The 46103-nt window shown below is 59.7% G+C and carries 38 protein-coding genes, 1 tRNA gene and 4 pseudogenes; 15 read left to right on the top strand and 28 right to left on the bottom strand.

What is annotated here, in order from left to right; genetic code table 11:
• Window positions 1–135 precede the first annotated feature (135 nt).
• Both JHD59_RS14265 and JHD59_RS14260 read left to right on the top strand, forming a co-directional pair.
• Entirely contained in the window at window positions 136–2295 is a 2160-nt protein-coding gene (locus JHD59_RS14265) for a hypothetical protein (RefSeq protein ID WP_199154720.1), read from the top strand.
• Window positions 2296–2467: 172 nt separating this feature from the next.
• Window positions 2468–2614 (top strand): annotated as a pseudogene (locus JHD59_RS14260) (IS5/IS1182 family transposase); the annotation flags it as partial.
• Between the two features lie 113 nt (window positions 2615–2727).
• Here the strand turns inward: JHD59_RS14260 and JHD59_RS14255 are convergent.
• The 3 genes from JHD59_RS14255 to JHD59_RS14245 all read right to left on the bottom strand — a co-directional run bounded on the left by JHD59_RS14255 (window position 2728) and on the right by JHD59_RS14245 (window position 11361).
• Window positions 2728–7683, bottom strand: coding sequence for a TcdA/TcdB pore-forming domain-containing protein (locus tag JHD59_RS14255; protein ID WP_199154719.1), 4956 nt, complete (start codon window positions 7681–7683; stop codon window positions 2728–2730).
• 142 nt (window positions 7684–7825) lie between these two features.
• Window positions 7826–9202 carry an HlyD family type I secretion periplasmic adaptor subunit gene (locus JHD59_RS14250; protein WP_199154718.1) on the bottom strand — a complete coding sequence of 459 codons (1377 nt, stop codon included), beginning with the start codon at window positions 9200–9202 and terminating at the stop codon, window positions 7826–7828.
• Window positions 9199–11361 carry a type I secretion system permease/ATPase gene (locus JHD59_RS14245; protein WP_233164168.1) on the bottom strand — a complete coding sequence of 721 codons (2163 nt, stop codon included), beginning with the start codon at window positions 11359–11361 and terminating at the stop codon, window positions 9199–9201. Before JHD59_RS14245 ends, JHD59_RS14250 begins: the two co-directional genes overlap by 4 nt.
• A gap of 891 nt (window positions 11362–12252) precedes the next feature.
• Here JHD59_RS14245 and JHD59_RS14240 point away from each other — a divergent pair.
• The 4 genes and pseudogenes from JHD59_RS14240 to JHD59_RS14225 form a co-directional block, all read left to right on the top strand.
• A pseudogene (locus tag JHD59_RS14240) lies at window positions 12253–13364 on the top strand (IS3 family transposase).
• A gap of 57 nt (window positions 13365–13421) precedes the next feature.
• A complete protein-coding gene (locus JHD59_RS14235) occupies window positions 13422–13868 on the top strand; it encodes an IS5 family transposase (RefSeq protein ID WP_255521399.1) in 447 nt (148 codons plus the stop codon).
• A 33-nt stretch (window positions 13869–13901) separates the two neighbouring features.
• The gene (locus JHD59_RS14230) at window positions 13902–14945 is read left to right on the top strand and encodes an IS110 family transposase (protein WP_199154717.1); all 1044 of its coding nucleotides are present in this window, start codon (window positions 13902–13904) and stop codon (window positions 14943–14945) included.
• Window positions 14946–15235: 290 nt separating this feature from the next.
• Window positions 15236–15775 (top strand): annotated as a pseudogene (locus JHD59_RS14225) (IS5 family transposase); the annotation flags it as partial.
• Between the two features lie 373 nt (window positions 15776–16148).
• Here JHD59_RS14225 and JHD59_RS14220 read toward each other — a convergent pair.
• The 10 genes from JHD59_RS14220 to gmk form a co-directional block, all read right to left on the bottom strand.
• Window positions 16149–16227: transfer RNA gene (locus JHD59_RS14220), tRNA-Ile, on the bottom strand.
• Between the two features lie 82 nt (window positions 16228–16309).
• A complete protein-coding gene (gene rpoD / locus JHD59_RS14215; RefSeq protein WP_199154716.1) occupies window positions 16310–18235 on the bottom strand; it encodes an RNA polymerase sigma factor RpoD in 1926 nt (641 codons plus the stop codon).
• A gap of 77 nt (window positions 18236–18312) precedes the next feature.
• A complete protein-coding gene (dnaG, locus tag JHD59_RS14210; protein ID WP_199154715.1) occupies window positions 18313–20109 on the bottom strand; it encodes a DNA primase in 1797 nt (598 codons plus the stop codon).
• Window positions 20110–20131: 22 nt separating this feature from the next.
• The gene (locus JHD59_RS14205; protein ID WP_106077613.1) at window positions 20132–20578 is read right to left on the bottom strand and encodes a GatB/YqeY domain-containing protein; all 447 of its coding nucleotides are present in this window, start codon (window positions 20576–20578) and stop codon (window positions 20132–20134) included.
• A 111-nt stretch (window positions 20579–20689) separates the two neighbouring features.
• Complete coding sequence (rpsU, locus tag JHD59_RS14200; RefSeq protein ID WP_043578765.1) at window positions 20690–20902, bottom strand: 30S ribosomal protein S21; 213 nt, start codon at window positions 20900–20902, stop codon at window positions 20690–20692.
• A 161-nt stretch (window positions 20903–21063) separates the two neighbouring features.
• Window positions 21064–21858: a thiazole synthase gene (locus JHD59_RS14195; RefSeq protein WP_043621760.1), complete on the bottom strand. Its 795-nt coding sequence runs from the start codon at window positions 21856–21858 to the stop codon at window positions 21064–21066.
• Between the two features lie 51 nt (window positions 21859–21909).
• Window positions 21910–22119 (bottom strand): sulfur carrier protein ThiS, encoded by a 210-nt coding sequence (gene thiS, locus JHD59_RS14190; protein WP_199154714.1) that lies wholly within the window; start codon window positions 22117–22119, stop codon window positions 21910–21912.
• Window positions 22116–24272 carry a bifunctional (p)ppGpp synthetase/guanosine-3',5'-bis(diphosphate) 3'-pyrophosphohydrolase gene (locus JHD59_RS14185; protein WP_103316578.1) on the bottom strand — a complete coding sequence of 719 codons (2157 nt, stop codon included), beginning with the start codon at window positions 24270–24272 and terminating at the stop codon, window positions 22116–22118. The genes thiS and JHD59_RS14185 overlap by 4 nt, the downstream gene beginning before the upstream one ends.
• Window positions 24273–24294: 22 nt before the next feature.
• Window positions 24295–24501, bottom strand: a complete 207-nt coding sequence (rpoZ, locus tag JHD59_RS14180; RefSeq protein ID WP_043578754.1) for a DNA-directed RNA polymerase subunit omega — start codon at window positions 24499–24501, stop codon at window positions 24295–24297.
• 81 nt (window positions 24502–24582) lie between these two features.
• Entirely contained in the window at window positions 24583–25215 is a 633-nt protein-coding gene (gene gmk / locus JHD59_RS14175; protein ID WP_103316576.1) for a guanylate kinase, read from the bottom strand.
• Window positions 25216–25368: 153 nt separating this feature from the next.
• Here gmk and JHD59_RS14170 point away from each other — a divergent pair, with 153 nt between their 5' ends.
• Both JHD59_RS14170 and JHD59_RS14165 read left to right on the top strand, forming a co-directional pair.
• The gene (locus tag JHD59_RS14170) at window positions 25369–26682 is read left to right on the top strand and encodes an NCS2 family permease (protein ID WP_199154713.1); all 1314 of its coding nucleotides are present in this window, start codon (window positions 25369–25371) and stop codon (window positions 26680–26682) included.
• Window positions 26683–26795: 113 nt separating this feature from the next.
• Window positions 26796–27353, top strand: coding sequence for an adenine phosphoribosyltransferase (locus JHD59_RS14165; RefSeq protein WP_043621775.1), 558 nt, complete (start codon window positions 26796–26798; stop codon window positions 27351–27353).
• A 122-nt stretch (window positions 27354–27475) separates the two neighbouring features.
• On the opposite strand, the gene JHD59_RS14160 is transcribed toward JHD59_RS14165, so the two are convergent.
• The 4 genes from JHD59_RS14160 to JHD59_RS14145 are packed head-to-tail and all read right to left on the bottom strand — an operon-like array spanning window position 27476 to window position 30030.
• On the bottom strand, window positions 27476–28234 hold the full coding sequence (locus JHD59_RS14160) for a hypothetical protein (protein WP_199154712.1): 759 nt from the start codon (window positions 28232–28234) through the stop codon (window positions 27476–27478).
• A gap of 23 nt (window positions 28235–28257) precedes the next feature.
• On the bottom strand, window positions 28258–28551 hold the full coding sequence (locus tag JHD59_RS14155; protein WP_199154711.1) for a DUF1700 domain-containing protein: 294 nt from the start codon (window positions 28549–28551) through the stop codon (window positions 28258–28260).
• Between the two features lie 34 nt (window positions 28552–28585).
• The gene (locus JHD59_RS14150) at window positions 28586–29674 is read right to left on the bottom strand and encodes a DUF1700 domain-containing protein (RefSeq protein WP_199154710.1); all 1089 of its coding nucleotides are present in this window, start codon (window positions 29672–29674) and stop codon (window positions 28586–28588) included.
• A gap of 14 nt (window positions 29675–29688) precedes the next feature.
• Window positions 29689–30030, bottom strand: a complete 342-nt coding sequence (locus JHD59_RS14145) for a PadR family transcriptional regulator (RefSeq protein WP_199154709.1) — start codon at window positions 30028–30030, stop codon at window positions 29689–29691.
• Between the two features lie 271 nt (window positions 30031–30301).
• Here JHD59_RS14145 and JHD59_RS14140 point away from each other — a divergent pair, with 271 nt between their 5' ends.
• Together JHD59_RS14140 and JHD59_RS14135 are read left to right on the top strand one after the other, a co-directional pair.
• The gene (locus tag JHD59_RS14140; protein ID WP_199154708.1) at window positions 30302–31339 is read left to right on the top strand and encodes a patatin-like phospholipase family protein; all 1038 of its coding nucleotides are present in this window, start codon (window positions 30302–30304) and stop codon (window positions 31337–31339) included.
• 102 nt (window positions 31340–31441) lie between these two features.
• Window positions 31442–31741, top strand: coding sequence for a RebB family R body protein (locus JHD59_RS14135; RefSeq protein ID WP_199154707.1), 300 nt, complete (start codon window positions 31442–31444; stop codon window positions 31739–31741).
• Between the two features lie 72 nt (window positions 31742–31813).
• On the opposite strand, the gene arcC is transcribed toward JHD59_RS14135, so the two are convergent.
• The 6 genes from arcC to JHD59_RS14105 all read right to left on the bottom strand — a co-directional run bounded on the left by arcC (window position 31814) and on the right by JHD59_RS14105 (window position 38535).
• Window positions 31814–32758, bottom strand: a complete 945-nt coding sequence (gene arcC / locus JHD59_RS14130; RefSeq protein WP_103316563.1) for a carbamate kinase — start codon at window positions 32756–32758, stop codon at window positions 31814–31816.
• 108 nt (window positions 32759–32866) lie between these two features.
• Window positions 32867–33877 carry an ornithine carbamoyltransferase gene (locus JHD59_RS14125; protein WP_103316562.1) on the bottom strand — a complete coding sequence of 337 codons (1011 nt, stop codon included), beginning with the start codon at window positions 33875–33877 and terminating at the stop codon, window positions 32867–32869.
• Window positions 33878–34011: 134 nt separating this feature from the next.
• Entirely contained in the window at window positions 34012–35244 is a 1233-nt protein-coding gene (locus tag JHD59_RS14120) for an arginine deiminase (protein WP_103316560.1), read from the bottom strand.
• Between the two features lie 75 nt (window positions 35245–35319).
• Window positions 35320–36771, bottom strand: a complete 1452-nt coding sequence (arcD, locus tag JHD59_RS14115) for an arginine-ornithine antiporter (protein WP_199154706.1) — start codon at window positions 36769–36771, stop codon at window positions 35320–35322.
• Between the two features lie 450 nt (window positions 36772–37221).
• Complete coding sequence (locus tag JHD59_RS14110) at window positions 37222–37353, bottom strand: DUF3149 domain-containing protein (RefSeq protein WP_103316558.1); 132 nt, start codon at window positions 37351–37353, stop codon at window positions 37222–37224.
• A 165-nt stretch (window positions 37354–37518) separates the two neighbouring features.
• Complete coding sequence (locus JHD59_RS14105; protein WP_368671591.1) at window positions 37519–38535, bottom strand: CDP-6-deoxy-delta-3,4-glucoseen reductase; 1017 nt, start codon at window positions 38533–38535, stop codon at window positions 37519–37521.
• A gap of 51 nt (window positions 38536–38586) precedes the next feature.
• Here JHD59_RS14105 and JHD59_RS14100 point away from each other — a divergent pair, with 51 nt between their 5' ends.
• Both JHD59_RS14100 and trmB read left to right on the top strand, forming a co-directional pair.
• The gene (locus JHD59_RS14100) at window positions 38587–39504 is read left to right on the top strand and encodes an NAD(P)H-binding protein (protein ID WP_199154704.1); all 918 of its coding nucleotides are present in this window, start codon (window positions 38587–38589) and stop codon (window positions 39502–39504) included.
• Window positions 39505–39541: 37 nt separating this feature from the next.
• Entirely contained in the window at window positions 39542–40222 is a 681-nt protein-coding gene (trmB, locus tag JHD59_RS14095; RefSeq protein WP_199154703.1) for a tRNA (guanosine(46)-N7)-methyltransferase TrmB, read from the top strand.
• A 60-nt stretch (window positions 40223–40282) separates the two neighbouring features.
• On the opposite strand, the gene JHD59_RS14090 is transcribed toward trmB, so the two are convergent.
• Window positions 40283–40762 (bottom strand): glutathione peroxidase, encoded by a 480-nt coding sequence (locus tag JHD59_RS14090; RefSeq protein ID WP_199154702.1) that lies wholly within the window; start codon window positions 40760–40762, stop codon window positions 40283–40285.
• A 125-nt stretch (window positions 40763–40887) separates the two neighbouring features.
• Here JHD59_RS14090 and JHD59_RS14085 point away from each other — a divergent pair, with 125 nt between their 5' ends.
• Window positions 40888–41367, top strand: a complete 480-nt coding sequence (locus tag JHD59_RS14085; protein ID WP_199154701.1) for a DUF1841 family protein — start codon at window positions 40888–40890, stop codon at window positions 41365–41367.
• Between the two features lie 54 nt (window positions 41368–41421).
• On the opposite strand, the gene JHD59_RS14080 is transcribed toward JHD59_RS14085, so the two are convergent.
• Complete coding sequence (locus tag JHD59_RS14080) at window positions 41422–42372, bottom strand: D-2-hydroxyacid dehydrogenase (RefSeq protein WP_199154700.1); 951 nt, start codon at window positions 42370–42372, stop codon at window positions 41422–41424.
• Window positions 42373–42382: 10 nt separating this feature from the next.
• Window positions 42383–43180 (bottom strand): DUF2189 domain-containing protein, encoded by a 798-nt coding sequence (locus tag JHD59_RS14075; RefSeq protein ID WP_199154699.1) that lies wholly within the window; start codon window positions 43178–43180, stop codon window positions 42383–42385.
• A 138-nt stretch (window positions 43181–43318) separates the two neighbouring features.
• Here JHD59_RS14075 and JHD59_RS14070 point away from each other — a divergent pair, with 138 nt between their 5' ends.
• Entirely contained in the window at window positions 43319–43645 is a 327-nt protein-coding gene (locus JHD59_RS14070) for an FKBP-type peptidyl-prolyl cis-trans isomerase (RefSeq protein WP_071109163.1), read from the top strand.
• Between the two features lie 68 nt (window positions 43646–43713).
• On the opposite strand, the gene JHD59_RS14065 is transcribed toward JHD59_RS14070, so the two are convergent.
• Window positions 43714–44331 carry a DedA family protein gene (locus JHD59_RS14065; protein ID WP_103316547.1) on the bottom strand — a complete coding sequence of 206 codons (618 nt, stop codon included), beginning with the start codon at window positions 44329–44331 and terminating at the stop codon, window positions 43714–43716.
• A 111-nt stretch (window positions 44332–44442) separates the two neighbouring features.
• Here JHD59_RS14065 and alr point away from each other — a divergent pair, with 111 nt between their 5' ends.
• Window positions 44443–45516 carry an alanine racemase gene (alr, locus tag JHD59_RS14060; protein WP_199154698.1) on the top strand — a complete coding sequence of 358 codons (1074 nt, stop codon included), beginning with the start codon at window positions 44443–44445 and terminating at the stop codon, window positions 45514–45516.
• Window positions 45517–45583: 67 nt separating this feature from the next.
• Here the strand turns inward: alr and glmM are convergent.
• A pseudogene (glmM, locus tag JHD59_RS14055) lies at window positions 45584–46103 on the bottom strand (phosphoglucosamine mutase); the annotation flags it as partial.

Raw genomic sequence — 46103 nt, 5'->3', positions numbered from 1 at the left:
CCCCCCCCCCCCCCCCCCCCCCCCCCCCCCCCCCCCCCCCCCCCCCCCCCCCCCTTTTCAAGCAGAAGACGGCATACGCGATAATTGGCGGAGTCTCGTGGGCTCGGAGATGTGTATAAGAGACAGGTGGAAGCCATGCCTAAAAACGATTTGCAGGCCGCACGCCACGTTCTGGTCCTCGCCTCGGCCATGAAACTGTGTGCCATCCCCGGCCCTCACTCATCTAAATTGGAAAAGTTGCTAAACGGGCACGACGTTTCCATCGACACCTTACGCGCGGGACTGGGACAAGCCATCGCGGCGTACGCAAGCGTCGAACCGGTGACGGTGCATTATCCTCTGTGTCGCCCGGGCAGTGCCATTCCTCTTGTGGTAACCGTGCGCTCGGGTGAACTGAGCCAGCCGGGGGAAGTATCGTTCCATCGTGGGCAGATCGACGCCACAGTAGAAGGCGCTGTAGTAGTCTCCCTCGATAGTGAAGGCCTTGCTAGAGCCTGGGCCAATAAATCCCATGCGATCGCCAAGGGAGTCGGTTCGCGCGCCGAGGCCTGGGGAAAGGGCAGTGAGGCGCACGCTGTCGCGAGCGGCACAACGGCATGCGCCGAAGAAGAGGATGCATCCGCCTGGGCCGATGAGGCTTATGCGATCGCTTATGCCAAACACTCCAAGTCGACGGTGTACGCCACCAAATCGGAAGCCAAAGCCGTTGCAGAAGCACCTAACTCAACCGCCATCGGGATGAAGGCAGGCACTATGGTCGTCGCAGAGAAAGACGCCTTGGCCGTAGCCTACGCGGCGTATACCCAGCTAATCGTTCGAGATGGCGCGTGCGGCAAGCTGGTCCCCTATGCACGCGCCCAGTCGGACGGCCGTGCCACCATTTTTTACGGTGGGAAGACGCTCACCCTAGCTAAAGGTAATGTTATCAAGGGCCTCGCCAAGGATTACTATCGTTATCAGCCCAGTATCGACAGTGAAAAACATTACATCCAGGCGGGACGGGAGCGCTTCGTCAAGCGGGTCGGGGATAAGAAAACCAAATTAGGCGAGGGTGCCATGGGTGCTGCCTACGCTTATAAGAAATCGGACTTAGTCTCCAAGATCGAAACAGATCCCAGCGGGGCATCTCTGAATAAGAAACTTGCCGCCGACCTTGCCGAAACCTACCGCAGCATTAGTCAGACAGCCCCCTGGCTGCTGAGCTATATCTCTGTCCCCACAGTGATGGTCAAGCCCAATGGACAAAAAGTGGCGCATCAACCGCTTATTGACGGAAACGATTTGTCTTCGGTCCGACACAAACTACGGCCTTTGGCTAAGGAGGCCATTTTGGAAAAAATGCTGGTCGTGACGCGGCATGCTCACAACCACGGCCTGCACTTGACCGACCAAAAAAACTGGATGATTCTAGCACCAACCAAGCGAGATGATGAATACCGGATTGGCCGCTTGGATATTGACGCGGACCCACGCATGAATCATGGCGGCATATTTTTTATGTTCTCTGAGTTACCAGGTTCTAGGATGGGGAAGGAAAATGCTGTATATAATCGCGAGCTGCTATTCCTTTGCCAGCATCGGATAGCCAAAGAATACGGCATTCAGGAAATGCAAGCCATGGGGCAGTTGCTCTCCATCGTTGGGCCATTTGCCGCACTCCACATCGATGGAAAATCTTTGAATGCTTCCAGTTACTTTGGCGTGCCCCGTGCCACCATGGGGCAGTTCATAGATAGCTGGCGCAATGGCACAGCGACACAAAAACAAGTCATGGAAATTTATCGCGCCTGGAGAGCGTGGCACCCAGCTCCGCTGAATCCCAACCTCGGCGCGGTCCATCCGGAATCGGCGGGCGCGCTGCCGCAGCCCTTGCCACCCACCCCTGTGCCCAAGTTCATCGCCTCGCCCACAGCGCCGCAACGCAAGGCGGAGACACCGCATGATGCCGTCGATGGTGGGATGCGTCATACCCCAGGAGCCATTACAGGCAAACCACCGCGGCCACCAATCAACAATAAGACTAAGCCGGCACTGGAGAGACCAGAAATGCCACCCATGCCTGCCCTTCGCCCCGCCAGCGGCGTCCATCCCGTGGCCAAGAGCAAGGCCAAGCCGCGACGCCCAGATATCTCCGAGGCAAAGAAGGCGCAGCCGGTGGCTGCACCTAGACCCTTGTCTCCCCGGCCACCGTTTCTGCAGCCAATTGAGCCGCTGGCAGTAAAGACAGGTCGGCTACCACCGAACCCCGTCGCGTCCCCGCCACCAGCACGAGTCACATGGGAAACGGAGGTTTGATTTAAGCTCAAATCGAAACCGTTGATACAAGGAAGACAGCGACACTGCATCACATCGTGCACGATCACTTGAGTAAACGCCTGTAGAAACTTACCCCGCCCGCAAGGGTGTGGGTAAGCTTTAGCAGCTGTTGCACAAATCCTCCCCCTCCTCAGCTTGGTAAGATAGTGGCATGACCAAGCGTGCTCCAAAACGCTACCGACGACCAACTGGAACGCCTACAGCCAAGCCCTGATCCAACGCGGCTCTGTCCGTCTGGCTGGACACGAGCATGTCATGGCGGGCGACGCCACGGGGCAAACGCTGCCGGATGCAATCCAGTCATAGGGCAGGATTGCCTACAGGAGCCGGGGCAGGCCACCGCCTAGGTTTGCATAGTTGTAGAACTGGACGATCTTTCGGTTGCGCCCCCTAAGGGGCCGCAACACATCATCACAGAATCTGAGTTAACAGCGGTCGTAGACCATCAGGCATATCTCGTCCAAAGCCGGTCAGATCACTGCCCGATACAGGCGCCATCGAATTCATTGCTTGGACTAGCCTTTGTTGATTTCTGAGCACAGTCAGCTCCGACGGTACCGAAAATTCATTCATTTCGTACAAGCTTTGGCTTGCCTTCACCGAACGAGAAGAAAGCTCGCCTGCAGGCACAACTTGACTCAAACGCTGAAACACCTCGTTGCCGCTCCATGCTTCCGCTTCCCCATCTTCAAACGAGAAAGACAGGCTAGATAATCTCCCTTCTCGGCCGCTCCCCACCATATTCAACAACTTAACATGATGCGCGCCGTTCACTAGCAGCAAGTCTGCGCCGTCCAGTTGCCATCGGTAAGCACCGCGAGTCCCGGGCAGAACCAGATGAATGGGCGTATTGGGAAGATCATCGGTAATGATCGCGATATCGGCTCGCGATAAAGCCATAGCCCCAGGCCTCAGCCAGTGCGTCGTCTCAGAAGGACGCATCATGATCTCTACTCCGGCAGGCATACCAGGAATCACAATATCTTCCGCCAGGGTTTCCAGCGTATCCTGGCCAACACCCCCAATGATCTCCAAACGGCGGCCTCCTGGTCCTTCCCGATAGATGTAATTCACACCATTCACTTCCCAGGCGGCTTGATCCAACATCACAATGTCATCACCGCTTGCCAGCCTATACGACAACCTCCGGCCGAAGGCATCTCTGCCCTGCACCCGCAATTCTTGCGACAACCCGATATGTTCCTGCTCCCCCAGTTGTTGCGTCAACCAAGCGCTCATCGCTCCACGCGTCATGCCCTGTTCAGAGAATCGCCGCAGCAATCCATCCATCACATGCGTTTCGACGTCTTGGTGAGCCAGTATGTCCAGCTCGCGTAATTGCAACTGATCTCCTAACCAGATGCCGCTAAAATTTGCTGACAATGCCTCCAGATTAAGCGTTCCGCTCAGTGTGCGACCATCGGCGATCGCCACCCCTGGCAAACTCCATTGACTGGTCTGCCCCTGTTGCAACTGCCACACGGTAGTCTCACCGGATCCGCTCTCCAAAAGGAAAGCATCGCCGCTGGCTGCATGAATCGCGCCAGAGCGCTGCCCAACCGCCAGGCTCAGCCATCCATGGTCAGACAAACCAGGAGTATTCGCCTCTGTATAGAAACGTTGCAGCAGCTCAGTCATCTGCGCCGACGGTTCCCGTTCGAGTATCAAGGAACTGGCATAACATCCCGCCTCCAAGTCCACGCTTAAGCATAACGTCGCCCCTTCTCCCAAGGTATGGGTAAGCAGCACGCTCTGAGGCCGATCCTCTCCGGCAAAAGACAGCGTCTGCCCCCCCACCACAATGGCATTGGCACTGATCCTCATGTCAGAAAACGCTCCATGCTTGAGCGCACCAAGCACCAGCTTGCCATCCTGGACGGAATGAGTTTTCACGGCATAGTCAAGGTCGAAAACCCATTTCTCTCGCCTCTCGCCGCTGGCCTCCACGCGAATAGGCACCGCCTCCGCCGGCAGCACCACCGAATATACGCCGCCGTGTCCCTGCAGATCATATGACAGGTGCCCGCGCTCGACCGCATTGGTCACAGTAGGAACGATCAGAGTGCGCGACTCGGCATCCAACGTTACGCGAACGGCTGTGGCGCGCGGTTCTTCGACAATGCTGCTGATTCCCCAGTCGGTTGGAAACGCATACATGCCCCAGATGAACTGATCGCCGTAGTGCTCGTGCAGCCGTCGGAAAGCCGCCACATCCGCTGAGCGTCGACCAGTCACCTGGTTGTAATCGAACTGGATTCGCCGCCCCACACCACTTGGCAGCGTGACAATTCTCTCAACAGTTGCTTGGCCATCGGACTTGAACACATACTGCTTGTCCGCCATCCCCAGGCCGGCGTAAACATCAAGCCATGTATGGGAGTCGGGATCAGGCCTCGCAAAGAAATGATCCCAACCACCGGTTACAGTGTGCCCGCTTCCGCCTCGAGTTCCGTTAACTTCGATGCTGCCGTAACGCATAGTCCCATTAACGAAGTCAAGATGCTCCACCACCGCTCCGTCCGCGACCTGCCACGTCTGTCCAGACTGCTGCAGTCCTCGATGTTGAATGCTGGCCAGAATGTCGTTGAAGCGCTGTGCAGACTGATCGAAACCATTGCGCAGCCTTTGATAGTTGTCGACCAGCACGGGAATGCCAACCGACAATCCTGCCAACGGCGTGGCAAGCGCACCCAGCACGGTCGCCGCTCCCCCGGCCCCGGCCATGCCCGCCAACAACGCCGCCAGGCTGACACCGCTGTTGACTACCGCCAGACTCAGTTTCGTCTCCACCGCAACTCGGGCAGTCGGATCAGTCGTCTGCATCAACTCGACAATAATGGCCCCGATATTAATCCCGTCCAACACTGCGCCGGCGCTGCCTCCGATCACCCCCATGATCTGCCCGGTTTTGGATAGCAATGTCAGGTCCTTCTGCAATGCAGAACCAACCCAGTCCGCCATATGAGCAGCATCAACGGCCGTGCTCAGGCCGTTGTTTATCAGCTGTGCGTAAACCTGCACCTTAAGCGCATCGCTCATCGCGCCCAAGCCACCATTCCGTGGGTTGACATCCATCAGGGTTTGCAGCATGTACGCCGCATTCAATGTATGCACTGCAGCCGGTTCGCTCAGCCCTTGCCACATCAACAAGCCGCGGCTACCGGCCCAACCGACTCCGCGCTGCAAGTCCCTCACCATGCTGGCGGCTTCCGCCTCGAATTGCGTCAGCACGGCCGCACTGCTTCGCACCCACCGCCGCCCATCCGCGCTGCCGAGCTGCACCGATCGGTTGACGAACAGCAACTCGGTGGCTCCATCCCCCAAGCTTCGGGTTTTCAAGGTGGGTAGCCACGCCTCAGGAGACAGGCCCGCCTCTCTCTGCATCGCCTCCACCGTCTCCGCCCATTGCGCGCCCAGCGCGGCGATGCGGGCATTCTTAACCGTGCTCTGCTCAACTATCGTACGGTGTTCCGCTGCTGGCGCTTCCCGGTCGAACAAGTGTCGACGCAACGCATCTCCCACACTTACGTGTAAATCCGCCAAACCGTTTCGCTCCTGCTCGCTTAGCCCTGATCGTTGCGCCGCATCCTCCAGCGCCCTGCCTAGCTCAAGCAAGCCCGTCGTCGTCATCGGTCTTTCCAGATTCCCTTCCAGAGCCAACCCAACCTCTGAAAGGGCCTCCTGCGACAACGGTTTGCGCACTAGTCGGCCAGCCTGCGCATCCCACACCAACTCCACCTTATGCAACACATCACGAAGCCGCGCCGATTCCTTACCGATCCACCCCCACTCCTCGGTCAACACCTCCTTGCGGCCAGAGGCCGTGACGCGAACTGGGTATTCGCGCGCGCTCAAAGACAAGCTGCTGCGCTCGATGCCCATATTCGTTCCCTGAGTCAGCAGCCACTCACCCAGTTGCCCTGGCAAAGTCTCCGCCAGCGCACGCGAGCCATCCATCAGGCGGCAACCGACGAGATCGAGATGTATGCCCTTCACTTTGCCTGTTGGAAAGCGCTGCAGCAATGTTGCCAACTCTTCTTGCAACTGCGCGCCTGTGCGACCGCCGAACAGTGTTTGTCCTCCCTGAGACAGGCCATGGCCGACAAGAACGATCCTCACCCGTCCTTCGCTGTCCAGCTGCAACGGCGCGGCCTGTTGAATTGACTGACTGTCGGCGTTCCAGCCCAAACTGTTAGGCTCGTCGCCATGCAACTGCAGCCATTCGCTATGTCTGGGGTGCTTGCCGAACAAACTCTCCGCGGCCTGGAAACTGTTGTCGTCTCCCTGTAGCTGCACGATCAGCTGCCTGCTATAGGCCAGACTCTCATCCGTTGCCGCCACATTGCGAGCCGCTTGCGCCAGGCTCTCGGTTGCGGGCTGGCGCCAGGCTTCAGGCACGCCCAAGTCACTCAGGGCGCCGTCTTGGCGCCGCAAGCCGATGGCATAAGCACGCACGCTCTCGGCGAAACTTTGTATCCTCGCGGGCCTGTCATTCAGATTGCGCATGTGGGAGGCGGCGTATTGATCCGCCAGCAGCGCCAACTCTCCCAAGCGCCCCACTTTCTGCGCCAGACTCAAGCCGCTGGCCTCAGCATGGTATCGGTCCAGTTGCTGCAAAATACGCTCATACGAGGTGCCTTCCGGCACGCCGGCCTTTTCAATCAACGTCTGCCTCGTATCCAAGCTTGTCGGAATATCATATGAGCCGGCATTAATCCGCGACTCCAGATCCTTGAATGGCTTGACCTCAGCGCTAAAGCGACGCGCCAGCTCCGCTTCTTTCAACGCGCGCTGTTCAGCAGATGGCAAGGTACTGGCCGGACCCGATAGGCTGCGCTGGAACAACAGACTTTCGCTCCCCCAGCCTGGATAGTCGATGAGATCTCTCGCCCAACTAGGGGCCCCCCCTAAAACAGACCAATCCTGATCGGACAACAAAGGGCCCTCCGCTACGGAGGCCAGCGGGCGTTTCGCCTCAGCCAAACTTGGAAAATCCTTGAATTTTATCGCCTTGTTCCGACACTTTTCTTGCGCCAGGAACTGCTCTTCCCAGCTTCTTTCATCCGCGATGATGGCGCTCGTCTGCTGACTCGCGCCGGCAAATTGATGCGCCGTCAGGTCAATACACAGCCGATACCCATTCACCTGGGCCACCACCACGAAATGATTGTTCGGCATCTCTTGGCTGACTTTATCCCAAATCGCCATGCCTCGTACCTGGTGGTCAATGCCCGCTGCTCGCAATTTTGCAGAGACCCTCGCAGCAGCAGCCTCGCATTGCTCCTTGGGCGAATCGATGTATCGCTGTAATTCCGTATCGTTTTTCAACAAATCTTGCACTCGCAGCACGGCCTGCTCTAATGGCATTATGATTTTCCTTATAGTAGTGAGATGGCTCGCCTTGACGTCAGGCGATTTCGGCATGAGTTCGTGCCGATGAAGAAGGCTTGCCCACGCTCGCTAGCCACAGGCGTGAACAAGCCCAGAAAATGCTCGGCGATGACACTTTTCAGCGTTCTCGCATCGCTTCCGAAATGACTTCCGTGATGGGGGACAGCAAATAGTCAACAACTCTGCGCTTGTCGGTACGGATTTCCACGCTGGCCGTCATCCCGGCATGCAGCGCCAAACTGACGCCATTCGTCGTCTTGGCTGGAAGCGAAAGTTTAATTCTGGCGTCATAAATTGGCCCCTTCTTCTCGTCCGGGACCGCATCACGCGACAGGTGCTCCACCGTGCCGCGAAGCGTGCCGTACTTGCTATAAGGATAGCTGTCCACTTTGATGGTGACCTCCTGCCCAGAACGCACAAATCCGATGTCTCGATTCATCACCTTGGCATCCACCGCCAAAGTAGCGTTATCCGGCGCGATCACTAATAACTGCTGGGCTGGCTGCACTACGCCGCCTATTGTCTGGACCACCAGTTGCTGCACATAGCCGCTGACCGGCGCGCGCAGCGTTCGGGACTGCTCTCTCTCCCGATAGCGCCGTATGCTCAGTTCTACCTCATTCACCCTATCTTCGGCAGCCAGCAGTTCAGCCAGATATTGCCGCCGCGCATCTGCTCGATACTGGGCCAACTCCGCGTTCAGACGCGCTATGCTGGCCGTATACTGCAAGGTGCGCTGTTTTTCCGCGGCTAGGCTTTTCTGAGTGGAGATTTTTTCATTCTCGGCATCCAGCCATTGCAGGCGCGCGCCCATCTTCTGATCCATCAAGGTTTTCCACGCATGCGCCTTTTCCGTGACGACCTTCAAGCGAGCCTCCAGCTTTTCCTGCTCCAACATGCTGCCGGCTATTACCGCTCGACTTTCGGCCAATTGCGCACCCAAGGCGCGCTCTCGGGAAAAATAGACCGATAACTCTTCGGAAAGGCGTCGCTGCTTATGAGCAGTTTGCACCGCATCCTCGTCATCCGCCATCGTCACGTAGCGTTGTTGATCTATTCCATTCAGCAAGGCTTTGAGTCGCCTAATATCCAGCGAAGCCAATTGACGCTGGCGCTGTAATTGCGACACATCAACCTGATTTTCAGTGCTGTCCAGTTCAATGAGCGGCTGGCCAGACTTGACATGCATGCCATTGGCCACATGGATGCGACGCACGATCCCGGCTTCAAGCGACTGCACGGGCTTGACGCCCCCTTCTGGCACGAGCTGCCCGGTTGCCACTGCATTAATGTCGACCTCGCCTAACCATGCCCAAAAGACGGCCAGCACGAAAAATCCCATGATCAAGTACGACAAGGAGCGCCCCATAGGCGATGCTGGGGTTTCCAAAATTTCCAACGCAGCCGGCAAGAACTCCCTCTCATGAGAGGCACTGCTAGCCTCCTGCCAAGAGACAAAGCGCTGTCGGCAGTAATGGTAAAAACGCCGCATCATGATGTCTCTTCTTCCTGCAAATCTCCCGCCTGGATAGCGCAAAGGCGAGCGTAACGTCCTCCTCGTTCCAACAGCTCATCGTGACGCCCATCTTCGACAACCTGGCCGTTTTCTATCGTGATGATGCGATCAGCCTGCCTGACCGTAGACAGCCGGTGCGCAATGATCAATACCGTCCGTCCCTGGCATATGGCTCGCATATTCCGCTGGATGATGCTCTCGGATTCGTAATCCAAGGCGCTAGTCGCTTCGTCTAAAATCAGGATGCGCGGATTGGTAACCAAGGCGCGAGCGATGGCAATACGCTGCCGCTGACCACCTGAAAGGTTAGCACCGCGCTCCTCCAGCATAGTGTCGTAGCCCTCGGACAAGGCGAGAATGAAATCATGCGCGCCGGCCAGCTTGGCCGCCTCGACCACACGCTCCATCGACATACCCGGATCGGCCAGCGCAATGTTGTCGCGCACAGTACGATTGAACAGCAGGTTCTCTTGAAGCACCACGCCGACCTGCGTCCGGAGCCAATGCGTGTCCACCATGGACAAGTCAAAACCATCTACCAGCACCCTTCCTGATTCCGGAACATACATGCGTTGCACCAGCTTGGTCAGCGTACTTTTTCCAGATCCTGACGGCCCGACGATACCTACAGTCTGGCCAGCCGGAATGCGCAAACTGATGCGACGCAAGGTTTCAGGCTTATCTGGACGGTAGCGAAAAATGACTTGGTCCAAAACCAGCTCGCCATTAATCTCTCCCAGGCTCGCTCGATTCGGGTCATACCCCGGCTCCGTCGGGCTATTCAAGACATCGCCTAAGCGTTGTACCGATAAACGTGCTTGCTGAAAATCGTTCCACAACTGCGACAATCTGAGCACGGGCGCTGTCACATGGCCGGAAAACATATTAAAAGCTACTAGCTGCCCCACCGTTATGGAGCCATCGATAACCGCCTGTGCTCCCCAGTACAAAATACAAGCACCAGATAACTTGGACACCAATTGCACGCTTTGACTAGCGATATTCCCTAGATTAGCGCAACGAAAACTCGCATTGACATAGGCCGCCAACAATTCTTCCCAACGAGCTTGCGATTGAGGCTGCACCGACATTGCCTTCAAGGTTTCCACCCCAGTAACAGACTCAATGAGAAAAGATTGGCTTTCTGCATTCCTTCGAAATTTCTCGTCTACTCGCTTTCGCAAAATCGGTGTAACAAAAAGGGCGATCATGGCAAGACATGGCAAGGTCAATAAAACCACAGCTGTCAATGATGGGCTGTAATGCCACATTATTGCCAAAAATATCACCGTAAAAAATAAATCCATTAGCAAAGTCAATGCAGAGCTGGTAATAAACTCGCGAATACTTTCCAACTCACGCACCCTAGCAACCGTCTCACCTACGCGTCGAGACTGAAAATACGCCATAGGCAACGCCAGAAGATGGCGAAATAGCTTTGCCCCCAGCTCTACATCGATACGGTTAGCCGTATGAGAAAACACATAAGTACGCAAACCGCCCAATACAACCTCAAATATCGACACCGCAACCAAACCGAATATCAATATTTGCAATGTGCTCATAGACTGGTGCACCAACACCTTATCCATGACAACCTGAAAGAACAAAGGTGAAACCAGCGCAAACATCTGTATAAACAGAGACATTAACAACACATCAACAAGCAGGCGTTTGTATTTAAGTAATGCAGGAACGAACCAACTGATATCAAATACATCTTTCCCTTCAACTAACTTTGCCCGCTTAGCCAACAAGACTAAATAACCATTCCAAAGCGCTTCAAAGCACTGAATATCCATCATGGACATTTCGCCACTCAGCCCATTCTGTATCAGCACGCGCCCTTCAAGCGCCTTGGCCAGTAAGATAAACCTTCCATCATGCAACTCGGCTATGGCCGGCATCGGCGTGCGCTCCAGACGGCTACTAGCAACCTTGACTCGACGAGCCTTCAAGCCCAACCGGCGGCATAAACCCACCAATGTTTCACCATCACAAGTCCTCCCGATTAACTCACGGCGCAGCTGCTCCGCATCGACCGGCTGGCGAAAAAATTGCAGCAATATAAAAAGACAATTTAGCATGCTAGTGCAGCTAGCACTCTGATCCTTACTTGAAGACGCATGGTCACTCATAAAAATTCCCTTACCCGTACCAATTCCGGACTCCATTTATAAAACCATCTATTCCTTTTAAAATACTGGCACAACACTCCGCAAAAGTAGAACATCAGAAATCATATATGTTTTATAAAAACCACTAAAAATAAGATACCCCTATAGTTTTTAAAAATATAAAACAATAAACAATACTAGCCATGAATAAACATGGCACAACACAGCACTTTACAGTTAAAAATATAGGAGCATGCATAATAACCGTGCTTCACAAACAAAACGTTTATTGCTTTTTATTCAAAAAAGCAAAGCCTACTATCAGAATGCAGTGAAAAATTCAGCATTAAAATATCCAAACAAGCTGCTTAAAAAACCACTTTGAGAATCATATCTTTTCTGATTATGGATCGTAAATTTCTGAACTAATTCAGATGGTACCTAACACCGCAATCCAATCTCCTTTCCATTACCCTGAGCGTGACAGATCCTTTCATGGCAGATAACCATCTCTAGCACATGACTGCCTTCAAGGAAGTGTCAAGGATTATTGCCTTTGAAAACAACCTGCTTCACCCCACCCCATAGGCAACGTTGGCATATTAATGACTTCAATTACCGGCCGATAAATTATGAATCAGTATTCAATTGAATTAAATATAACAATAAGCATATTTAAATAAAATTAATTTCAAAAATCGCTCATTTTTCAAACAGCTAAGAGGGATGAATGTAGTGGTCTACTGTATTCGGACACCCACTTACCCGCCCCTGACAAATTTAAACCAAATTGCATTTTTTATAAGATTATCAATCCTTATGGTCTAATACGTAACCTCCTCCCACAAAACCGTCGCGGCGAAAAGTAGAGATTTCTGGCAAATTTAAGCCCACCCGGGCAGGAGATTTGCTATGAAGAAATCGAAGTTCACTGAAGAGCAGATCGCTTTCGCGCTGCGCCAGGCCGAATCGGGCACCACCGTCACGGAGGTCTGCCGCAAGATGGGCGTCTCCGAAGCCACTTTCTACAATTGGAAGAAGAAATACGGCGGCTTGGACGTCAGCGAGCTGTGTCGCTTGAAGCAGCTGGAAGAAGAGAATGCCCGCCTCAAGCGCATGGTCGCCGACCTGAGCCTGGACAAGCAGATGCTGCAGGAAGTCATCCAAAAAAAGCTATGAAGCCGGCTCGCCGACGCGAGCTGGCCCACTTCCTGATCGACGCCTACCGCGTCAGCATTCGTCGCGCCACCGCCGTCGTTCAACTGCGGCAGGCCACCTATTTTTATCGCCCACATCCGCGTGACGATCGTGCCGAGCGACAGCGAATCCGCGAGATCGCCGCCACGCGCATTCGTTACGGTGCGCGCCGCATCCACGTCCTGCTGCGGCGCGAGGGCTGGTTGATTAATCACAAGAAGACCTACCGGATATTGCGAGGAAGGGCTAAATCTGCGGCGCAAGCGGCCCAAGCGGCGGGTGGCGGCCGCGCATCGACAAACCCGGCCATCTCCAACTTGAACGCGTGCTGGAGCATGGATTTCGTGGCCGATCAGCTGTTCAACGGCCAAAAAATCCGGGCGTTAACTGTAGTGGATCATTTTAGCCGGGAGAGCTTGGCGATCACGGTGGATTTCGCGCTGAAAGCGGCGGACGTGGTGGCGACCATGCCGCACGTACAAACCCTGCGCGGGACGCCGCAACGGATTCAGGTCGATAATGGTAGCGAATTCATTTCGTTGGTGCTGGATCAATGGGCTTATGAGCACGGCGTCACGCTGGACCTCTCGCGGCCAGGCAAACCGACGGATAATGCCTTTATCGAGTCGTTTAACGGCAGCCTGCGGGATGAGTGCCTGAACGTGCATTGGTTTCTGTCGCTGGATGATGCGCGTGACGAAATCGAGCGTTGGCGACAGGATTACAACTAATTCAGGCCACACAGTTCGCTGGGCGAGCGGACTCCCAGCGAGTTTCGACTAGCCCATCTTGAAGCCGAAAATCTCCAACTTAGACCGCTCAGTTAGTTGGGAGGGGCACTGTTGCACAAATCCACCCCCACCGCAGCTTGGTAAGATAGCGGCATGACCAAGCCCGCTCCAAAACGCTACCGAACGACCAACTGGAAAGCCTACAACCAAGCCCTGATCCAACGCGGCTCTCTGTCCGTCTGGTTCGACACAACCATGTCATGGCAGGCGACTCCGCAGGGCAAGCGCGGGCGGACACAAACCTATAGCGATGTAGCTATTCAGTTCTGTTTGACTATCAAGAACCTGTTTGGACTGCCTTTGCGGCAGACCATCGGTTTCATCCAAAGCCTGCTCAAGCTGGCGGGCCTGGACTGGAGCGTCCCCGACTACAGCACGCTATCCAGACGGCAGCAAACGCTGCAGGTCCAAATTCCCTACCAGAAAGGCTCGGGCGCGCTGCATCTGCTGGTGGATAGCACTGGCATCAAGATGCTGGGCGAAGGCAATGGGATGGACGCCCCCTCCTCTAAACGGCATCGCAGTGCCACAGTGAGATGACTATCACCTCACTGAATTGAAGGGAGCGTCACCATGAACGGTAGAACGATCGGGTTGGATCTGGCCAAAAACGTGTTTCAAGTTCACGGAGTCGATGAACATGGCAAGGTGGTGCTGCGCAAACAGGTGACGCGACACCAAGTGGCTGCTTTCTTTGCCAACCTACCGCCCTGCCTCATTGGAATGGAGGCCTGTGGCAGCGCCCATCACTGGGCTCGCAAGCTCCAGAGCATGGGCCACGTCGTTAAACTGATGGCTCCCCAGTACGTCAAGCCCTATGTCAAGACCAACAAGAACGATGCTGCGGATGCCGAGGCCATCTGCGAGGCAGTGACCCGACCGAACATGCGGTTTGTGCCGATCAAGAATGTGGAACAGCAAAGCGTGCTGGCGCTGCACCGTGTACGTCAGGGTTTTGTCAAAGCCCGCACTGCCCAGGCAAACCAGATCCGTGGTCTGCTGGCTGAGTTCGGGCTGATCCTTCCCCAAGGCATCGGCCACATTGTCAACCAGGCTCCAGGACTCATTGAAGATGTCCGCAACGAACTGCCTGGATCATTTCGACTGCTGATTCAGCGCCTGCTTGATCATCTGAAGGCGCTGGACAAGCAAGTCAGCGAGCTCGAAACGCAGATACTAGCCTGGCACCGCCAAAGCGAGCTCAGCAAGAAACTAGAGCAAATACCGGGCATTGGCCCCATCACCGCCAGTGCGCTGGTCGCCTCTCTGGGTAACGCCAAGAACTTTGATGGGGGTCGGCAGGTGGCAGCCTGGCTGGGGCTGGTGCCTCGACAACACTCCAGCGGAGGGAAGCAAAACCTGCTAGGTATCAGCAAGCGCGGTGACACGTACCTCAGAACCTTGCTGATTCATGGTGCCCGAGCGGTGATCTTTCATGCAACCCGCAAGACGGAACCTGATGCGACCTGCAACTGGGTGAACCAGGTGGTCAACCGGCGCAACAAGAACGTGGCGGCGGTGGCGCTGGCTAACAAGAATGCTCGCATCGTCTGGGCATTGTTGGCTCATGATCGTCAGTATCAGGCGGGATATATCCCCACCAAGCTCTGCGCCTGATAAACCGACCGAGTGGTCGCCACCAAGTCAAGCAATAGCCATGGGGGGGAGTAGAACCAGCGATTGCTCAGGCAATCATGAAGTGATGGTAAGACAGGTCAGACCGTGGTTGGCAAAGCCCGTTCCATTCGCGGCACCTTAAGTGCGAGAAGGCGATTGAGGCGTCAACCAGCGTAACCCATCAGGGACAATGGCATGGTTCCACGAACAAAGTCCGAATGTACGGGTGCAATCTATACCTTCACGCTGTCATGAATTGAGCGCTTGGCAAACTGGGGGCGTCCATGTACGAATGGAAAACCAAGAAGCACGGTGCAGAATACCGCCGGCAATGGGGTAAGGTGCATCTGGGCATCGATGCGGAAACCCTGCAAATCCGCGCCATTGAAGTCACGGACAATCGCCAGGGCGATGCGCAAATGCTACTTTCGCTATTGGCGCAAATCCCGGCCGATGAGCCGATAGGCTGCGTGAGCGGCGACGGGGCTTTCGATACCAAAGCGTGCCATGAGGCGATTGCCGTGCGTGGCGCGATCGGATGCATTCCGCCCCGCAAGAATGCGAAACAGTGGAAAGGAAATTCGCTGGGGGTGCTGGCTCGCAACGAGATTCTACGGGCGACCAAGCGACTAGGCAGGGCGATCTGAAAACGTTGGAGCGGCTACTATCGCCGCAGCCTGGTGGAAGCCAAGATACATTGCTTCAAACGGTTGGGTGAAAAGGTGACGGCCCGGCGTTTCGATGGTCAAGTGGCAGAGCTGCAAGTACGCGCTGCTATCTTGAACCGCTTCAGCATGCTGGGCCGCCCTTGTACGGTGACTGTGGCGTAAATCTGTTTGGGGAAAGGGGAAACTCGTCCTGCCTGGGATTTGTGCAACAGAGCCGTCAAGAAGTTGAAAAATGGAAATGAATTTCATTATTGATCAGCATTCGATAGGCAAGGCTGACGCCCCGCCAGTGACATGTGGTATTTTAGGAACGACAAGAACAGCGGGGCATGCGCACTCTGGCTGTACACACCGCCATCCTTGTACTAATTTTACCATCCGCACCACACATCAGATCGACGCATCTCAAGTCAGGCTCTGTCATCAGGACCCAAAGTAGGAGCGAGAACCCCTTCAGCGCCCTACAGTAGCCCTACAACTCAACAAGCACAAAGAAAAACGACTTACAGCGGTTGCTGTAAGTCGTTGTTTTATCTGGTGGGCCCCCCGAGAGTCGAACTCGGCACCAACGGATTATGAGTCCGCTGCTCTAACCAAGCATGAGCTAGAGGCCCTGAAAGAGAGAGCGATTATAACGTGGAAAATAAAAATCCCCAAGCCTTGGCCTGGGGATTTCGCAAGATTTACGCCAAACGCTTACTGGCCGCCCGGTTCGTTGTCCAGGAAGCTGCGCAGACGCTCGGAGCGCGTCGGATGACGCAGCTTGCGCAGCGCCTTGGCCTCGATCTGACGAATACGCTCGCGGGTCACGTCGAACTGCTTGCCCACTTCTTCCAGCGTGTGGTCGGTGTTCATGTCGATGCCGAAACGCATGCGCAGGACTTTCGCCTCGCGCGGCGTCAGGGTGTCCAGCACTTCCTTGGTCGCGTCCTTCAGGCTGGAGTACATCGCCGCGTCGGACGGGGCCAGGTTGTTCTGGTCCTCGATGAAGTCGCCAAGATGGGAATCGTCGTCGTCGCCGATCGGGGTTTCCATGGAGATGGGCTCCTTGGAAATCTTCATGATCTTGCGGATCTTCTCTTCCGGCATTTCCATCTTCTCGGCCAGTTCCGCCGGATCCGGCTCGCGGCCGCTTTCCTGCAGGATCTGCCGCGAGATGCGGTTCATCTTGTTGATGGTCTCGATCATGTGCACCGGGATGCGGATGGTGCGCGCCTGGTCCGCGATGGAGCGGGTGATCGCCTGGCGAATCCACCAGGTGGCGTAGGTCGAGAACTTGTAGCCGCGGCGGTATTCGAACTTGTCCACCGCCTTCATCAGACCGATATTGCCCTCCTGGATCAGATCCAGGAACTGCAGACCGCGGTTGGTGTACTTCTTGGCGATGGAGATCACCAGACGCAGGTTGGCTTCGATCATTTCCTTCTTGGCGCGACGCGCCTTGGATTCGCCCGCCGACATCTGGCGGTTGATTTCCTTCAGGGCCTTGATCGACAGCATGGCCTTGTCCTGCAGATCGGACAGGCGGGTCTGCTTCTCGATGATGGCGTGCTTGAAGCGAGTCAGCGCCTCGCTCCAGGCCTTGCCGGAGGCAATCTCGTTTTCCACCCAATCCAGGTTGGTCTCGTTGCCCGGGAACACCTTGATGAAGTGGGCGCGGTCCATGCGCACGCGGCTGACGCAGATGTCCTGGATGTCGCGCTCGTAAGTGCGGATCTCGTTGACGCGGCCGCGCAGCGACTCACAGAGGCTTTCCACCTGACGGGTAGCGAAACGCACCAGCATGAATTCGGTGGTGATCGCGTCTTGCAGTTCCAGGTATTCCTTGCTCTGCGGACCCTTGGCGTTCAGCGCCTTGACCATCTTGTCGAACAAGAGGCGCACGCCGGCGAAGTGCTCCAGCGCTTCCTGCTTCAGCTCTTCCAGATTGGCCGCGGCATCGGCGTCGGCGTCGACTTCCTCGGCGTCCTCGTCCTCTTCCTCTTCCTCTTCCAGCAGCTCGTCCACGGCTTCCGGCTCGGCGAACTGAGCGTCAGCCTCGGTCGGGGCGTTGAGGTCGATAAAGCCGTCCACCACTTCGTCGACGCGGATTTCATCGCGCGCCACGCGCTCCATCAGCTCCAGCACCTCGGCGATGGTGCCGGGGCAGGCGGAGATGGCCTGGATCATGTACTTGAGGCCGTCCTCGATCCGCTTGGCGATCTCGATTTCGCCTTCGCGGGTCAACAGCTCCACCGAGCCCATTTCGCGCATGTACATGCGCACCGGGTCGGTGGTGCGGCCGAATTCGGAATCCACCGAGGACAGGGCCGCTTCGGCCTCTTCCACGGCATCCTCGTCCGCCACCGACGGGGTGGCGTCGGACATCAGCAAGGTTTCGGCGTCCGGCGCTTCTTCATATACCTGAATGCCCAGACCGGAAATCATCGTCACGATGTTTTCGATCTGCTCGGCGTCGGATACGTCTTCCGGCAGGTGGTCGTTGATTTCGGCGTAGGTCAAATACCCACGCTCTTTGCCCAGCGCGATCAGCTGGCGCAAGCGTTTCCGCTGCTCTTCCAGGCTCATCACTTCCGGTGGGCTGTCCTGCACATCTTTCTGGTTTTCGGGAGAGGCCGCCATTTCGCTTCCTGCTTGAAAAAAAGCCGAAAAAAACAGTTGATTATAACACAACTACCTGAACTTTTCCGCCGAGCCTGTTAACTCGGCGGCGAGAACATTTCCCGCAACAACTGGCCCATCAAGACCTTCTCCTCTGGCGTCAAACCTTCGTGCCGGTCCTTCTGTTTTAGCCGCTCCAGCTGCTCCGCATGCAGCATTTTCAACAATCTGGCGTTGCCATCCTGAAACAGCTGGCGGTCGTCGGCGCCGGGGTCCGAGAACTCGTCCGGATCCTGCATCGCCTGCTGCAGCACGCTGTCGATCAAACCTTCGTACGGCGTGCCGCGCAGGCCTTCAATCAATTGCGCCGTATTCGGCGATTCGCCATGCTCCAGCACGCGCTCGGCCAGCATGGCGAAGCAGGCCAGCTCGTCGGACAGCGCCAGGCTGTCCGGCAATTGGACATCGGCCGCCCATTCCGGGTTCATCAACAGCCACTTGATCAGTTTCTTGACCATGGTGGCGTTCAACGGACGCTGCGACTCCGCCGGCAGCCGGTACTCTCGCTTGCCGCCGCGGCCGCCGCGCTCTCGCTGCGGCTTGGCCTTGGCACCGGTGAGCATGTCCAGCTCATCGACATCGACGCCGGCCATCTCGGCCAGGCGCTTGCGTATCATGTAGCCGAACGCCGGCGCGACGATCTGCGCCAGCAGCGGCGTGGCCACGCGAATCAGCTCCGCCTGGCCCTCCGGCGTCGCGAGATTGACGCCTCGGCACAGCTCGCGGGTGAAATACACCGATAGCGGCAGGCTGTGCTGGGTCAACAATTCCTCAAACGCATCGGCGCCGAATTCGCGGACATAGCTGTCTGGATCGTGCTCGGTCGGCAGGAACAGAAAATTCAGCGACTTGCCGTCCACCAGCTGCGGCAAGCTGTTCTCCAGCGCCCGCCACGCCGCCTTCTGCCCGGCGGCATCGCCGTCGAAGCAGAAGTAGACCTGATCGGCATGCTTGAGCAACTTGCGCACATGCTCGCCGGTGGTGGCGGTGCCCAGCGTGGCGACTGCGTAGCTTATGCCGTATTGCGCCAGCGCCACCACGTCCATATAACCTTCGACCACCAGCACCCGGTTTTTATCCCGGATCGCCTGCCGCGCCTCGTACAGGCCGTAAAGCTCGCGGCCCTTTTCGAACAGCGGCGTTTCCGGCGAGTTCAGGTATTTCGGCTCGCCCTTGCCCAGCACCCGCCCGCCGAAGCCGACGATGGCGCCGCGCTGATTGCGGATAGGGAACATCAGCCGGTCTCGGAAGCGGTCGTAGCGACGGCCGCTATCCTCGGCGACGATCACCAGGCCGGCTTCCACCAGCTTCTCGTCCTGATAGTTCTGGACGGCGGCTTCCAGGTTCTGCCAGCCATCCGGCGCGTAGCCGAGGCCGAAGCGCGCGGCAATCTCGCCGGACAGCCCCCGCCCCTTGCAATAGGCGACGGCATTGGCCGCGCCCTTCAGCTCGCGGCGGTAGAAATCGCTGGCCTGCTGCATCAGCTGCTCCAGCGAAACCTGCTTCTCGCGCGCCTTGCGGCTGGCTTCCGGATTGACGCTGCGCTCGTTCGGCACCTGCATGCCTATGCCTTCGGCCAGCAGTTTCACGGCATCGATAAAACCTATGCCCTGATACTCCATGACGAAACCGATGGCCGAGCCATGCGCGCCGCAGCCGAAGCAGTGGTAAAACTGCTTGCTGGGGCTAACGGTAAATGAGGGCGACTTTTCCTTGTGAAAGGGGCAACAGGCCAGATAGTTCTGGCCGCCCTTTTTCAAGGGGACGTAGCGATCCACCACGTCGACGATGTCGACGCGGGACAGCAGTTGATCGATGAAATCCTGCGGAATCAAATCCTGCCACCTGATGCGTAGGTCACGCGCTCAGCTTGGCCTTGATCAGCGCCGAAACCTGCGCCATGTCGGCGCGGCCGGCCAGTTGCGGGCGCAACGCGCCCATCACCTTGCCCATGTCCTGCATGCCGGCGGCGCCGGTATCGGCCACGGCCTTGGCGATCAAGGCTTCGATCTCGGCCTGGCTCAGTTGTTGCGGCATGTAAGCCATCAGCACGTCCATCTCGGCCTGCTCCTTGTCCACCAGATCCTGGCGCTGCGCGGCCTGGTACTGGGAAATGGAGTCACGACGCTGCTTGATCATCTTGTCGATGACGGCGGTGATGCCGGCGTCGTCCAGTTCGATACGCTCGTCCACTTCTTTCTGCTTGATGGCGGCCAGCAACAGGCGGATCGCCGCCAGCTTGTCGGCTTCCTTGGCCTTCATGGCGGACTTCATGTCGTCGGTGATGCGAACTTTGAGGCTCATGTCGTGCTCACTTGAGATGCGGCGCTGCGATGGGCAGCATGGGAAATGCGGGAGTACAAATGGCAAAACCGCAGGCATGGCCTGCGGTCCTGCTTGGTGCCAGGGAAACTCTTAGTAGAGTTTCGGCGGCAGCATTTGGCTGCGGATGCGCTTGTAGTGGCGCTTAACCGCGGCAGCGTGCTTGCGCTTGCGCTCGGTGGTCGGCTTCTCGTAGAACTCGCGGGCGCGCAGTTCGGTCAGCAGACCAGTCTTTTCCACAGCGCGCTTGAAGCGACGCAGAGCTACTTCGAACGGTTCGTTCTCTTTAACGCGAATATTCGGCATTACTTAAGGGTCCTTGATTTCTTTAGGGCAGGGCCAAGGCCTCTGCCTGTAAAAACAGCATTTTAGCAATGTTGCTGCGATTATAAAAGTCTAAAAGGCTTCGTCACGCCTGGTTGTGGCGTTTTGCGCTGCAAATAGCGGGCGCTCAGGCCGAAAAAACGTCACGGCTTGACGGAAGAAATCACCCCCTCACTAGGAGAACTTGGCGTTGCACTATAAAAACGCTTCGGCATCCGGCCGGCCAGATAGGCGGCGCGGCCAGCTTCCACGGCCAGTTTCATCGCGTGCGCCATTTGAACCGGATTGCGCGCGGCGGCAATCGCGGTATTCATCAGCACGCCATCGCAGCCCAGCTCCATCGCGATCGCCGCGTCGGACGCGGTGCCGACGCCGGCATCCACAATCACCGGAACCTTGGACTGCTCGATAATCAATTGCAGATTCCACGGATTCAGAATGCCCATGCCGGAGCCGATCAGGCTGGCCAGCGGCATGATCGCGCAGCAGCCGATTTGCTCCAGCTCGCGCGCGACAATGGGATCATCCGAGGTATAGACCAACACGTCGAAACCTTCGGCCACCAGCACTTCCGCGGCCTTCAGCGTTTCTTTGACGTTGGGATACAGATTATTGGGGTCGCCCAGCACTTCCAGCTTCACGAAGCGGTGGTCGTCCAAGAGCTCGCGCGCCAGGCGCAGCGTGCGGATCGCATCCTCGGCGGAGTAGCAGCCCGCCGTGTTGGGCAGCAGGTTATACCGGCTTTGCGGCAAAAAGTCCAGCAAATTCGGCTCGTTAGGGTTCTGGCCCAGATTCACCCGACGGATCGCCGCCGTGATGATTTCCGCGCCAGAGGCCTCCAGCGCTTCGGCTGTCTGCTCGAAGCTGCTGTATTTGCCGGTCCCCACCAGCAAACGGGAATGGAACACCCTGCCCGCTATCACCAGTTGATCGCTCACCTGCACACCTCTTCTTCTATCGGTTAATACGGGATGGCCTGCGCGGGCGAACTAGCCGCCGCCGACAGCCACCACGATTTCCAGCACGTCGCCGTCAGCCAGCCGCGACTCGGCATAGCTGCTGCGCGGGACGATCTCGCCGTTGCGCTCGATGGCGATGCGCTTGCCGGTCAAGGCCAGCGCGTCGATCAGCTCGGCAAACGTGGCGACGCCGGCGACGCTTTTCGCCTCGCCGTTGATCTGCAAGTTCAATTGACTCATTTTCTCTCCACGCGTTGCACCACCGCCAGCTGGCGGATGGCGGCGAGCACGCGCTCCAGATGCTCCACGCCCTCCACTTGCAGGCGGAAGTGGATGTTGAACAGGCCGTCGCCGTCGCGGCTGCTGTCCTGGGTGTCGGCACTCTCGATATTGGCCGAGGCCTGCGAAATGGCCGTGGCGATGTCGGCCAGCGCGCCGCGCTCGTTGCGCGCCAGCACGCCGACGGTGGCGCCGAACATCCGGTCGCGCTGCGCCTCCCAGTTCACTTCCAGCAGCTTGTCGTGATCGGCGCGGCGCGCATTCGGACATTCCACGCGGTGGATCACCAGGCCCTGGCCCTTGGTGATCACGCCCAGGATATCGTCGCCGGGCAAAGGATTGCAGCAGCTGGACAGCTGCACCATGCCGGCCTCGTTGCCGCGTATGGTGATGGGGCCGACACGCACGCCCTCGCCCAGCCGCTCGCCGGCCAGCTCCAGCATGCGGCGCGCCACCACGATGGGCAGCAGCTTGCCGGCGCCGATCTCGGCCAGCACGTCTTCAAAGCCGCTGATTTTCTCTCCATAGGCGGCGAGGTATTCGGCGCGCAGTTCCTCGCTGACCGCCAGCGGCGTGGACGCCAGCGCGCCCACGGCTTGGCGCAGCAGCTTTTCGCCCAGCGAAACGGCTTCCTCGCGCTGCAGGCTCTTCAAATAGTTGCGGATGCCGGAGCGGGCGCGGCCGCTCTGCACAAAGGCCAGCCAGGACGGATTGGGCTTGGCCTGGGTCGACGTTATGATTTCCACGGTGTCGCCATTGCGCAACACCGTACGCAGCGGCACCAGCGCGTGATTGACGCGCGCGGCGATGCAGCGATGGCCGATGTCGGTGTGCACCGCATAGGCAAAGTCCACCGGCGTGGCGCCTTGCGGCAGCACCATGATCTTGCCCTTGGGCGTGAACACGTACACCTCGTCCGGGAACAGGTCGATCTTGATGTGCTCCAGGAACTCGACGGCGTCGTCGCTCTCCTCCTGCATGTCCAACAGCTTTTGCAGCCACTGGTGGGTGCGCTGCTGGGCGGTGTTGACGCCCTCGCCGCTCTTGTACATCCAGTGCGAGGCCACGCCGGCCTCAGCCACATTGTGCATTTCGCGGGTGCGGATCTGCATCTCCACCGGCGTACCGTACGGGCCGAACAGCGTGGTATGCAGGCTCTGGTAGCCATTGCCCTTGGGAATGGCGATGTAATCCTTGAATTTGCCGGGAATCGGCTTGTACAGGCTGTGCAGCGCGCCCAGGGCCAGGTAGCAGGCCGGCACGTCATTGACGACGACGCGGAAGCCATAGATGTCCAGCACTTCGGAAAACGACAGGTGCTTCTCCTGCATTTTCTTGTAGATGCTGTAGAGATTCTTTTCGCGGCCCTTGATGGTGGCCTCGATATTGCTCTGCACCAGCCGCTGGCTGACCGCCAGCAGAATCTTGTTGACCACTTCGCGGCGGTTGCCGCGCGCGGCGCGCACCGCCTTGGACAGCACGCTGTAGCGATGCGGATGCAGATGCTTGAACGCCAGGTCCTGCAGTTCGCGGTAGACCTTGTTCAGGCCGATGCGGTTGGCGATCGGCGCGTAGATTTCCAGCGTTTCCAGCGCGATGCGGCGACGCTTGTCCTCGCGCATGGAGTCCAGCGTGCGCATATTGTGCAGCCGGTCGGCCAGCTTGACGATGATGACGCGGATGTCGCGCGCCATCGCCAGCACCATTTTGCGGAAGCTTTCAGCCTGGGCCGCTTCCTTGGTCTGGTATTCCAGCCGCTCCAGCTTGGACAGGCCGTCCACCAGATCGGCGACGATCTTGCCGAACTTTTCGATCAGCGTCGGCTTGGTGACGCCGGTGTCTTCCAGCACATCATGCAGCAAGGCCGCGGCCAGGCCCTGCACATCCAGCCGCCAGTCGGTGAGCATGGTGGCCACCGCCAGCGGATGGGTGATGTAGGGCTCGCCGCTCTTGCGGGTCTGCCCCTCATGCGCCTCGCGGCTGACCGCGAAAGCCTGCTTGAGCAGCGCGACGTCTTCCGGCTTGAGGTAGCGGGCGGCGTTCTCGAAGAAAACCGCCGCTTCGGACTCGATCAGGGCGTCGTAATCAATACCGGTCTCAATGCCGCTGGCCATCGTCCACTCCAATTACAGCGAATCAGGCCTTGCCGCGGTTGAGGATTTCCTTGCCGACATGGCCGGCGGCGATTTCACGCAGGGCAACCACGGTCGGCTTGTGGCGACCCGGCTCGACAAAGGCGCTGGCGCCGGAAGCCACTTGGCGCGCGCGGTAAGCGGCGGCCAGAGTCAGGTCAAAGCGGTTCTGGATGCGATCCAGACAATCGTCAACAGTAATACGGGCCATGGGTTCTCTCTGCTAAATGACGTTACAGGGTTCACTATATCGAATTTTCGCCTTGGCAAGTCAGCCTCGGCGACACTATTTTTACTGCGCGCCGGCCGTTCCCATGTGACGGAACATCTCGGCCAGGCGGCGGCACTGCACTTCGCTGCGCAAGCGGCGGGCGCGGACGATGCTGATCAGGTCCAGCCGCGCGCGCTCGAAGTCGTCGTTGACCACGATGTAGTCGTATTCGGCGATCTTGTCGATCTCGGCGCGGGCCGATGCCAGACGGCGCAGGATGACTTCCTCAGTATCGGTATCGCGGCCGCGCAGGCGGCGCTCCAGCTCCTCGATGGACGGCGGGGCGATGAAGATGCCGATTGCGCCGGGAAACACTTTGCGCACCTGTTCGGCGCCTTGCCAGTCGATTTCCAGCAGGATGTCCTGGCCGACTTCCAGGCGGCTGCGGATCCACGGCGCGCTGGTGCCGTAGTAGTTGCCGTAAACCTCGGCGTACTCGAGGAAGTCGCCGCGATCGATCATGGCATCGAAGGTGGCCTTGTCGACGAAGTGGTAGTGCTTGCCATCGATTTCGCCCTTGCGCGCCGGACGGGTGCTGTAGGAAATCGACAGTTCGACGCTGGGCTCGGCCTGCAGCAAGGCGGTCACCAGCGAGGTTTTGCCGGCGCCGGACGGCGCCACCACGATGTAGATGTTACCGATGGGCTGGTCCATGAGAATTCAGTACAACTTTGCCAAAGAGTAATTTTTCAGGATAGCACAGCAGGCCGTGGATTGTTAATAGAAGACATATTTTCACGTCAAGATTTAGGTGTTTGAGCCCCCTCGGCCCGATAATGCGCCGTTTTCGTTTTGACGCAACACACCTTGGAGTCGCCCCGAATGCAACTGCTGGAGAGCTTGTTCAAGCTGAAAGAACACGGCACCACGGTCCGGACCGAAGTCATCGCCGGCTTCACCACCTTCCTGACCATGGCTTATATCGTGCTGGTCAACCCGCTGATCCTGTCGAGCACCGGCATGGATCTGAACGCGGTGTTCGTGGCCACCTGCCTGGCCGCAGCCCTCGGCACCGCCATCATGGGCCTGGTGGCCAACTACCCTATCGCCCTGGCCCCGGGCATGGGCCTGAACGCCTATTTCACTTTCAGCGTGGTCAAGGGCATGGGCCTGTCGTGGGAAACTGCCCTCGGCGCGGTATTCATCTCCGGCATCGTATTCTTGGCGGTCAGCCTGTTCAAGGTGCGGGAAGCCATCGTCAACGCCATTCCGCAATCGCTGAAGTTCGCCATCTCGGCCGGCGTCGGCATGTTCCTGGCCATCATCGCGCTGAAGAACGCCGGCGTGATCGCGCCGCACCCGGAAACCTATCTGACGCTGGGCGACATCCATAAGCCGACCACGCTGTTGGCCATCGTCGGCTTCTTCCTGATCGTGGCGCTGGAATACCGCAAGGTGCCGGGCTCCATCATCATCGGCATCCTGACCGTGACCGCGCTGTCGATCGCCTTCGGCCTGTCGCCGTTCAAGGGCATCGTCGCCCCGGTGCCGAGCATGGAACCGACTTTCATGAAGATGGACATCGCCGGCGCGCTGCAAGCCGGCTTGATCGGCGTCATCTTCGTATTCTTCTTCGTCGACCTGTTCGACACCACCGGCACTCTGGTGGGCGTGTCGCACCGCGCCGGCCTGCTGGACAAGGACGGCAAGCTGCCGCGGCTGAAGCGCGCGCTGATGGCGGACTCCATCGCCATCACCGCCGGCGCCGTGATGGGCACCTCGTCCACCACCGCCTATGTCGAATCCGCCGCCGGCACCGCCGTGGGCGGCCGCACGGGCCTGACCGCCGTGGTGGTGGCCCTGCTGTTCCTGGCCGCGCTGTGGCTGTCGCCGCTGGCCGCCACCGTGCCGGCCTACGCCACCGCGCCGGCGCTGTGCTATGTCGCCGTGCTGATGGCGCGCGGCCTCGCCGAGATCGAATGGAACGACCTGACCGAATCCGCGCCGGCCGTGATGACCGCGCTGGCCATGCCGTTCACCTTCTCCATCGCCGACGGCATCGCCTTCGGCTTCATCAGCTACGCCGTGATCAAGATTCTGGCCGGCCGCTTCGCCGATCTGAAGCCGGCCGTGCTGGTGATCGCCGCGTTGTGGGTGTTCAAGCTGGCGTTCTTCCACTAAACGCGGAATAATCGTTTCGCCTCTGGGCTCGCCGCCATGCGCGGCGAGCCTTTTTGCTGCCGACTGAATCGCTTCAGTCGCGCAGTCTCTTGATTTCGAAGTACAATACAGCCATGGAAAACCTCAGCAATCTCGACTACTCCAGCTATCTGAAAGGCTGGATCCGCACCGTACCGAACTGGCCGCAGCAAGGCGTGATGTTCCGCGACATCACTCCGCTGCTGCAGAACCCGAAAACCTTCCGCATGCTGATCGACATCTATGTCCATCGCTACATGACGGAGAAGGTGGACCTGGTGGCCGGCCTGGACGCGCGCGGCTTCATCATCGGCTCGGTGCTGGCCTATGAGCTGAATGTCGGCTTCGTGCCCATCCGCAAGAAGGGCAAACTGCCGTTCACCACGGTGGAAGAGGAATACGAACTGGAATACGGCAACGCGACGGTGGAAATGCATACCGACGCCTGCAAGCCGGGCGACCGCGTCATCCTGATCGACGACCTCGTCGCCACCGGCGGCACCATGATGGCCGGCTACAAGTTGCTGAAGCGCATGGGCGCCGATGTGCTGGAAGCCGCGGCCATCATCGAGTTGCCGGAACTCGGCGGCGGACAGCTGGTGCGCGACGGCGGCCTGGACCTGTTCACCGTCTGCAGCTACAAGGGACACTGATTCCCAAGCGCCGCGTCAACCATTGCCAACGGAACCGAGCACGGTTCCGTTTTTTATTGCCCGCCGCCAAACAAAAAAGCCCGGCGCAAGGCCGGGCAAGGGACACGGAGTCATACCACTACTCAATCCTTCTCCAGGGACACCTGAACGGCCTGGCCGCTGACGCGCAGTTTCAGCGGCGCGCCGGGCGTATTGGCCCAATCTCCGTTCACGGTCATGGCCTGGCCATTGACCTGATAATCCAGCTTGGCCTGACGGTTGGCGCTGAACGCCAGCTTCACCATCTGGCCATGGACCTGAACATCGGCAGCCGGCTGCGCGCCGTGCAGCTCGACATCCGCTTTGACGGCCTGCCCGTCGAGCGACAAGGTCCGGCTCTCGCCCTTGAAGTCCAGCGTCAAGGCGTCGCCCTTGGCGTTCAGCTCGCCGACTTTGCCTTCGACATCGCCCTTGATCGCGCGGCCATTGAGCTTGACCAGGCGGTAGGCGCCCTTCAGATCGACATCAATCGCCTGGCCATGCACCTGCACGGCATCAAAAGTGCCGTTCAGGTCGCCATCGAAAGCCTTCAAGTCGACATCGATCTGCTTGCCCGGCTTGACGTTGCCCTTTATCACCAGGCCGCAGCGGTCTGCCGCCACGGCGCCCAGATCGATCTGAAATGTCAGCTCTCGGCCCTGCCGCGTGGCGTTGACTTTGCAACGCGTGTCGGACCAGTTGCGCTTCTCCAGATTCAACTTGTACGGTTTGGCGGCGTCGACGCTGAGTTCCAGCTTCACGGCATCGCCGCGGAAATTCAGCTTGTCGATATTGCCGGTCTCTTCCGCCTGGGCGGCGCCTGCCGCCAGCATCAGGCAGCAGGCGATTCTAACGGTGTGCATCAATACTTCCCCTTCACAGAGCTTCAATTCAGAAACAGCCAGTACAGCGCAGCGCAGGCCGTCAGCGCCGCGGCGATGCCGGACAACCGGATCGCCAGCTGCTGGCGGCTATGGCGCAGAATGCGGCGGCGGGCGAAGGCGGCAGCCGCCATTTGCCGGGTCTCGGTCAGGATGGCCAGCAATTGGCTTTCGCTGCCGCGGTCGCTCGCCGCATCGCGAATATAACCGCGATAGTCGTTGAGAATCTTGCGCAATTCGGCTTCCGGCAGCTGTACCAAAGTCAGTTGCAACTGTTGCAGGCAGGCATCGTTCTTCATGATCGTCACTCCCATTTGATTGCAAGTTTATGGTTCAGGCCGCGGCGTTTTCGCGGTCTTTGCCGGATACCAGTTCAATCTGATACTTCACATAGGCCACCAGCGCGCGCCAGGTCAGCCGCGTCAGCCAGACGCAGAACAACAGTCCCAAAGCGCCAGCCGTCAGCAAGCCCAAGCCCACCACCAGCGCGCTCATCCCCACTGACAGGCCAGGCAAGGCATCGATCTGGATGTGGTCGGTGCCGTCTTTGAGCGCGATCCTGCTTTCTGAAATTTCCAGCGCGCTATCGCCATCCCTCAGCGAAATGCTGCCTTTGGCGCCGCTGGCGTCGAACTTCAGCGCGGCGCCGCCGGCCGAGGCGTCCAATTTCACCAGCCGGCTGTTGTCGTCGACACGGGCGGTGAACACATCCCCGCTGTCTTCGCGCAGGGTCAGTTCGCGGATTTCGCGGCCATTGACGCTGACCTCGTGCGCATCGATCCGGGCCAACTGGCGCACGGCCGGCTGGCTGGCGTCCACCTGCAATTTGCCCTGCCGTTTGAACACCAGCAGCGCGTCGCCCTGCCGGGTCTTGAGCTCGAAACGGTCGCCATCATCCGGATTCAGCATCAGGCGTCCGTTATCTATCCAGACCTGCTCGGCGTGATCGTCCTTATCGCTGCGCCAGGCCATTTCCGCGCCATGGTCGCCGTGGCGGCCGATATACCAGCCGGAACCGTCGCTGGTGAATTGCGGCCAGCCGAACAAGCCGTGGCTGCCCCAAGCCACCACCACCACCAGGCCCGACAGCAGCAAGCTGACCGACACGATATAACCGACGGTCAGGAAGATCAGATAGATCATGAACGGCAAGGCCAGCACGAAATTCAGCACGCCCAGCCCCGCGATCGAAACCACCACCCGCGACAGATTGGTGAAGGAGCGATGCTCCTGCCATTGCCGATAGTGGGTTTGCGCCTTCAATTCGCGCGCCAGCTTCTGCGGGCTGCCCAGCGCCGCCACCACCTCGGCTTCATCGCGGCCATCGGCCAGCGCGTCGTTGAAATACTCTTCATAGTCGGCGAGGATTTCCTTCACCGTTTCCGGCCTCAGGCCGGACAGCCCCTGTTCAAGCTGACGCAAGAAATCTTTCCGTGTCATTGCGGTGCCTCCTCTGTCATTGCCGCCGGTCCGCCCCGCAGCACGTTTTCCACTTCGGCCACAAACTCCTGCCATTCCCGCCGCATCATTTCCAGCTCGCGCCGGCCGTTGTCGGTCAGCTTGTAATATTTGCGCGAGGGGCCGGACGACGATTCGACCAGATAGGTACTGACCCATAACTCATTCTGCAGCCGGCGCATCAGCGGATAGATGGTGCCTTCGCTGATGTCCATGCCCTGCGACAACTTGCTGACCAGTTCGTAGGCGTAGCTGTCGGCCTGGGCCAGCACCGCCAGTACGCACATGTCCAGCGTGCCCTTTTTCAATTGTGTCTTCATATTCGATCTTCCTCGCCGACTGGCAATACACGATACCTTGCATTACAAGGGTCATCGTTGGACTGCTGCATGCGGATGTCTGACTGAACTGTATGGCAAGATACCTTGTATCGCAAGGTATCTTTCATTACCCTGCGCAACGTGAATGGAATTGCTGCTTTTTCACCACAGCGCCGCGTTTCACGCTGCATTGCAAAAAACGGATTTGCGGCCATACTTTAGCCATGCCGATGAATTACCGATTGACATCAATCTCCCGGAGAAACTGACGATGGCGCAGGCTTCCAAACCTTCTATCGCATTGGTGCTGGGCGGCGGTGCCCCCAATGCCACCCTGATGGCCGGCGCGCTGGTGGCGTTGGCCGAAGCCGGGGTGGAATTCGACATCGTCTCGGCCTCCGGCGCCGGTGCCATCGTCGGCCTGCTGTACGCCGCGCCCAGACAGGGCGACGCCATCGCGGCGCTGAGCAAGCTGGCCGACATGGGCGTATCCGACCCGCTCTACAAGCTCTTTCCGATCAATTACAAGGTGTTCAACAAGCCCGGCCAGCTGGCGGATGCCTGGCGCGCCCTGCAGGGGCGCAATCCGCTGCTGCAGGCCATTCAGCAACAGGCCGACGATGGGCCGGCGCAGCGGCTGCTGGCGGACTGGACCGGGCTGCTGCTGGCCACGCTATGCCCAAGCGATCTGAACACCGACAGCCAGGGCCTGTGCGCGCATGTGCCATTCATCGAACAGGTTGTCGATTTCGCCAAACTGAAGGATTTTCAGCCGGCCTTCTACCTCAACGCTTACAACATCACCCATGGCCACATGCGTTGCTGGGACAAACACGAAATCACTCACGACCACTTCCTGGCGGCGCTGTCCTTCCCGTTCATCTATCCGCCGTACAAGCTGGATGACGGCGACTATATCGAAGGCGCGGCCATCGACACGCTGAACTTCAAGCGGCTGTTCGAGCTGCATCCGCACATCGACTACACCATCGTGTTCGACGTGCTCGGCAGCAGCCGGCTGCTGCACCCGCCGCGCGACCTGTATGATGCCTGGGTGCAGTCCATCATCGCGCCGCTGACCGCCATCGCCCGCGACGACCTGCGGCTGTTCGAGGCGCTGCACAACCGCGATGCAAACGGGCGTCCGCGCACCGAACTGATCCGAATCAATTTCGACGCCCATATCAGCCAGGAAGGCCACCGCGAAGAGCTGGATTGGTCCTACTCCAATCTGGCCAGGCTATATCAAGCCGGCTACCAGTCAGGCAAAGACGCCTGTCGGCAGTATGGACGGCAGTTGGGCCTGTAAAATCGGCCAGCGGTAGCCTGCATCTGTCCCGGCCATACTGAAGCTTCGCCGCGGCCCGCGCGCCAGGCGGACCCCATCGAATCATCCTGCCAGGAGACCGCCATGGCCTTTCCCACCGCAGTCAACAATCAAATCACCGATGCCGTCACCCAAGCCAATGTCAAAGTGGCGGGGGATGCCCCGGCCATGGCGATCGGAAACCTCTACCAGTCCCTCGCCCACTCCACAGGCATCGTGTTCGAAAACGCCGTCTCGTCGCAGCAGCAGCTCGCCATCGCGGGCCAAGCCGGCAGCAACCAGGGCGTGATCCAGATCTACAGCGTGGGCATAGACTCCCAGGCCCTCGGCCCCATGGATGCGGCCGAGATAGAAGCGCTGATCCAGCAGCTCAAATCCGAATAGGCATGCGCCAAATGTGAAAAAGGGCTGCCATGTCTGGCAGCCCTTTCGTTTCGATCCAGCGCGCTGGCCCGATCAATACCACTCGATGCCTGGTTTCTCGGTGCTGATGATGGTGCCGGCCTCGCCCTTGACGATCCTCTCGATGTCTTCCAGCGCGCCGATGACCGCGCGCTTGCCGGTCAGGCGGGCGAACTCGCAGGCAGCCTCCACCTTCGGCCCCATGGAGCCGGCGGCAAAGCCGAGCTTGTCCATCTCGTCCGGATGCGCCTGACGGATGGCCTTGGCCTCCGGCGTGCCCCAGCCGACGAACACGCTTTTCACGTCGGTGGCGATCACGAAGTAATCCGCGTCGATCTCCCGCGCCAGCAGCGCCGAGGCCAGGTCTTTGTCGATCACCGCTTCCACGCCGACCAGCTTGTCGCCCTCGTACATGGTGGGGATGCCGCCGCCGCCGGCGGCGATCACCACTACGCCTTTTTCGATCAGCCACTTGATCGGGCGCATTTCGAAAATGCGCTTCGGTTTCGGGCTCGGCACCACGCGGCGGTAATACTGGCCGTCAGCCTTCACGCTCCAGCCCTTTTCCGCGGCCAGCTTATCGGCCTCTTCCTTGGAGTAGACCGGGCCGACGAACTTGGTCGGATTCTTGAACGCCGGATCATTGGCGTCCACTTCAGTCTGGGTCAGGATGGTGGCGATGGGCACTTCGAAGGGCAGCACATTGCCCAACTCCTGTTCCACCATATAGCCGATCATGCCCTCGGTCTGCGCGCCCAGCACATCCAGCGGATACGGCGTCACCGTGTCATCCACGTGACGGGCGTAGGCATCGTTCTGCAGGCCCAAAAGGCCCACTTGCGGCCCGTTGCCGTGGCACATCACCAGGTTATGTCCCAGCCGGGTGACGGCGGCCAGTTGCTCGGCCGCCACTTTGACGTTGGCGCGCTGGTTATCCGCGGTCATGGCCTCGCCACGACGTTGCAGGGCGTTGCCGCCCAAAGCTACGACGACTCGCATAAATCTTCCTTCCGAATACTGTCAACGAAACCGGCCAAGGGCTCCGGTCAGGAGGCCTTGGCCGGTTGATGTGTGATCGGGCCGGACTTCGCCGGCCCAAGCCCAGGCTTAGTCGCCCAGCGTAGCCACCAGAATGGCCTTGATGGTATGCATGCGGTTTTCCGCCTGTTCGAAGGCGATGCAAGCTTCGCTCTCGAACACGTCCTCGGTCACCTCGATGCCGTTGGCCAGTTCCGGGTACTGCGCGGCGATTTCCTTGCCTACCTTGGTTTCGCTGTTGTGGTAAGCCGGCAGGCAGTGCATGAACTTCACTTGCGGGTTTTCCGCGGCGGCCATCAACGCGCTGTTGACCTGGTACGGCTTCAGCAGACGGATGCGTTCGGCCCAGACTTCTGCCGGCTCACCCATGGACACCCAGACGTCGGTGTGGATGAAGTCGGTGCCCTTGACGGCTTCCTTGGCATCTTCGGTCAGCGTGATGCGGGCGCCGGTGCGCTTGGCGATCTCGCGGCACTCGGCCACCAGTTGGTCGGTCGGCCACAGGTGCTTGGGCGCGCCGATGCGGACGTCCATGCCCAGCTTGGAGCCGATCACCAGCAGCGAGTTGCCCATATTGTTGCGGGCGTCGCCCAGATAGGTGTAGCTGATCTGAGAGATGGGCTTGTCGGTGTTTTCCCACATGGTCAGCACGTCGGCCAGCATCTGGGTCGGGTGCCATTCGTCGGTCAGGCCGTTGTAAACCGGCACGCCGGCAAACTTGGCCAGCTCGTTCTCCACCATGTCCTGGTCGAAGCCGCGGTATTCGATCGCATCGTACATGCGGCCCAGCACGCGGGCGGTGTCTTTCATCGACTCCTTGATGCCGATTTGCGAACCGGACGGCCCAAGGTAGGTCACGTTGGCACCTTGGTCGTAGCAGGCCACTTCAAAGGCGCAGCGGGTGCGGGTGGAGGTTTTTTCAAAGATCAGAGCAACGTTCTTGCCCTTAAGGTGCTGCTGCTCGGTGCCGGTATATTTGGCGCGTTTCAGGTCGCGGGCCAGGTCCAGCATGTAACGGATTTCACGCGGGGTGAAGTCCAGCATTCTCAGGAAGTTACGGTTGCGCAGATTGAAAGCCATGATATTGCTCCTGATTAGAGTCTGGGCAAGCCGGCCGTCGCTCCCGGGGGAGCCGGCGGTCAACCTGTCTTATTGCACACAAACGGTATGAATTTTTCCGTCCCGGCCGGACCTGCCGGCCGGGGATGACAGCCTTACAGCTTCACTTCGTCGCGGATGATCGGGCAGGTCATGCAGTGGCCGCCGCCGCGGCCGCGGCCCAGCTCGGAAGCCGGAATCTCGATCACTTCCACGCCGTGCTCGCGCATCAGGCGGTTGGTATAGGTGTTGCGGTCGTAAGCCACCACCACGCGGCGGTCCAGCGCCACGACGTTGTTGCCGTCGTCCCACTGCTCGCGCTCGCGCTGGTAGGCGTCGCCGCCGGTCTGGATGACGCGGATTTCCTTCAAGCCCAGTGCCTGGCGCACCACTTCCACCAGTTTGACGCCTTCATGGCGCTCGAAGCGGATCTCGCCTTCGCGGTCGCCGGCATAGATGCTGGTGCAGGTGACTTCGTCGACCACGTCCGGGAACACCGACAGCAGATCGATGTCGAGGAAGCTGAACACGGTGTCCAGGTGCATCGCCGCGCGGGACTTCGGCATCTGGCAGGCGATGACGCGCTTGGCGCCGCCTTCCTTATGCAACACGCGCTTGGCCACTTGCACCACGGCTTGCGGGCTGGTGCGCTCGCCCATGCCGATCAGCACCACGCCGTTGCCGATGGGCATCACGTCGCCGCCTTCCAGCGTGGCCGGGCCGTGATCGGTGTCGCAACCGCCCCACCATACATTCACCTTGCCGGCGAACATCGGGTGGAATTGATAGATGGATTGCAGCACCAGCGTTTCCTGGCGGCGCGCCGGCCAGTACATCGGGTTCAGCGTCACGCCTTCGTAAATCCAGCAAGACGGGTCGCGCTGGAACAGGCTGTTCGGGATCGGAGGCAGCACGAAATCGGAACGGTCCAGGTAGCCGCCGAACAGGCCTTTCGGGTCGAACGGCAATTCAAACTTGGCGATGCCGCCCACCATGTGATCAGCCAGTTGGGACGAAGGCATTTCGTTCAGCCAGCTGCGCAGATCCTGCAGCATGCCGATACCCACGTTGTCGGCCTTGATTTTGCGGTCCAGTATCCAGTTGCGGGCCGCCTTGTCGTCCAGCACCTTGGCCAGCGCATCGTGCACTTCAACCACCTCGATGCCGCGGGCGCGCATCTGTTCGACCATGTAGGCGTGGTCCTTCTGCGCGCGCTCCACCCAGATCACGTCATCAAACAGCAGATCGTGGCAGTTGTCCGGAGTCAGGCGCTTATGGGCGAGTCCGGGACGACACACCATCACGGTTCGCAGCTTGCCACACTCAGAATGAACACCAAACTTGGTCATAACGATACTCCTTGAGTCTTGTTTGACTTCAGGGGCGGGCTATCCGCCCCCACGACTGGTTTCGAAATCTTTCGCTTACAGACCGATCTGACCGACCGCCAGCATGTAGACGGCGATCACCGCCAGGACCACCACGATGGCAGCCAGCACGGCTTCGATCAGGTTGAACGGCTTCTGGCCCTGCTCTTTCTTGGCCCACAGGTAGAACAGCAGGCCCGGCGCGTACAGCACCATGGACAGGAACAGGTACTTGGGACCGGCGGCGTAGATCAGCCAGGCGCCATACACAGTGGCCAGCGCGGCGGTCCAGAATTCCTTGGCGGTGCTTTCGCCCTGGGCGTAGCCCTCGCCGCGCTTGGCCACCAGCAGCGAGTAGCCGGCGCACAGCAGGTAAGGAATCAGGATCATCGAAGTAGCCAGCGACAGCAGCGCCAGGTAGCCGGCCGAGCTCTTCAGCGTGATCAGCAGGAACAGCTGGATCAGGCCATTGGTCAGCCACAGCGAGGCGGCCGGGGTTTCATTGGCGTTGAGGGTGCCGAACACCTTGGGCATCACGCCGTCCTTGCCGGCGAGGTAAGGCGCTTCCGCGGCCAGCAGGGTCCAGGCCAGCAAGGCACCGCCGACCGAAATCACCAGACCGGCGTTCATCAGGTTGGCGCCGAAGGTGCCGAAGGCCTTTTGCAGCACATAGGCGGTGGACGGGTTCTTCAGGGCGGCCAGTTCCGGCTGGGTCATCACGCCCAGCGACAACACCGACACGGCGACCAAGAGCGCGATGGTCAGCAGGAAGCCGATCACGGTCGCCTTGCCCACGTCCTTCATGCTTTCGGCGCGGCCGGAGAACATCGAAGCGCCTTCGATGCCGATGAATACCCATACCGTCACCAGCATGGTGCTCTTCACCTGATCGACGATGGTGCCGAGCTTGGCGTTGCCCCAGAAGTCCAGATTAAAGGTATCGACCTTGAAGGCGAACACGATCAACACGATGAACAAGGCCAGCGGCACCAGCTTGGCCACCGTGGTGACGGTGTTGATGAAGGCCGCGCCATGCACGCCGCGCAGCACTAGGAAGTGCAGACACCACAGCACCACGGAGGCGCAGATGATGGCGGTGGGCGTGTTGCCGTCGCCGAAGGCCGGAATCCAGAAGCCCAGGGCCGAGAACATCACCACAAAGTACGACACATTACCGATCCAGGCGGAAATCCAGTAACCCCAGGCCGAGTTGAAGCCCATATAGTCACCGAAACCCTCCTTGGCATAACCGTAGACGCCGCCCGACACCTCCGGTTTGCGCGAGGCCAGCATCTGGAACACAAAAGCCAACGCCAGCATGCCGACGAAGGTGATGGCCCAGCCTATCAGGATGGCCCCGGCGCCGGCGCCGGCCGCCATGTTCTGCGGCAGCGAGAAGATGCCGCCGCCTATCATCGAGCCGACGACCAGCGCCGTCAGCGCGCCTAGCTTCAGCCTGGGTGATCCGCCCTCGGCTACGCCGGCTTGGCTTACAGTTTCAGTAGACATTTTCATTCTCCGATCAGGGATGTAAACCGTTATTCATTATTAAATTCTTATCATCTGAAATTATGGTATACCGCGTTAATTCAGGGTCTCCAGACGAGTCGTCGGCTCGATTGACTTACATCAAGCGCTCATGATGGACAAAATGCCGACCTACAGCGGATGCGACTAAAGCTTGCAACAAGGCGTCATGCGATACGGCGAAAAGTCATAAAAACAGCGGCCGGCTCAGCAACAACATTCAAGATAGAAAGTCTGAATGGAAAAAAAAGGCGGGATGGCGGACAACATGATCCAGCGCAAAAACTGCGGAAAATTTACAAATCAATCATGGACTTGAAGGATAGCAGGCGCGCTCCCGCGCGACAGGAGAAAAAAAAGCGGATACGGCCCACCACCGTATCCGCCAACACACACATCAAGAGGAAATGCCAAAACTACGGGAATGAATCCTTACTTGCCCGGCTTGTTGATGTTCTTGAAGATCACCCAAACCGCGCCGATCACTACCAGCGTAGCCACCACTATCGTCAACAGACTGAGGCGGCCCACATCGTCCGATACCATCAGGGTCAGCAGCTCCATCGTGTTCTCCTCGCAGGTTCTGCGCCTTAGCGCCCTTGCCAACGACATAATAACCACTTTGTCGATGTTGAAATTGACCCATGTCAATCCGATGCATCCTGGCATGACAAACAAAAAGCCCCAGGTCCATGCCTGGGGCTTTTCATATACAGATCAGCAGCTTGTCTACTTTCCGCCGCCCATATCCTTGGCCAGGAAGAAGGCATCGGAAAAGAACTCATCCTCCGGCAAGCCGCGCTCACGCGTGAAGGTGCCATGCGCCGCCTCCACCATCACCGGCGCGCCGCAGGCGTACACCTGATGACCGGACAGATCGGAGAAGTCTTCCAGCACCGCCTGGTGCACAAAGTCGGTGCGGCCCGTCCAGTTGTCTTCCGGCAAGGCTTCCGACAGCACCGGGATATATTGGATGTGCGGATGAGCGGCGGCCCAGCCTTCGGCCAATTCCGCCATGTACAAATCCGCCTTGGTGCGGGCGCCCCAGTAGAAAGTCATCGGTCGGGTGATACCATGCTGGATGGCATGCTCGATGATGCCCTTGACCGGCGCGAAGCCGGTGCCGCTGGCGATGAAGATGATGGGCTTGTCAGACTCTTCGCGCAGGAAGAACGAACCCATCGGCCCCTTGAAGCGCATGATCTCGCGCTCCTTCATCTCATGGAACACATACTCGGAGAACGAGCCGCCCGGCTGATGGCGTATATGCAGCTCCAGGAAAGCATCGTCGTGCGGCGCGTTGGCGATGGAGAAGCTGCGCTTCTTGCCATCCTTCATCAAAATATCAATGTATTGGCCGGCGCGGAACTGCAGACGCTCCGACACCGGTAGCTTCAGCTTCAGCACCGCCACGTCGTGGATTTTCTCGATTTTTTCCACGCGGCACGGCAGCGTCTTGATCTGAATGTCGCCCATGCCGGTCACTTCGCGCACCTCGATGCTGACGTCGCCCTGCGGCCGCGCGCAGCAGAACAAAGCCATGCCCTGGGCCTGCTCGGCCGAGGTCAAGGCCTTTTCCTGGAAACCGTCCTGGCTGACCTCGCCTTCCACGACTTTGCCTTTGCAAGCGCCGCAAGCGCCGTCGCGACAGCCGTATGGCAGGCCCACGCCCTGACGCAGGGCGGCCTCAAGAATCGTTTCGTGCGCTTCCACACCGAATGTATGCCCGCTCGGGAGCACTTTCACCTGGCAAGTCATGTCGTATCTCAATCCTGAATTCTGGCTAAAATGCACACCATGCGTACCTTGCTCATCATAGGCGCCGGCGATGTCGCCCGGCGCGCCATGCCGCTGCTGCGCGGCCACTGGCGGGTGCTGGCGCTATGCCGCTCCGCCGATGCAGCCTCGCGCTGGCGCGCGCTGGGCACCGTGCCGCTGCATGCCGATCTGGACAACCACGCCAGCCTGGCTCGTCTGGCCGGGCTGGCCGATGCCGCCTTGCTGTGCGCGCCGCCGCCCGGCCATGGCCGGACCGACCCGCGCACGCGCAAGTTATTGTACGCGCTGGCAAAAGCGGACAGCATACCACAGCAATGGGTGTACATCAGCACCAGCGGCGTGTATGGCGACGCCTCAGGCCGCTGGCTGGATGAGACCGCGGCGCTGCGGCCGCGCAACGAGCGCGCCTGGCGACGGGCCGACGCCGAAACGGTCTTGCGCCGCTTCGCCATCCGTCATGGCTGCGCGCTGACCATCCTGCGCGCGCCCGGCATCTACGCCGACGACAGGCTGCCGCTGTCGCGCCTGTTCAATCAAACGCCGTTGATAGCGGACGCCGAAGACAGCTGGAGCAACCACATCCACGCCGACGACCTGGCGCGGCTGTGCGTGGCGGCCCTGTCCCGCCGCCACGGCATCCGCGTCTATAACGCCTGCGATGCGTTGCCGCTGCCGGTCAGCCGCTGGTATCGGGCGCTGGCCGAAACGCTGGACCTGCCCTGCCCGCCGCAGCTGCCGCGCGAGGCGGTCAAGGCCAGCGTTTCGCCGCAGCAATGGTCTTTTCTGGGCGAGTCGCGCCGGCTGGACAACCGCCGGGTCCTGCGCGAGCTTGGCGTCGCGCTGCGCTGGCCCAGCGTGCTGGATTACCTGGCGGCATTGCGACAAGATCCGGCCCGGCGCGCGGCAATACTCGCAAGCCAAGCCGAGATTCGGTAACATCGCGGTTTTTTTGAGTTTTCAGCAGGCCAGCAAAATGGAAAATCCGGATTTCAAACGCTCGATCCGCAGCTTTGTGCTGCGGCAGGGCCATTTGTCCACGGCACAGCAGCGCGCCATGGACGAAGGCATGCCCAAATGGGGCATTGAGTACCGCCCCGAGGCGATCGACCTGGAACAGGCCTTCGGCCGCGCCGCGCCGAAAATCCTGGAAATCGGCTTCGGCATGGGCGGCGCCACCGCCGAAATCGCCGCCGCCAATCCGGACAAGGACTACCTGGGCATAGAAGTGCACGGCCCCGGCGTCGGCAATCTGTGCAAGCTGATCGCTGAAAAAGAGCTGACCAATCTGCGGCTGATGCGCCACGACGCGGTGGAAGTGCTGGACAATATGCTGCCTGACGGCTGCCTGGACGGCGTGCATATTTTCTTCCCGGACCCGTGGCATAAAAAACGCCACAACAAACGCCGTCTGATCCAGTCGCCCCTGGTGGCCAAACTGGCCAGCAAGCTGAAGCCCGGCGGCTACTTCCACGCGGCGACAGACTGGGAAGACTACGCCATCCAGATTCTGGAAGTGCTGAACGGCAACGCCAATCTGGAAAACACCGCCGACGGCTATGCGCCGCGCCCGGACTACCGCCCGCTGACCAAGTTCGAAGCGCGCGGCATCAAGCTGGGCCACGGCGTGTGGGATGTGATCTTCCGCCGCAAATAAGCCAGCCCAGAACCGCTCCACACCGACCCGCCGACGCGGGTCGTTTGCGTTTTGCGCGGCCTATCGCGCCAGCAGCGCTTTGATGTCCTCCACCAGTTCATGCGGCTCCACCGCCGGTTCGTAGCGCTTCACCACCCTGCCGCGTCCATCGATCAGAAACTTGGTGAAGTTCCATTTGACCGGATGCGGATGATCAGAATCGGCCTGGGTAAGCCAGCGCCACAGAGGATGGGCGGCTTCGCCATTGACTTCCAACTTGGCGAACAGCGGAAAGCTCACGCCGAAACGTCCCTGGCAGAAGGCGACGATTTCCTCCTCGCCGCCCGGCTCCTGGCCGCCAAACTGATTGCAAGGGAAACCGAGCACGCTGAAACCCTGACCGGAAAAATAATCGTGCAGCTCCTGCAGGCCGGCATATTGCCGGGTATAGCCGCATTCGCTGGCGGTATTCACCAACAAGGCCACGGTGCCCGCATAGGCGGAAAGCGCCTGTTCGGCGCCGTCCGCCCGCTTCGCGCTAAAATCGTAGAGCGTGGTCATGGCATCCTCCGTCCCGTATAATGCCGCAGCCTGCAAGGCAGCCGCCTGCGACCCTGATTCCTGAGCCGGATGCCGCGACGCGCCCGCGCCGCCATCCGCCCCGTTACCGCCCGAGGTCTTCACCGATGTTGTTCAACCCCAGCCGCCAGGACGCCCGCCGTTTCTTCTTCGACACCTGGAGCAAGTCCAAGTCCGGCCAGCCCTTGTCCGATCTGGAACAAATCGTCCTATCCATTCTTATAGACCACCCGGAGTATCATCCCATCCTGGAAAATCCGGATGCCTTCATGGAGCAAGAGTGGACGCCGGACATGGGGGAGACCAATCCCTTCCTGCATCTGGGCCTGCACGTGGCCATCGCCGAGCAGCGCTCCATCGATCAACCCTTCGGCATCCGCGCCTTGTATGCCCAGCTGGCGCTGCGCCATGGCGACGAACACCGCGCCCAGCATGAGTTGATGGAGTGCCTGGGCGAGATGATCTGGCATGCCCAGCGCTATGGCGGCGGGCCGGATGTCAATCGCTATATATCCTGCGTGCGCGGCAAACTGGGCATGGGCGAAGAAGAGCAGCCGCGGGTCAATCCCAACGATATCCCGGATTAAAGCCTGCGCGCCGCTTAACGTCCAACTCGCATCAACAGGCTCAAAGCCTCACCGTCACACAAGACGGTTGGCCGGTTCGCCGCGGACAAAGGCCTCGATGTTGTCCACCAGCTGCGCCGCCAGCCGGCCCATCGCCTCGCCGCTGGCCCAGCCGACGTGCGGCGTGACGATCAGATTCGGCAACCTGGCCTTCAACAGCGGATTGTCCGGCGCGGGCGGCTCCACGCTCAGCACGTCGAAGCCGGCGCCCCCGAGTTGGCCGTACTTCAGGGCGGCCACCAGATCGGCCTCGTCCACCAGGCCGCCGCGGGCGGTATTGATCAGGATGGCGCCCGGCTTCATCGCCATCAGCTCCGGCTGGGCGATCATGCCGCGCGTCTCGTCGGTCAAGGGGCAATGCAGCGAGATCACGTCGGCGCGCGCCAGCACCTCGCCGAACGGCACCCGCCCCTCCCTCGCCTGCGCCAAGCCTTTGCGCTCGGCAAACAGCACCTCCATGCTGAAGGCCCGCGCCATGCCCGCCAGCTGGCTACCGATGCCGCCGGAGCCGACAATGCCCAGCACCGCGCCGCGCATCTCGCGGATGGGCGCGCCGAAATGGCAGAACTGCTTGGCCTGGCTCCATACGCCGGCGGCGACATCGCGCTGGTAGGCCGGCAGATTCTTCATCAGCGCCAGCATCAGCGTCAGCGCGTGTTCGGCGACGGTATGGTCGCCATAGTGGCGGATATTGCACACCGCGACGCCGCGCTCGCGGCAGGCTTCCAGATCGACATGGTTGTAGCCGGTGGCAGCGATGGCGATCAGCTTCAGACGCGGCAGCCGGGCGATGGTCTCGCGCGACAGCGGCACCTTGTTGCTGATGACGATATCGGCCTCGATCGCGTGATCGACGATCTGCTCAAGCGAAGTGGCGGGATAGTCTCGGCAATGGGCGGGAAAGCTGAAAACGGGAACCGGGACAGGCAGGCTGTCCCGGTCAAGAAACACGACGTTGTGGGTCATTGCGTGGCGGTCATCGCTCGAAGGTGATCAAATCCCGATAGGCATGCCAGCTGGCCAGCGCCAGCACCGGCATGATGATGATCAGGCCCAGATAATAGGTGGCGAAACCCACCACCGTCATCGCCACAATGATAGCGGCCCACACGCCCATCGTCAGCACATTGCGATACACCGTGCGCACGCTGGCGATCATGGCGGTGACGGTATCCACATCCTTGTCCAGCAACAGCGGTATCGACACCACGCTGACCGAGAACACCAGTTGGGCGAACAGGAAGCCGACGGCGAAATAGGCGATCAGGAATTCCAGATTGTCGGCGTTGAAGGAGTCGGCGACGATCTCGTTCAGATTCGGCAGCGCGGCGGTGTCGTAGAACAGCGCGAACATCAATAAAGACACGCGAAACCAACCAAACACCAACACGGCCAGCAGCACGGCGTACAGGCTGAAACCGGGCATATTGACGCGCCAGGAGGTCACGCTGTGCAGCAGCTTGACCCGGCCGTGGCCATCAAACGCCTCCATCTGCTTGGCGATGTCGTACAGGCCGATGGCCAGAAACGGGCCGGCGAGCAGGAAAATGGTGGCGAAAGTGATGACCAATTCCGGCGCCTGATCGACATAAGCGCCCAGCAGATACGCCATCAGCACGAATATCGCGCCGTAGAACAGGCAATCGGCAGGGGCTTTCTGGAAGTCGCGGAAACCCTTGCGCAACCACTGCAGGGTTTGCGCCGGCTCCACCTTGCGCGGCACCGGGCGCACCTGTGGCGTTTCGTGATCATGATCGTGATGTAGCACATCCATGGCACACCCCCTTGGGTTGCATAAAGATTACAGGCAACGAGGCCTGAATTTCGTTATATGCCAAGCACGGGAAAACACAAAGCCGGCGGCCGGCTGCTACAATCGCCGCGTTGCAACCATTTGCGTGAAGGAATCAGCATGAGCGAATTGATCATCGAAGAACTGGCCCTCGGCGAAGGCGCCGAAGCCGTGGCCGGGCAGGAAGTCACCGTGCATTACACCGGCTGGCTGACCGACGGCACCAAGTTCGACTCCAGCAAGGATCGCATGCAGCCGTTCAGCTTTCCGCTGGGCGCCGGTTACGTGATCAAGGGTTGGGACCAGGGCGTGCAGGGCATGAAAGTCGGCGGCAAGCGCAAGCTGACCATCCCGTCCGAACTCGGTTACGGCGCGCGCGGCGCCGGCGGCGTGATCCCGCCGCACGCCACGCTGGTATTCGAAGTGGAGCTGCTGCAGGTGGGCTGAGCCACGGCGCAGCCGGCAAAAAGGCCATCTCCAAGGAGATGGCCTTTTTCTTTGGCGCGAAGATGTGCTTACTTTTTGACGCAAGCCATGCGGCGGCGGCGGTACCACACGAAGCCCACTCCCAGCAGCAGCAAGGCGACTACGCTCAGGATGCCGGCCTGGCCTCTATGCACCATCATCATCAGCCAATCGCGGTTGGCCGCGCCGTAGTAGCCCAGATAGACCCATACCGGCACCGAGATCAGCGCGGCGAAGCCATCCATCAACAGGAAGCGCCAATAAGGCACGCGGCGGGTCATGCCGGCCGTGATGAAGATGGGGGAACGCAGCCCCGGCAGGAAGCGGGCGACAAACAGCACCCAGTTGCCGTATTTCTCGAATTTTTCCTGCACCGCCTCGAAGCGCTCCTGCGTCAGGATGCGGGCGATGGGTTTGAAGCGCAGCACTTTTTGCCCAAAGATGCGGCCGGCCATGAACATGCAGCCGTCGCCGACCAGCACGCCGGCCATGCCGACCACGAACATATAGTGCACATTGGTGTAACCCAGGCCGGAAATCACGCCGCCGGCAACCAGGGTGATGTCTTCCGGAATCGGCACGCCAAACCCGCAAACCAGCAGCACCGCGAACACGGCGACATATCCGTAGCCGGTGAAGAAGTCTAAAAGTATCTGCAGAGTATCCATCGTTATTCCGTCTGTCGGCGATCAAGTCAGGGCGACATGGCGGCGGCAGGTCGGCTAAAGTCCAAGCACGGGGGTGTATAATAGCACACCTCCCCTTCACGCTTTCTTGACATGACTCGTCCTATCCGGCTGGAAATCTCCCTCTCGGCCATTCGCCACAATTTTCTGTTTACCCGCCAGCATGCCCAAGCCCACCACCTGTTCGCCGTGATCAAGGCCGACGCCTACGGCCATGGTGTATTGGACACAGCAAAGACGTTGGCCGACCTGGCCGACGGTTTTGCCCTGCTCAATCTCGAAGACGCGGCCCGCTTGCGCGACGCCGGCATCGATCAGCCCATCGTATTGCTGGAAGGTCCGTTCGACGCGGCCGAAGCCGCGGCGATGGGCGGCTACCGCATCGGCGGCGCCGTCCATTCACAAGAACAGATAGCCTGGCTGGCCAAAGGTTCCGCCGAACGCCCGGTCGAGGCGTGGCTGAAGGTCAACAGCGGCATGAATCGGCTGGGTTTCCGTCCGCAACAGGCCCACGACGCGCTGGCGAGCTTGCGCGCCCTGCCCATGGTCCGCCCCGCGGCGATCATGACCCACTTCGCCACCGCCGACGATGATTACGGCGTGGCCGAGCAATGGGCCAACTTCGCGCCCGTCGCCGCGCAGAGCGGCCTGCCGGTCAGCGCCGCCAACTCGGCCGCCCTGCTGCGCCATCCGCACACCCACGGCGACATCGGCCGTCCCGGCATCGTGCTGTACGGCGCCTCGCCGTTCGAGGACGCCACCGGCGCCGAGCTTGGCCTGAAGCCGGCGATGACGTTGTCCGCCGACATCATAGGCGTGCAGCAGCTGCAAGCCGGCGATGCCGTCGGCTATGGCCGCCGCTTCATCGCCGACCGCCCCATGCGCATCGGCATCGCCGCCTGCGGCTACGCCGACGGCTACCCGCGCATCGCCGCCAACGGCACGCCTGTGGCCGTGGATGGCCAGGCCAGCGCCACCGTCGGCCGGGTATCGATGGACATGCTGGCAGTCGACCTGAGCCGCCTGCCGCAAGCCGGCATCGGCAGCCGCGTCGAACTGTGGGGCCCTCAAGTGCCGATTGAAAAAGTGGCCGCCTGTGCTGGCACCATCAGCTACGAGCTGATGAGCGCGGTCATGCCGCGGGTGCCTCGGCTGTTGAAGGATTGAACCGGCGCAAGATCAAAAAAATGCCAAGCTTCACAGCTTGGCATTTTTTTGACGAGATGGGCAACGATCAGACCACGACCGCCTCGATCGCCTTGGCGATGGCGCTGGCCCAAGTGTCGGCCAGGATCTTGTCGTCGGCTTCCACCATCACGCGCACCACCGGTTCGGTGCCGGACGGACGCAAGACGACGCGGCCGCGGCCATGCAGCGCGGCCTCGGCTTCAGCCAACGGCGCGGCGGCGGCGGCCTTCCAGTCGTAACCGTTATGGCGTACATTGATCAGCGTCTGCGGAAAGGGCTGCCAGTCGGCACAGATCTCGGCCAGGCTCATGCCCAGTTGCTGCACCGCGGCCAACACCTGCAGGCTGGAAATGATGCCGTCGCCGGTGCTGTGCTTGTCCAGGCACAGGATATGGCCGGAGGCCTCGCCGCCGACCTGCCAGCCGTCGGCATGCAGCATTTCCAGCACATAGCGGTCGCCCACCTTGGCGCGGCCGAACGGCACGCCTTGCTTCTGCAGCGCCAGTTCCATCGCCATATTGGTCATCACCGTGCCGACGACGCCGCCCTTCAGCGCGCCGCAGGCC

Origin of the sequence: Chromobacterium sp. ASV23 (genome assembly GCF_016428945.1) — a bacterium.
Lineage (GTDB): Bacteria > Pseudomonadota > Gammaproteobacteria > Burkholderiales > Chromobacteriaceae > Chromobacterium > Chromobacterium sinusclupearum.
Note: the sequence above shows the minus strand (reverse complement) of the source record. Positions and strands in the feature narration are given on the sequence as shown.

Excerpts from the sequence above, each read along its gene's own strand:
- JHD59_RS14265 (WP_199154720.1), top strand. The coding sequence starts at position 136 with ATGCCTAAAAACGATTTGCAGGCCGCACGCCACGTTCTGGTCCTCGCC.
- JHD59_RS14255 (WP_199154719.1), bottom strand. The coding sequence starts at position 7,683 with ATGCCATTAGAGCAGGCCGTGCTGCGAGTGCAAGATTTGTTGAAAAAC.
- JHD59_RS14250 (WP_199154718.1), bottom strand. The coding sequence starts at position 9,202 with ATGATGCGGCGTTTTTACCATTACTGCCGACAGCGCTTTGTCTCTTGG.
- JHD59_RS14245 (WP_233164168.1), bottom strand. The coding sequence starts at position 11,361 with ATGAGTGACCATGCGTCTTCAAGTAAGGATCAGAGTGCTAGCTGCACT.
- JHD59_RS14235 (WP_255521399.1), top strand. The coding sequence starts at position 13,422 with ATGACCAAGCCCGCTCCAAAACGCTACCGAACGACCAACTGGAAAGCC.
- JHD59_RS14230 (WP_199154717.1), top strand. The coding sequence starts at position 13,902 with ATGAACGGTAGAACGATCGGGTTGGATCTGGCCAAAAACGTGTTTCAA.
- rpoD (WP_199154716.1), bottom strand. The coding sequence starts at position 18,235 with ATGGCGGCCTCTCCCGAAAACCAGAAAGATGTGCAGGACAGCCCACCG.
- JHD59_RS14205 (WP_106077613.1), bottom strand. The coding sequence starts at position 20,578 with ATGAGCCTCAAAGTTCGCATCACCGACGACATGAAGTCCGCCATGAAG.
- rpsU (WP_043578765.1), bottom strand. The coding sequence starts at position 20,902 with ATGCCGAATATTCGCGTTAAAGAGAACGAACCGTTCGAAGTAGCTCTG.
- thiS (WP_199154714.1), bottom strand. The coding sequence starts at position 22,119 with ATGAGTCAATTGAACTTGCAGATCAACGGCGAGGCGAAAAGCGTCGCC.
- JHD59_RS14185 (WP_103316578.1), bottom strand. The coding sequence starts at position 24,272 with ATGGCCAGCGGCATTGAGACCGGTATTGATTACGACGCCCTGATCGAG.
- rpoZ (WP_043578754.1), bottom strand. The coding sequence starts at position 24,501 with ATGGCCCGTATTACTGTTGACGATTGTCTGGATCGCATCCAGAACCGC.
- gmk (WP_103316576.1), bottom strand. The coding sequence starts at position 25,215 with ATGGACCAGCCCATCGGTAACATCTACATCGTGGTGGCGCCGTCCGGC.
- JHD59_RS14165 (WP_043621775.1), top strand. The coding sequence starts at position 26,796 with ATGGAAAACCTCAGCAATCTCGACTACTCCAGCTATCTGAAAGGCTGG.
- JHD59_RS14160 (WP_199154712.1), bottom strand. The coding sequence starts at position 28,234 with ATGCACACCGTTAGAATCGCCTGCTGCCTGATGCTGGCGGCAGGCGCC.
- JHD59_RS14155 (WP_199154711.1), bottom strand. The coding sequence starts at position 28,551 with ATGAAGAACGATGCCTGCCTGCAACAGTTGCAACTGACTTTGGTACAG.
- JHD59_RS14145 (WP_199154709.1), bottom strand. The coding sequence starts at position 30,030 with ATGAAGACACAATTGAAAAAGGGCACGCTGGACATGTGCGTACTGGCG.
- JHD59_RS14140 (WP_199154708.1), top strand. The coding sequence starts at position 30,302 with ATGGCGCAGGCTTCCAAACCTTCTATCGCATTGGTGCTGGGCGGCGGT.
- JHD59_RS14135 (WP_199154707.1), top strand. The coding sequence starts at position 31,442 with ATGGCCTTTCCCACCGCAGTCAACAATCAAATCACCGATGCCGTCACC.
- arcC (WP_103316563.1), bottom strand. The coding sequence starts at position 32,758 with ATGCGAGTCGTCGTAGCTTTGGGCGGCAACGCCCTGCAACGTCGTGGC.
- JHD59_RS14125 (WP_103316562.1), bottom strand. The coding sequence starts at position 33,877 with ATGGCTTTCAATCTGCGCAACCGTAACTTCCTGAGAATGCTGGACTTC.
- JHD59_RS14120 (WP_103316560.1), bottom strand. The coding sequence starts at position 35,244 with ATGACCAAGTTTGGTGTTCATTCTGAGTGTGGCAAGCTGCGAACCGTG.
- arcD (WP_199154706.1), bottom strand. The coding sequence starts at position 36,771 with ATGTCTACTGAAACTGTAAGCCAAGCCGGCGTAGCCGAGGGCGGATCA.
- JHD59_RS14110 (WP_103316558.1), bottom strand. The coding sequence starts at position 37,353 with ATGGAGCTGCTGACCCTGATGGTATCGGACGATGTGGGCCGCCTCAGT.
- JHD59_RS14100 (WP_199154704.1), top strand. The coding sequence starts at position 38,587 with ATGCGTACCTTGCTCATCATAGGCGCCGGCGATGTCGCCCGGCGCGCC.
- trmB (WP_199154703.1), top strand. The coding sequence starts at position 39,542 with ATGGAAAATCCGGATTTCAAACGCTCGATCCGCAGCTTTGTGCTGCGG.
- JHD59_RS14090 (WP_199154702.1), bottom strand. The coding sequence starts at position 40,762 with ATGACCACGCTCTACGATTTTAGCGCGAAGCGGGCGGACGGCGCCGAA.
- JHD59_RS14085 (WP_199154701.1), top strand. The coding sequence starts at position 40,888 with ATGTTGTTCAACCCCAGCCGCCAGGACGCCCGCCGTTTCTTCTTCGAC.
- JHD59_RS14080 (WP_199154700.1), bottom strand. The coding sequence starts at position 42,372 with ATGACCCACAACGTCGTGTTTCTTGACCGGGACAGCCTGCCTGTCCCG.
- JHD59_RS14075 (WP_199154699.1), bottom strand. The coding sequence starts at position 43,180 with ATGGATGTGCTACATCACGATCATGATCACGAAACGCCACAGGTGCGC.
- JHD59_RS14070 (WP_071109163.1), top strand. The coding sequence starts at position 43,319 with ATGAGCGAATTGATCATCGAAGAACTGGCCCTCGGCGAAGGCGCCGAA.
- JHD59_RS14065 (WP_103316547.1), bottom strand. The coding sequence starts at position 44,331 with ATGGATACTCTGCAGATACTTTTAGACTTCTTCACCGGCTACGGATAT.
- alr (WP_199154698.1), top strand. The coding sequence starts at position 44,443 with ATGACTCGTCCTATCCGGCTGGAAATCTCCCTCTCGGCCATTCGCCAC.